The 50,267-nt window shown below is 62.1% G+C and carries 60 protein-coding genes (1 of these 60 only partly in view); 40 read left to right on the top strand and 20 right to left on the bottom strand.

Annotated features, from left to right (window positions below; all coding sequences use genetic code 11):
* The 28 genes from BKE09_RS16665 to BKE09_RS23365 form a co-directional block, all read left to right on the top strand.
* Positions 1-377 carry the final stretch of a phage terminase large subunit family protein gene (locus tag BKE09_RS16665; RefSeq protein ID WP_170871755.1) on the top strand. The gene continues 1,588 nt to the left of window position 1, outside the view, so 377 of the gene's 1,965 nt are visible here — the last part of the coding sequence; its start codon lies off the left edge, out of view; the stop codon is at positions 375-377.
* A 17-nt stretch (positions 378-394) separates the two neighbouring features.
* Positions 395-886, top strand: coding sequence for a hypothetical protein (locus BKE09_RS16670; RefSeq protein WP_034022759.1), 492 nt, complete (start codon positions 395-397; stop codon positions 884-886).
* Positions 886-1,278, top strand: a complete 393-nt coding sequence (locus BKE09_RS16675) for a hypothetical protein (RefSeq protein ID WP_034022758.1) — start codon at positions 886-888, stop codon at positions 1,276-1,278. Before BKE09_RS16670 ends, BKE09_RS16675 begins: the two co-directional genes overlap by 1 nt.
* Complete coding sequence (locus tag BKE09_RS16680; protein WP_034022757.1) at positions 1,278-1,499, top strand: hypothetical protein; 222 nt, start codon at positions 1,278-1,280, stop codon at positions 1,497-1,499. Before BKE09_RS16675 ends, BKE09_RS16680 begins: the two co-directional genes overlap by 1 nt.
* Positions 1,500-1,501: 2 nt before the next feature.
* On the top strand, positions 1,502-3,010 hold the full coding sequence (locus BKE09_RS16685) for a phage portal protein (RefSeq protein ID WP_034022755.1): 1,509 nt from the start codon (positions 1,502-1,504) through the stop codon (positions 3,008-3,010).
* 1 nt (position 3,011) lies between these two features.
* Positions 3,012-4,346: a S49 family peptidase gene (locus BKE09_RS16690; RefSeq protein ID WP_034022753.1), complete on the top strand. Its 1,335-nt coding sequence runs from the start codon at positions 3,012-3,014 to the stop codon at positions 4,344-4,346.
* A 3-nt stretch (positions 4,347-4,349) separates the two neighbouring features.
* Positions 4,350-4,727 (top strand): head decoration protein, encoded by a 378-nt coding sequence (locus BKE09_RS16695; protein WP_034022752.1) that lies wholly within the window; start codon positions 4,350-4,352, stop codon positions 4,725-4,727.
* Positions 4,728-4,802: 75 nt separating this feature from the next.
* Positions 4,803-5,825, top strand: coding sequence for a major capsid protein (locus tag BKE09_RS16700; RefSeq protein ID WP_075676482.1), 1,023 nt, complete (start codon positions 4,803-4,805; stop codon positions 5,823-5,825).
* Between the two features lie 7 nt (positions 5,826-5,832).
* On the top strand, positions 5,833-6,111 hold the full coding sequence (locus BKE09_RS16705) for a hypothetical protein (protein ID WP_034022747.1): 279 nt from the start codon (positions 5,833-5,835) through the stop codon (positions 6,109-6,111).
* Between the two features lie 10 nt (positions 6,112-6,121).
* Positions 6,122-6,547, top strand: a complete 426-nt coding sequence (locus BKE09_RS16710) for a hypothetical protein (RefSeq protein ID WP_034022744.1) — start codon at positions 6,122-6,124, stop codon at positions 6,545-6,547.
* Positions 6,548-6,554: 7 nt separating this feature from the next.
* Positions 6,555-6,752 carry a hypothetical protein gene (locus BKE09_RS16715; RefSeq protein ID WP_034022742.1) on the top strand — a complete coding sequence of 66 codons (198 nt, stop codon included), beginning with the start codon at positions 6,555-6,557 and terminating at the stop codon, positions 6,750-6,752.
* A gap of 2 nt (positions 6,753-6,754) precedes the next feature.
* Positions 6,755-7,507 (top strand): hypothetical protein, encoded by a 753-nt coding sequence (locus tag BKE09_RS16720; protein WP_034022740.1) that lies wholly within the window; start codon positions 6,755-6,757, stop codon positions 7,505-7,507.
* An 11-nt stretch (positions 7,508-7,518) separates the two neighbouring features.
* Positions 7,519-7,932, top strand: coding sequence for a DUF6631 family protein (locus BKE09_RS16725; protein ID WP_031688342.1), 414 nt, complete (start codon positions 7,519-7,521; stop codon positions 7,930-7,932).
* A 50-nt stretch (positions 7,933-7,982) separates the two neighbouring features.
* Positions 7,983-8,132, top strand: a complete 150-nt coding sequence (locus BKE09_RS23545) for a hypothetical protein (protein ID WP_153575903.1) — start codon at positions 7,983-7,985, stop codon at positions 8,130-8,132.
* Entirely contained in the window at positions 8,122-8,769 is a 648-nt protein-coding gene (locus tag BKE09_RS16730) for a DUF6441 family protein (RefSeq protein WP_034022735.1), read from the top strand. Before BKE09_RS23545 ends, BKE09_RS16730 begins: the two co-directional genes overlap by 11 nt.
* A gap of 3 nt (positions 8,770-8,772) precedes the next feature.
* Entirely contained in the window at positions 8,773-12,159 is a 3,387-nt protein-coding gene (locus BKE09_RS16735; RefSeq protein ID WP_046432142.1) for a tape measure protein, read from the top strand.
* A gap of 19 nt (positions 12,160-12,178) precedes the next feature.
* Positions 12,179-13,237 carry a hypothetical protein gene (locus BKE09_RS16740; RefSeq protein ID WP_046432140.1) on the top strand — a complete coding sequence of 353 codons (1,059 nt, stop codon included), beginning with the start codon at positions 12,179-12,181 and terminating at the stop codon, positions 13,235-13,237.
* Entirely contained in the window at positions 13,234-14,817 is a 1,584-nt protein-coding gene (locus BKE09_RS16745) for a hypothetical protein (protein WP_046432139.1), read from the top strand. Before BKE09_RS16740 ends, BKE09_RS16745 begins: the two co-directional genes overlap by 4 nt.
* A 5-nt stretch (positions 14,818-14,822) precedes the next feature.
* A complete protein-coding gene (locus BKE09_RS16750; protein WP_046432131.1) occupies positions 14,823-15,611 on the top strand; it encodes a DUF2163 domain-containing protein in 789 nt (262 codons plus the stop codon).
* An 18-nt stretch (positions 15,612-15,629) separates the two neighbouring features.
* Positions 15,630-15,857, top strand: coding sequence for a hypothetical protein (locus BKE09_RS16755; RefSeq protein ID WP_009521704.1), 228 nt, complete (start codon positions 15,630-15,632; stop codon positions 15,855-15,857).
* On the top strand, positions 15,854-16,069 hold the full coding sequence (locus tag BKE09_RS16760) for a hypothetical protein (RefSeq protein WP_170871756.1): 216 nt from the start codon (positions 15,854-15,856) through the stop codon (positions 16,067-16,069). Before BKE09_RS16755 ends, BKE09_RS16760 begins: the two co-directional genes overlap by 4 nt.
* Positions 16,069-18,342 (top strand): phage tail protein, encoded by a 2,274-nt coding sequence (locus tag BKE09_RS16765; RefSeq protein ID WP_046432129.1) that lies wholly within the window; start codon positions 16,069-16,071, stop codon positions 18,340-18,342. Before BKE09_RS16760 ends, BKE09_RS16765 begins: the two co-directional genes overlap by 1 nt.
* Positions 18,342-18,938, top strand: coding sequence for a glycosyltransferase family 2 protein (locus BKE09_RS16770; RefSeq protein WP_046432127.1), 597 nt, complete (start codon positions 18,342-18,344; stop codon positions 18,936-18,938). The genes BKE09_RS16765 and BKE09_RS16770 overlap by 1 nt, the downstream gene beginning before the upstream one ends.
* A gap of 3 nt (positions 18,939-18,941) precedes the next feature.
* The gene (locus tag BKE09_RS16775) at positions 18,942-19,292 is read left to right on the top strand and encodes a DUF2793 domain-containing protein (protein WP_046432125.1); all 351 of its coding nucleotides are present in this window, start codon (positions 18,942-18,944) and stop codon (positions 19,290-19,292) included.
* Between the two features lie 65 nt (positions 19,293-19,357).
* Positions 19,358-19,663, top strand: coding sequence for a DUF6127 family protein (locus BKE09_RS16780; protein ID WP_020200523.1), 306 nt, complete (start codon positions 19,358-19,360; stop codon positions 19,661-19,663).
* Positions 19,660-20,136 carry a hypothetical protein gene (locus BKE09_RS16785; RefSeq protein ID WP_046432123.1) on the top strand — a complete coding sequence of 159 codons (477 nt, stop codon included), beginning with the start codon at positions 19,660-19,662 and terminating at the stop codon, positions 20,134-20,136. Before BKE09_RS16780 ends, BKE09_RS16785 begins: the two co-directional genes overlap by 4 nt.
* Positions 20,133-20,609 carry a lysozyme gene (locus BKE09_RS16790; protein WP_046432121.1) on the top strand — a complete coding sequence of 159 codons (477 nt, stop codon included), beginning with the start codon at positions 20,133-20,135 and terminating at the stop codon, positions 20,607-20,609. The genes BKE09_RS16785 and BKE09_RS16790 overlap by 4 nt, the downstream gene beginning before the upstream one ends.
* Before the next feature lie 72 nt (positions 20,610-20,681).
* Positions 20,682-21,140 (top strand): hypothetical protein, encoded by a 459-nt coding sequence (locus tag BKE09_RS23365; RefSeq protein WP_139319668.1) that lies wholly within the window; start codon positions 20,682-20,684, stop codon positions 21,138-21,140.
* Here BKE09_RS23365 and BKE09_RS23370 read toward each other — a convergent pair.
* The 11 genes from BKE09_RS23370 to BKE09_RS16835 form a co-directional block, all read right to left on the bottom strand.
* Positions 21,137-21,943, bottom strand: coding sequence for a hypothetical protein (locus BKE09_RS23370; RefSeq protein WP_139319669.1), 807 nt, complete (start codon positions 21,941-21,943; stop codon positions 21,137-21,139). The genes BKE09_RS23365 and BKE09_RS23370 overlap by 4 nt on opposite strands.
* A 487-nt stretch (positions 21,944-22,430) precedes the next feature.
* A complete protein-coding gene (locus tag BKE09_RS16795; protein WP_080342771.1) occupies positions 22,431-23,672 on the bottom strand; it encodes an AAA family ATPase in 1,242 nt (413 codons plus the stop codon).
* Positions 23,665-24,861 carry a hypothetical protein gene (locus BKE09_RS23375; RefSeq protein ID WP_139319670.1) on the bottom strand — a complete coding sequence of 399 codons (1,197 nt, stop codon included), beginning with the start codon at positions 24,859-24,861 and terminating at the stop codon, positions 23,665-23,667. Before BKE09_RS23375 ends, BKE09_RS16795 begins: the two co-directional genes overlap by 8 nt.
* Positions 24,858-26,165 (bottom strand): modification methylase, encoded by a 1,308-nt coding sequence (locus BKE09_RS16800; protein ID WP_235319625.1) that lies wholly within the window; start codon positions 26,163-26,165, stop codon positions 24,858-24,860. Before BKE09_RS16800 ends, BKE09_RS23375 begins: the two co-directional genes overlap by 4 nt.
* Before the next feature lie 113 nt (positions 26,166-26,278).
* Entirely contained in the window at positions 26,279-27,724 is a 1,446-nt protein-coding gene (locus BKE09_RS23380; protein WP_139319671.1) for an SAM-dependent methyltransferase, read from the bottom strand.
* A gap of 612 nt (positions 27,725-28,336) precedes the next feature.
* Entirely contained in the window at positions 28,337-29,215 is an 879-nt protein-coding gene (locus tag BKE09_RS16810) for a plasmid partitioning protein RepB C-terminal domain-containing protein (protein ID WP_046432116.1), read from the bottom strand.
* Positions 29,212-30,123 carry a ParB/RepB/Spo0J family partition protein gene (locus BKE09_RS16815; RefSeq protein WP_046432114.1) on the bottom strand — a complete coding sequence of 304 codons (912 nt, stop codon included), beginning with the start codon at positions 30,121-30,123 and terminating at the stop codon, positions 29,212-29,214. Before BKE09_RS16815 ends, BKE09_RS16810 begins: the two co-directional genes overlap by 4 nt.
* Positions 30,120-31,685 (bottom strand): recombinase family protein, encoded by a 1,566-nt coding sequence (locus BKE09_RS16820; protein ID WP_046432112.1) that lies wholly within the window; start codon positions 31,683-31,685, stop codon positions 30,120-30,122. The genes BKE09_RS16815 and BKE09_RS16820 overlap by 4 nt, the downstream gene beginning before the upstream one ends.
* Positions 31,686-31,833: 148 nt before the next feature.
* Complete coding sequence (locus BKE09_RS16825) at positions 31,834-32,301, bottom strand: hypothetical protein (RefSeq protein WP_075676796.1); 468 nt, start codon at positions 32,299-32,301, stop codon at positions 31,834-31,836.
* A gap of 82 nt (positions 32,302-32,383) precedes the next feature.
* Positions 32,384-33,247: a nucleotidyl transferase AbiEii/AbiGii toxin family protein gene (locus tag BKE09_RS16830; protein ID WP_046432110.1), complete on the bottom strand. Its 864-nt coding sequence runs from the start codon at positions 33,245-33,247 to the stop codon at positions 32,384-32,386.
* Positions 33,244-33,849, bottom strand: coding sequence for a type IV toxin-antitoxin system AbiEi family antitoxin domain-containing protein (locus BKE09_RS16835; protein WP_046432108.1), 606 nt, complete (start codon positions 33,847-33,849; stop codon positions 33,244-33,246). The genes BKE09_RS16830 and BKE09_RS16835 overlap by 4 nt, the downstream gene beginning before the upstream one ends.
* 225 nt (positions 33,850-34,074) lie before the next feature.
* On the opposite strand from BKE09_RS16835, the gene BKE09_RS16840 reads away from it, so the two are divergent.
* The 4 genes from BKE09_RS16840 to BKE09_RS16855 are packed head-to-tail and all read left to right on the top strand — an operon-like array spanning position 34,075 to position 36,683.
* Positions 34,075-34,731: a hypothetical protein gene (locus tag BKE09_RS16840; RefSeq protein ID WP_046432185.1), complete on the top strand. Its 657-nt coding sequence runs from the start codon at positions 34,075-34,077 to the stop codon at positions 34,729-34,731.
* On the top strand, positions 34,728-35,936 hold the full coding sequence (locus BKE09_RS16845; protein WP_046432106.1) for an XRE family transcriptional regulator: 1,209 nt from the start codon (positions 34,728-34,730) through the stop codon (positions 35,934-35,936). The genes BKE09_RS16840 and BKE09_RS16845 overlap by 4 nt, the downstream gene beginning before the upstream one ends.
* Positions 35,937-35,952: 16 nt before the next feature.
* The gene (locus tag BKE09_RS16850) at positions 35,953-36,201 is read left to right on the top strand and encodes a hypothetical protein (RefSeq protein WP_020200504.1); all 249 of its coding nucleotides are present in this window, start codon (positions 35,953-35,955) and stop codon (positions 36,199-36,201) included.
* A 20-nt stretch (positions 36,202-36,221) separates the two neighbouring features.
* A complete protein-coding gene (locus BKE09_RS16855; RefSeq protein ID WP_075676488.1) occupies positions 36,222-36,683 on the top strand; it encodes a hypothetical protein in 462 nt (153 codons plus the stop codon).
* A 449-nt stretch (positions 36,684-37,132) separates the two neighbouring features.
* Here BKE09_RS16855 and BKE09_RS16860 read toward each other — a convergent pair whose 3' ends face one another.
* Positions 37,133-37,366 (bottom strand): hypothetical protein, encoded by a 234-nt coding sequence (locus tag BKE09_RS16860; protein ID WP_075676798.1) that lies wholly within the window; start codon positions 37,364-37,366, stop codon positions 37,133-37,135.
* Positions 37,367-37,454: 88 nt separating this feature from the next.
* Positions 37,455-37,961: a hypothetical protein gene (locus BKE09_RS16865; protein ID WP_014038213.1), complete on the bottom strand. Its 507-nt coding sequence runs from the start codon at positions 37,959-37,961 to the stop codon at positions 37,455-37,457.
* A gap of 85 nt (positions 37,962-38,046) precedes the next feature.
* On the opposite strand from BKE09_RS16865, the gene BKE09_RS16870 reads away from it, so the two are divergent.
* The 7 genes from BKE09_RS16870 (at position 38,047) to BKE09_RS16900 (ending at position 41,985) form a co-directional block, all read left to right on the top strand.
* Positions 38,047-38,307, top strand: a complete 261-nt coding sequence (locus BKE09_RS16870; RefSeq protein WP_075676490.1) for a YdaS family helix-turn-helix protein — start codon at positions 38,047-38,049, stop codon at positions 38,305-38,307.
* Positions 38,297-38,725, top strand: a complete 429-nt coding sequence (locus BKE09_RS16875) for a hypothetical protein (RefSeq protein ID WP_014038211.1) — start codon at positions 38,297-38,299, stop codon at positions 38,723-38,725. The genes BKE09_RS16870 and BKE09_RS16875 overlap by 11 nt, the downstream gene beginning before the upstream one ends.
* Positions 38,726-38,850: 125 nt before the next feature.
* Positions 38,851-39,048: a hypothetical protein gene (locus BKE09_RS16880; protein ID WP_075676492.1), complete on the top strand. Its 198-nt coding sequence runs from the start codon at positions 38,851-38,853 to the stop codon at positions 39,046-39,048.
* Positions 39,045-39,581: a glycoside hydrolase family protein gene (locus tag BKE09_RS16885; RefSeq protein ID WP_075676494.1), complete on the top strand. Its 537-nt coding sequence runs from the start codon at positions 39,045-39,047 to the stop codon at positions 39,579-39,581. The genes BKE09_RS16880 and BKE09_RS16885 overlap by 4 nt, the downstream gene beginning before the upstream one ends.
* A gap of 3 nt (positions 39,582-39,584) precedes the next feature.
* Positions 39,585-40,049, top strand: coding sequence for a lysis system i-spanin subunit Rz (locus tag BKE09_RS16890; RefSeq protein WP_075676496.1), 465 nt, complete (start codon positions 39,585-39,587; stop codon positions 40,047-40,049).
* Between the two features lie 49 nt (positions 40,050-40,098).
* Positions 40,099-40,962 (top strand): alpha/beta hydrolase-fold protein, encoded by an 864-nt coding sequence (locus tag BKE09_RS16895; protein WP_075676498.1) that lies wholly within the window; start codon positions 40,099-40,101, stop codon positions 40,960-40,962.
* An 84-nt stretch (positions 40,963-41,046) separates the two neighbouring features.
* Positions 41,047-41,985: an alpha/beta hydrolase-fold protein gene (locus BKE09_RS16900; protein WP_075676500.1), complete on the top strand. Its 939-nt coding sequence runs from the start codon at positions 41,047-41,049 to the stop codon at positions 41,983-41,985.
* Between the two features lie 49 nt (positions 41,986-42,034).
* On the opposite strand, the gene BKE09_RS16905 is transcribed toward BKE09_RS16900, so the two are convergent.
* Both BKE09_RS16905 and BKE09_RS16910 read right to left on the bottom strand, forming a co-directional pair.
* Positions 42,035-42,460 carry a response regulator gene (locus BKE09_RS16905; protein ID WP_006385818.1) on the bottom strand — a complete coding sequence of 142 codons (426 nt, stop codon included), beginning with the start codon at positions 42,458-42,460 and terminating at the stop codon, positions 42,035-42,037.
* A 94-nt stretch (positions 42,461-42,554) separates the two neighbouring features.
* The gene (locus tag BKE09_RS16910; protein WP_075676501.1) at positions 42,555-43,322 is read right to left on the bottom strand and encodes a CPBP family intramembrane glutamic endopeptidase; all 768 of its coding nucleotides are present in this window, start codon (positions 43,320-43,322) and stop codon (positions 42,555-42,557) included.
* A 149-nt stretch (positions 43,323-43,471) separates the two neighbouring features.
* Here BKE09_RS16910 and BKE09_RS16915 point away from each other — a divergent pair, with 149 nt between their 5' ends.
* The gene (locus BKE09_RS16915; protein WP_075676503.1) at positions 43,472-43,780 is read left to right on the top strand and encodes a zf-TFIIB domain-containing protein; all 309 of its coding nucleotides are present in this window, start codon (positions 43,472-43,474) and stop codon (positions 43,778-43,780) included.
* Between the two features lie 43 nt (positions 43,781-43,823).
* On the opposite strand, the gene BKE09_RS16920 is transcribed toward BKE09_RS16915, so the two are convergent.
* From BKE09_RS16920 to recQ, 5 genes are all read right to left on the bottom strand, one after another.
* Entirely contained in the window at positions 43,824-44,336 is a 513-nt protein-coding gene (locus tag BKE09_RS16920) for a GNAT family N-acetyltransferase (protein ID WP_075676505.1), read from the bottom strand.
* Positions 44,337-44,417: 81 nt separating this feature from the next.
* A complete protein-coding gene (locus BKE09_RS16925; RefSeq protein WP_075676507.1) occupies positions 44,418-45,443 on the bottom strand; it encodes a copper resistance protein B in 1,026 nt (341 codons plus the stop codon).
* Complete coding sequence (locus BKE09_RS16930) at positions 45,440-47,266, bottom strand: copper resistance system multicopper oxidase (protein WP_075676509.1); 1,827 nt, start codon at positions 47,264-47,266, stop codon at positions 45,440-45,442. Before BKE09_RS16930 ends, BKE09_RS16925 begins: the two co-directional genes overlap by 4 nt.
* 75 nt (positions 47,267-47,341) lie before the next feature.
* Positions 47,342-47,725 carry a CopL family metal-binding regulatory protein gene (locus BKE09_RS16935; RefSeq protein ID WP_075676511.1) on the bottom strand — a complete coding sequence of 128 codons (384 nt, stop codon included), beginning with the start codon at positions 47,723-47,725 and terminating at the stop codon, positions 47,342-47,344.
* A gap of 154 nt (positions 47,726-47,879) precedes the next feature.
* A complete protein-coding gene (gene recQ / locus BKE09_RS16940; RefSeq protein WP_075676513.1) occupies positions 47,880-49,685 on the bottom strand; it encodes a DNA helicase RecQ in 1,806 nt (601 codons plus the stop codon).
* Between the last annotated feature and the right edge of the window lie 582 nt (positions 49,686-50,267).

The raw sequence follows: 50,267 nt of genomic DNA on the forward strand, positions 1-50,267 counted from the left end.
TGACCACGGTGTTTCCTGCGGGGTTCGTCCACCTGCCGAAGATCGACGCCGAGTTCATCCAGCAGCTCTGCGCCGAGCAACTGATCACCCGCCGCGACCGCAATGGCTTCCCGGTACGCGAGTGGCAAAAGATGCGTGAGCGCAACGAGGCGCTCGACTGCTACGTCTATGCCCGCGCCGCCGCGTCCAGCGCAGGGCTGGATCGCTTCGAGGAGCGCCACTGGCGGGAGCTGGAACGACAACTGGGGATGGCCAGTCCGCCACCCCCTGAAACCACAACCGAATCGATCAACGAGGCCACCCAACGCGGTGGCCTCGCTGTTTCTGGAACCCGCAACCCCGGTCGGCGCGTGATCAAAAGCCGCTGGCTGTCCTGACATCCCAAGGAGAAAACATGAGTCTTGCTACCCGTATCGAAAGTCTGGTCATCCGCGTCGCACAGGAATTCAACGACGTGCGCGCCAAGACAGGCGATCTCGCCAACCTAACCACCACCGACAAATCGAATCTGGTCGCCGCCATCAATGAGCTGAAGGCCGCCGTGGTGTCGTCCTCGGAAATCGACGACGCCAACATCGCCATTTCCAGCACCTATTCGTCCAGCAAGATCGTCACGCTGCTGGACGCGCTCAAGTCGGAAATCTTGGGCGGTGCCGATGCGGCCTACGACACCTTGCTGGAAATCCAGCAACTGCTGCAAAACGGCACCACGGGTCTGGATGCGCTGCTCGCCGCCGTCAACAACCGCGTGCGTTTCGATGCCGCGCAAACCCTCTCGGCACCCGAGCAGGCACAGGCGCGCAGCAACATCGGCGCGGTGGCAGTCAGTGATGTGGGCGACACCGACACCGATTTTGTCGCCGTGTTTGAAGGCGCGCTGGCCTGATGAGCCTCGCATCGCGCATCACGGCGCTGGCCAGCCGCATCGGCCTGGAGGTCAAGACCAAGATCGATGCCACCCATCCCGGCTTGGCCCGGGCATGGGTGTGCTTCGGCTACGTCGGCAGCCAGATCGTCGTGCGCTCCTCGCACAACGTGGCCAGCGTCACCCGCCTTGGCACCGGGCGCTACCGCGTGACCTTCGTCAATGCGATGGCCGATGCCGATTACTGCTGGGTGGCTTCCGTGGTCAAGAACTCAACCATTCTGGGTTTGCAGCGTGTGGCCCTGGTGCGAGCCAGTGGTGACACCAAAACCGCGCAGCAACTCGATGTCAGCTGTGCGTCCTCCACGTTGGCGACCGACGCCGACGAAATCAACCTCACGGTGTACCGCTGATGGCCTACACACAAGCACACCTCGATGCGCTGGAGTTGGCGCTGGTCAAGGGCGAAAAGCGCGTGACCTTCGGCGACAAGACCGTCGAGTACCGCAGCGTCGATGAACTCATGGCCGCCATCGCGGCCATCAAGCGCGACCTGTTCGAGCAGGCCGTGGACACCGGCCTGTGGCCCGGTGCGCCGCGCCAGATCCGTGTCACCACGGGCAAGGGGTTCTGAACATGCAATGGTTTGACCGTATGCGCAGACGTGTCGGCATCAGCCTGCTGGGTGGCACGCCGTTCTACGACGGCATCGGCGGTGGCCGCCGTGCGCTGGCGTGGCAGGTCGGCAACCCCGGTGCGGTCGCGGCGCTGGCCTATACCCAGAACGAACTGCGCGCCAAGAGCCGTGATCTGGTGCGGCGCAATGCGTGGGCAGCAGCAGGCGTCGAGGCCTTCGTCTCGAACGCCATTGGTACCGGCATCAAGCCGCAGTCGATGGTGGCGGACAACACGCTGCGCGAAGCCATCCACAGCCTGTGGTGGGACTGGTGCGCGGACGCCGATGCCGCCGGACTGACTGATTTCTACGGCCTGCAGGCGCTGGCCTGTCGCGCCATGCTCGAAGGCGGCGAGTGTCTGGTGCGGCTGCGCTACCGCCGTCCCGAGGATGGTTTGGCGGTCGGCCTGCAATTGCAGTTGCTCGAACCCGAACACCTACCGGCCACGCTGAACAGCGAACGGCCCGGCGGCAACGTCATCCGCGCGGGCATCGAGTTCGACAAGATCGGTCGACGCGTGGCCTACCACCTGTACAACGCGCACCCGGGCGACGGTTCGCTGGCCCCGATGTCCGGCAACGGTGGAGTCGGCAGCAGCATCGACACGGTGCGCGTGCCTGCCGCCGAAATCGTCCATCTGTTCCGGCCCCTGCGTCCCGGCCAGATCCGGGGCGAACCGTGGCTGGCCCGGGCGCTGGTCAAGCTCAACGAACTTGACCAGTACGACGATGCCGAGCTGGTGCGCAAGAAGACGGCGGCGATGTTCGCGGGCTTCATCACGCGCCTCTCACCTGAAGACAACCTGATGGGCGAAGGGCTACCGGATGCCAATGGCGCGGCGATGGCCGGACTCGAACCCGGCACGATGCAAATTCTGGAGCCCGGCGAAGACGTGAAGTTCAGCCAGCCTGCCGATGTGGGCGCGAGTTACGCCGAGTTCCTGCGTATGCAGTTTAGGGCGGTGGCCGCCGCGATGGGTATCACCTACGAGATGCTGACCGGCGATCTGACGCAGGTGAACTACTCGTCGATCCGCGCCGGGTTGCTGGAGTTTCGCCGCCGCTGCGAGGCCATCCAGCACAACGTGATCGTCCATCAACTGTGCCGCCCGATTTGGCGCGCGTGGATGGAGCAGGCAGCACTGGAAGGCGCATTGCCGCTGACCGGATTCAGTCAAAAACGGCGCGACTACTTGGCCGCCAAATGGATTCCGCAAGGTTGGCAGTGGGTCGATCCGAAGAAGGAATTCGACGCGATGCTGACCGCCATTCGTGCCGGACTGTTGTCGCGCTCGGAAGCCATCTCGGCCTTCGGCTACGACGCCGAGGACATCGACCGCGAGATCGCCTTGGATAACCAGCGTGCCGACGAACTGGGTCTGGTCTTCGATTCCGACCCGCGCCACGACAAGCCGCCTTTTGCTGCCGTAGCCCCGGTGCCGCCGCAGCCTGACCTACAGGACAACTGACATGCCCCTCATCCATCTGGCGTCCCGCATCATCGGGACGCCGCTGCTCATTGCGCGCCCGAAACTCGACGTGATCCTCTCCGTGCTGGGTTCACGCATCGGCTTGCCCGACCGGGACATGGCCTTTCCCATCCCAGAACCCAAGCAGGCGCGGGCGTTTGCGCAGTCGGGCATCGCCGTCATTCCGGTGTTCGGCACTTTGGTCAAACGCTCGCTGGGCCTCGATGCCGCTTCGGGCCTGATGGCCTACGACGAACTGGAATCCCGGCTGGAGACTGCGCTGGCCGATCCGCAGGTGGCGGGCATCCTGCTCGATCTGGATTCTCCCGGCGGCGAAGCGGGCGGCGTGTTCGAGTTGGCCGAGCGCATCCGCGCCGCCAGCCGGATCAAGCCGATCTGGGCACACGCCAACGATGCCGCGTACTCGGCCGCCTACGCCATTGCCGCTGCCTGCCAGCGTTTGACGCTGTCGCAAACCGCCGGTGTGGGCTCCGTCGGCGTGATCGCGCTGCACGTCGATCAGGCCGTCAAGGATGCCAAGGACGGGCTGCACTACACCGCTGTTTTTGCCGGTGGCCACAAGAACGATCTCTCGCCGCACGAACCCTTGAGCCCGCAGGCGGCGGGTACGCTGCAAAGCGAAGTCGACCGGCTCTACGGAATCTTCACGACGCAGGTTGCCCAGATGCGCCAACTGGATGTGGATGCCGTGCGCGCCACCGAAGCTGCCGTGTACTTCGGCGAGAACGCAGTGGCCGCAGGGCTGGCCGACGCGGTGCTGCCCTTCGATCAGGTGCTGGCCGAATTTGCCGAGGCGTTGGCCGCCCAGCGTCCGCAGACCACGCCACAAGCCCGGTCGTCTGCCTTGCCGCGCGCTTCGCCCCCCACGCTTCACCACGCCCCTCGACCCACCTCTTTCACCTTGGAGAACACCATGACCGAACACCCGGACGAACACGCCGCCCTCGACGATCTTCACGATCCGCACGAACCACACGATCCGACCGACCCCGCCCAGCAAACCGATCCGCCGCAAGACGAAGGCGATCCGCAACCGACACCTGTCGCCAGCGCCGCACTGGCGCAGTCTTTCGCCAGTGGGCGTGGTCAGGCGCAGGCCATTGCCGAGATGTGCCTGATCGCGGGCCAGTCGCAACGCACGGCGGAATTCCTCGCCGCCGGGTTTTCCGAAGCGCAAGTGCGTCGGGCCTTGCTCGATGCCCGTGCTGACCAGCCCGAAATCGCCTCGCGCATCACCGCCGATGCCAGCACCAGCCAGCGCCCGGAAAACAGTCCCGTGGTCGCTGCCGTCAAGAAACTCACCGCCAAGGAGTAAGCCATGACCGCCATTGCACAACCGCAGACGCTGGGCGACCTGCTCAAGTACGAAGCGCCGAATCTCTACTCGCGCGAAACCGATACCGTGGCCGCCGGGCAAAAGCTCGCGCTGGGCACCGTGCTCGGGCGCGATACCACCAGCAGCAAACTCAAAGCCTTCGATCCGGATGCCACCGACGGCAGCGAAATCGCCATCGGCATCCTGGTGGGCGATGTGGACGCCACGCTGATCGACCGCGACGACGCACTGGTGATCGCGCGCCACGCCATCGTCGCGCGCGGCGCACTGGTCTGGCCGACCGGCATCACCACTGCGCAGAAGGCCGCCGCCATCGCCCAGCTCACCTTCTTGGGCGTGCTGGTGCGCGACAGCGCCTGACCCCGTCCTGACACTCCGTTTCACTCCCCCGAAAACCCGCCGCTGTGCGGGTTTCGTCATTTTTGGAGATCCCAAATGCAGAACCCCTTTGAAAACCCCGGCTTCTCGATGGCCAGCCTTACCGCCGCCATCAACCTGCTGCCCAACCGCTACGGGCGGCTGGAGCAACTGAGCCTGTTTCCAGCCAAACCGGTGCGCACCCGGCAGATCATCGTCGAGGAATTCGCCGGTCGCCTGAACCTCTTGCCCACCCGCGCACCCGGTTCGCCCGGCACGGTCGGTGAACGGGGCCAGCGCAAGCTGCGCTCCTTCGTGATCCCGCACATCCCGCACGACGACGTGGTGCTGCCCGAAGAGGTGCAAGGCCTGCGCGCCTTCGGCTCGGAAACCGAGATGGAAGCCATCGGCGGTGTCATGGCCCGTCATCTGGAGACGATGCGCAACAAGCACGCGATCACCCTGGAGCACCTGCGCATGGGCGCGCTCAAGGGCGAGATTCTCGACGCCGACGGCAGCACGCTGGTCGATCTGTTCGATGAGTTCGACATCACGGCGCAGAGCGTGCCGTTCGAGTTTTCCACCGCCACCGACAACGGCCAGCTCAAGGGCGCATGTCTCGAACTGCTGGGTCTGATGGAAGATGGTCTGGCGGGCGAGTTCTCCACGGGCCTTCACGTGCTGTGCTCGCCGGAATTCTTCCGCGCACTGACCACCCACAAGGAGGTCAAGACCGCTTACCAGAACTGGCAGCAGGGCGCGGTGCTGATCAACGATATGCGCTCGGGCTTCAGCTACAGCGGCATCACCTTCGAGGAGTACCGTGGCCAAGCCTCCTTCGTGCAGGCCGACGGCACACTGGGCACGCGCCGCTTCATCGCCGCCGGAGAAGCCCATGCCTTCCCGGTCGGCACGGTGGACACCTTCGCAACGTACTTCGCGCCCGCCGACTTCAACGAAACGGTGAACACCCTCGGCCAGCCGCTGTACGCCAAGCAGGAGCCGCGCAAATTCGACCGGGGCACCGATCTGCACACGCAATCGAACCCGCTGCCGATGTGCCACCGCCCCGGCGTGCTCATCAAACTGACGTCGGCCTGATTCGACCGTGGACGTCGTCACGTTGTACGAAGCGGCGCGCAATGCTGGACTGCTGACGCCGGTGTCCTTCGCCGGTGTCACTGTGCATTGCGCCTTCCGCGCCCCGGACGAAACCGTGCTCGATGGTTTCGCGCTGTCACGGGACTACCAGATCGACTACCCGGCGGCGTGGCTCACGCTGGCAGCCGGGGACACGGTCGAGGTGGCAGGCAACAGCTATCAGGTGCGCGACGTGCGCGCCATCGGCGACGGCACCGAGCGTCGCGCCTCGCTCTCCCAACTCTGAGGTTATCGCTATGAACTCCGTCCGCGAGCGCGTCTTGCGGGAGGTCGTCACGCGCCTGTCATCCGCGATTGCACCGACTCCGGTGTTGCGGATGCCTGCCGTGCCGGTCACCCGCGAGGCCAGTCCGGCGCTGCTGCTGTTCGTCGATGGCGACAGCATCACCGCCCACGCCAACCACCTCGTCGACCGGCTGCTGATCGTCCGGCTTGCCGTGGTGGCACGCGGTGCTGATGCCTTCGACGTGGCCGACCGGGCGCTGGTTGCGGCCCACGCGGCCTTGCTGGCCGACCCGAATCTGGGCGGCCTCGCCATCGCCGTGCGCGAGATCGACTGCGAATGGGATTTCGACGACGCCGATGCCGGGGCCGTTGCGCTGCCCGCCCGCTACGAGATTCGTTACCGCACCCACGCCATTGATCTCACCCAAACAGGATGAACCCCCAATGCACATCGAACTGCTCAAACCCCACACCCACGCAGGCCAGCGCCGCGACATGGGCGAACGCCTCGACCTTGCTGATGCCAGAGCCCGCTGGCTGATCGCGCAGGGCGTGGCCAAGGCGACAACGCCCGCCACCGACCTCAAACCCAGCCGCCGTGAGGCCACGTCCGGCAGCGCCCATATTTCTCAAGGAGACTGAACATGGCTTACTTCTCTGGACAAGGCCGCGTCTACATCGGTGCGCGCGATGACCTCGGCAACCCGGCAGGCCTCACCTTCGTCGGCAACGTGCCCGAGCTGAAGGTGTCGCTGTCGGTGGATACCATCGAGCATCAGGAAGCGCAGTCGGGCCAGCGCCTGACCGACCTGCAACTCATCAAGACCAAGAAAGGCGAATTCGCCTGCACGCTGGAAGAACTGATCGCCACCAATCTGGCGCTGGCGCTCTACGGCACCACGACCACGATTACGCCCGGCACCGTCACCGGCGAGCTGTTGCCCAACCCGGTCACACCCGGCAGCCTCTACCCGCTGGCGATGCAGAACGTGTCCGCCGTGCAGGTGCAGGACTCGGACGCCACGCCCAACACCCTCCCTGCCAGCCAGTACAGCGTCAATGCCAAGCACGGTTCGCTGGTGATTCTGGATGCCACCACCGGCGGCCCGTACACCGAACCGTTCACCGTCGATTACGCCTATGGCGCGGCGCAGAGCACGGCAATGTTCACCCAGCCGCTGCCCGAGCGCTGGATTCGCTTCGAGGGACTCAACACTGCCGACGGCAACCGCGAGGTGGTGATCGACCTCTACCGCGTGGCCATCAACCCGGCCAAGGAACTCTCGATCATCACCGACGAACTGCTCAAGTTCGAGCTGTCGGGCCAAGTGCTCGCCGACCTCACCAAGCCGGTCGGCGGCGATCTCGGTCAGTTCGGTCGTCTGGTGCTGCTGTGAGGGATGACGCGATGGATGACTTCAAAACCTTTCCACTGGCACCGGTGGTCGTGACGCTCTCCGGTACCGCGCTGGAGTTGACGCCGATCCGGCTGGGCGAATTGCCACGGCTGCTGGCCGTGGTGCGCCCGCTGGCCGAAGACATCGGCACCGACCCGGACTGGATGGCGCTGCTGGGTCGGCACGGTGACGCCGTGCTCGATTTGCTGGCCATCACCACCCGGCGCGAACGCGCATGGGTCAACGACCTGTCGTTGGAGGATGCGGTGCAACTGGTCGCTGCCGTGTTCGAGGTGAATGCGGATTTTTTCGTGGCGCAGGTCGTGCCGAGCATTCAGGGCGCAGCCGAGCGACTCGCGCCGACGCTGCGCACACTGACGAACGCGGTTGGCAGTCCTCCTGGGATAGCGCCGTCGCCCGCCTGATCCGCAGCGGCCACCGTCACCCGGACATCCTCGGGTACACGTTGGGTCAGGTGAATGCCTTTCTGGCTGTCGATAGCCGTCTCGAATTCGAGCGCCTCACCAGCCACTTGGCAGTCATGACCGCCGCCGCCCAAGGTAGCCGCGAGGGCATCCGCCAGCTTCAGGCCGAACTCCAGCAAGGAATGCGTGATGAAGATTGATCTGGTTGCCGAGGGCCTGCTGGATCGGCGGCGCTTCAACGTTTGGCAAGCCGATACCCACAAGGCCATCCACGCTGCTGTTGCCCGTGCAATGCGCGACAGCGGCAAAGACATGGCCACACAGGTGCGCGGAGAGATGCGCGCCAGCTTCCGCGCCGCCAGCCCCAAGTTCCTGCGCTCGATGCACGCCAAGGTGTTCGACCGCAAAGCCAATGCGTTTCCGGCCCTTTACCTCGGCTCGAAGGTGCCGTGGCTGGGGCTTCATGAGCGTGGCGGAACGATTCAGGGATGGATGCTGATCCCGCTGTTGCCGCAACACCAGCGCATCGGGCGCAAGGCCTTCGCCCGGGTCATCAATGCGCTGATGCGATCCGGCAACGCGTGGTTTATCGAGAAAAACGGCCAGAAGATTTTGATGGCCGAGAACATCAGCGAAAACGCCCGCTCGCTGGCCCGGTTTCGGCGTGCCGAGCGCGAGCGCAGTGGCACAAAGCGCCTTCGGCGTGGCCAGGAGATTCCCGTTGCCGTGCTGGTGCAGCGCGTGAACCTGAAAAAACGCTTCGACCTCAACCGTGCGGTGCGGGTCGAGCTTCCCCGCCTGACGGCGGCCATCCGCAAGGCAATGTCCAAGGTTTGAACGATGGCGAACAACCGTGCCCAGATCCTCATCACCGCCGTTGATCAGACGCGCCGGGCCTTCCAGTCGATCAATGGCAGTCTGACGCAACTGCGCGACCAGGCCGGTCAGGTCGGTGCCGTCCTGTCTCGTATTGGTGGAGCCATCGGCATCGGGCTGGGTGTGCGCGAGCTGGTGGCGGTCGCAGATCAGTACAAGAACCTGCAGGCCCGCCTCAAGCTCGCCGTCACCTCACAAGAGGAGTTCAATCGCGCCGACGCGGCCCTCTTTGACATTGCCCAGCGCAACCGTGCGCCACTGGCGGAAACCATCACGCTTTATGCGCGGCTGGCACCATCGGTGCAGGCACTGGGGCGTTCGCAGGCGGACGTGCTGGCGGCCACCGATGCCATCGGGCAGGCGGTGTCGCTCTCCGGTGCATCCAGCGAGGCGGCAGCAGGCGCACTGATGCAGCTCGGGCAGGCCTTCGCCTCGGGGCAACTGCGCGGTGAGGAATTCAATTCCGTCGTCGAGCAGACGCCGCGACTGGCGCAAGCCATCGCCGACGGAATGGGCGTGCCGCTGGGCTCGCTGCGGGCACTGGCGCAGGAAGGCAAGATCACCTCGGCGGCGGTGCTCGATGCTTTGCTCAATCAGCGCGAACGCCTCGCCGAGGAATACGCGAGCCTGCCCGATACCGTCGCGGGAGCGTTCACTCGCCTGAAAAACGCCTTCCAGCGCGCATTCGGCGAGCGCGATGCCAGTTCCGGCCTGACGGCAGGACTGGCGCAAGCCATCCAGCTCGTCGCCAAGCATCTGGAGCTGCTGATCCATCTGGCGGGCGTCGTGCTGGTCGCCGCCTTTGGCCGGATGGCAGGTGCCTTCGCCACCAGCATCGCCGCTGCGCGTGCCGAAGCAGCAGCGCGACTGGCCAACCTGCGCACCCTCCAAGCCGAGGCGCTGGCACGGGTACGCGTGGCCGATGCCGCCTTGGCGCAGGCGCGCGCGCAAGGCCTCGCCACCAGCGCGCTGGTCGCTGACGCGGCGAAGGCTCGGCTGCAAGCGACCGCCGCCAGTAGCGCCGTGACGCAGGCTGTTGCGTCCACCACGCTGCTGGGGCGGGCGGCAGGGTTGTTGCGCGGGGCGCTGGCACTGCTGGGCGGCCCCATCGGCCTCATCGTCACCACGGTGACGCTGCTGGCAGGTGCGCTCTATTCGGCACGCAACGCCGTGGTCGAGTTCGGCGGCAAGAGCGCGTCGATCAAGCAGATCGCCGTCGCCATCTGGGAACTGGTGGTCGAGAAAGTTCTTGCGGTCGTCGACGCCCTTGGGCAACTGGTCGGTGTCAACGATCTCTCCTGGGCTCGCGTGCGCGAGGTGATGGTCAGCGCGCTCACCACCATCGGCACGGCGATCCGCGCGATGGTCAATGGCGTCATCGGCGCGTTCAACGCGGTCGGCAGTGTCGTGGGCATCACGGCGGCCTTCTTCGTCGAGCGCTTCCGCAATGCTTTCTCCGACATCGGGGCACTGGCACAGGCCTTGGGCCAGGACGTAGCCGCTGCTTTCAGTGGTGATTTCTCCATGTCATCGCTACGCACCGTCCTCGGTCGCCGACTTGAGGAGATGCATGACTTTGGCGAGGCGCTCGCAGACACCGTGCGCGATGCGGTGACGCGCGACTACGTCGGGGAAGCCGCTCAGGCCATCGCTGGCCGCATCCGAGCCGAACAAGCGCAGCCGGGCGTCTTCGGTCGCGCACAACCGCCGACGCCACCCGCTCCCGGCAAGGGTGTGCAGGCCGACAAACTGGCCCTGGTACGGGCGCAGGCCGAGGCGGAATTCAAGCTCCTCAAGGACGCATTGGAGCGTCAATCGCGGGTGCTGGATGCCGCGCTCGAAGATCGGTTGATTTCGCTGAAGGATTACTACGCCGCCAAGACGCGGATTGAGCAGCAGGAGATTGACGCGGAAATCCGCCGCGTGCAGGCATCGCTCGCGGAACAGCAACGGCTGGTCAATACGGGCAAGGACGAATCCGCCCGCCTCAAGGCGAAGGCCGAGGTCGCCAAGGCGGAAGCCGAGCTGATCGTGCTCAACAATCGGCGCGCCGACATCGAGCAGGCCAATGCTCGCGCGGCGGCGCAGGCCGAACGCGAACTGGCTGATGCCTTGGCGCAAGCACGTGAAGAACTGGCGCAGATCACCGGCACCGCCACCGATGCCGACCGGCAGGCGGCGATTGCCCGCAGTTACCGCGATCTGCGCGCCCGCCTTGCCGCTGAAAGCGATGCCGACGGCGTGTCGCTGGTGGATCGGCTGATCGACGTCAAAGCCGCGCAAGCCAATCTGGCGGCGCTCGAAGCCCAGTGGCAGCAAGTCACCGAACGCCTGCGCAATGCACAGGAAGCCATTGGCATCCAGCAGCAGGCGGGATTGCTGACCGAAGCGCAGGCGCGCCAGCAGATCGTCGCCTTGCAGCAGCAATCGGCCAGTGAGATGGAACGTCTGCTGCCGACCATGCAGCAGGCCGCGCAGGCCATCGGCCCGGACGCGGTGATCCGCGTACAGGCGTGGCGCAACGAACTGGAGCGAACCCGGCTCACCGTCGATGAACTGGCTCCGCTGTGGAACCGCATCGGCGAGAGTTTCGGCAGCGCATTGAACGGAATGATCACCGGCGCGCAAACCTGGCGCAGTGCCTTGGCGAGCATTTTCCAGCAGGTGGCCGACGCCTTCCTGCAGCAGATCGTGATCCAGCCTTTCCAGCAATGGATGGCGATGCAGGTGCGGATGCTGGCGATGAAGCTGGGTTTCATCCAGCAGGAACAAACCGCCGACGTGGCCGCCAGCGCCGCCAAGGTTGCCCAGAAAACCACCGAGACCACTGCCGTGGTGTCGATGGATGCCGCCAAGGCCGGTGCCGGTGCGGCCGCGTCGCAGGCGTCCATTCCCGTCGTCGGCCCGGGGCTGGCCATTGCCGCAATGGTGGCGATGGTCGCTGCGGTGATGGCGCTGTTGGGCGGGATCAAGAAGTTCGCGGGCGGTGGTCTGGTGTCCGGCCCCGGCAGCGCCACCTCGGATTCGATTCCGGCGCGGCTGTCGGCAGGCGAATACGTGGTGCGGGCGGCCGCCGTGCGCCAGGTCGGTGTGGCCTTCCTCGATTCGCTCAACGGCTTGTCGGCAGGCCCACGTTTCAAGGGTGGCGAATTGGCCTTCGCAGCGGGCGGGCTGGTACCGGAGGTGAAAGTGCCGCCCGCGCAGCCGCAGATGAATCAGGCGGTGCGCATCGTCAACGCGGTCGACCCGGGCGTGACCCACGACCACCTGCAGTCGCCTGCCGGAGAGAAAGTCATCGTCAACATCATCGGGCGCAATGCACGGGCTATCCGTGCGGCGCTGCAAGGCTGAATTTTCAGAGGAAAGTCCAATGGCACTTCTGTTCATCGACGGTTTCGACCACTACGACCCGCAGTCCGTGGACAGCTTTGGCGATCCGTGGCTCGCGCGTGGCAAGGCAGCGTATCTGTCACCGCAGGCCACCCGCATCAATGGCCGTCGTCCATCGTCCTACGCCCTGCGTTTGCCGGAGGGCTCGGGCGGCGGTTACGTCAAGAACCTCGACGGTACCAAGACCAGCCTGATCGTCGGGGCAGCCGTTCGCGTGGTGCCGTACCAAAACACCTACACCGAGCCACTGCTGCTGGGCGTGCGCGATGCCAACTCGCAGGTCGCGCATCTCGTGAAGATCGGCGAGGACGGTCGGCTCAAGCTCTACCGCTGGCAATACGGCTATGACCAGTTGATCTCTGTCTCAGTCGCCAGCGCTCCGGCGCGCGGCTGGCACTACATCGAGTTGCAGGTCACGCAAGGCACCAGCAACGGCATTCTGTCAGTGCGCATCAACGGCATCCTGGCCATCCAGATGACCGCGCAGAACACCATCCAGGGCGGTGGCCAACTGCTCACGGCATTCGTGGGTGCAGTGCCTGGCCAGAACTGTCCCCTCACCATCGACGTCGACGACTTCTACATCGCCGATACCAGCGGCACGATCAACAACACCTTTCTCGGTGATGTGCGCGTCGATGCCTTGCAGGCACAGGCTGATGGCAGCCTGAACCAGTGGACGGCCAGCCCGGTCGGTACTGCTGCCTGGGAAGCCGTCAGCGACGAGGACGAATCCACAGCGATCAGTGCGCCCAACGTGGGGCTGCGCCAGTCCTTCGATGTCGAGCCGCTGCCAGTAATGGCCACGCCCGCCATCTACGGTGTGCAACTGACCATGCTGGCGCGCAAGACCGACGCGGGGCTGGGCAAGGTCAAAGGACTCGTGGTCAGTGGTGCGCAGAGCGCCGTCAGCACCGACATCATCCTGCAGGAGCAACTGGCGTGGCAGAGCACGCTGTTCGAGCGCAATCCGAACGGCAACGTGCAGTGGACGGAGGCCGCCTTCAATGCCGCTGAGTTCGGCCTGGAGTCGGCATGACGGAGCGTGTCGTCGTTCAAGACATTGCGGAGGTTTCTAGCAAGCCGACGCCGGGGAGCGAACTGCCCGCCTTCCAGGGTGAAGTGCTCTCGCGCGCCACGTTCGGGGCGAGCGCAGCCAGCTTCACGCCGGAAACAGCTGTCGCTCCGCTGCCGCCCAATCTGACGGCCAGCCTGCTGGCGGAATCCTTGGCGGGCCCCTGGCCACCCATCGATGCGCCGATCTTTCTGGTCGAAGTGTTGCGCCGGGACACGGCCTCAAGCGCCATCGTCGCCACCGGTATGGATGCCTTTGGCGACCAGCCTTGGCCGGATGCGCAACGCGGCGTGTTTGCCTTCCGTCATGATTGGATGGAGCCCCTCGTCGAACGGCTGGAGTGGCAGACCAGCGTCACGCGGCTGGCCAGTGGCAACGAATCCCGGCAGGCACGCCGACGCGTTCCTCGGCGCTGGCTCACCTACAAGGTGGGCAACGCCCGGCAGACCGATGCCCTGGTGGCCGACTGGCTGGCCGATCATCTCGGTCAAATGGCGCTGTGGCCGCTGCCGCAGTACGCGGTGCACCTGACCCAGTCCTGCGAACGTGGCGCACTGGCACTCAATGTGACGGAGGCAGATGGGCGACAGTTCGGGCCACTCTCGGCCAATGTGCATCTGACCTACGACGGGGTGCAGGGCTGGCAGGAGACAGAGAGCAATGGCCGTTGGGTGCTGATCATCGCCGCCGATGGATGGCAGATCGCCCAACTCAGCGATGTGGAAAGCGCTCTGCTGTGGCTGATGGAACCGTTGGCACGCGCCGCAGCCGTGGGCAGCACCATCATGCCCTTGGTGTGGGGCAAGGCCATCGATCCGGCGGATCTCACGCAGTGGGTACCTGGCATGGTCGGCGGCAACATCCCCACACAGATCCAACCTGCGCCACTGCCCGACCAGGATGTTCTCGATGACCCATGGCTCGACGAGATCCCGGTCTGGCCAGATGGCAACTGGCGTGACGATCCGACAGCAGCCGCGGCGGCCACGATCACCCGCCAAGACTTCTCGCCTGCAGATCCGTGGGCGCGCCGGGACGATCCGTGGGCGACGACAACTTTGCAGCGGCGCTATCTGGCCAGCTCACTCGATGAAATCGAGATCTGGCGGGCGCGGTTGTGGCGCACCCAAGGCCGTCTGGAGGCCTTCTGGCTGCCCGATGGCTTGGCTCCGATCCTGTGGGTGAACGTCGAAGCCGATCCCGATGATGGCTTCCTGCGCGTGGATGGCAAAGACATCTCCGCGCGAATCTCGGATTTTTGGCATCGCCCCGCCGCTTGCTTGATCGTGCACCCAGACGGCTATCGGCAGTACGCCCTGACGGCGGCCTGCCATCTGGATCAAGGCGGTGTGCTGGTGCTGCGCTCGGGTCTCGACGACTGGGTGCCCGCAGGCAGCCGCGTCATTCGCCTCGTGCGCTGCCGCCTCGACCACGACGCAGTCGATCTGTACTGGCACAGCCCGACGCTGCTGGAGATCACCTTGACCGCGCGCCAGTTGCCCGAACCGCGTGGCAATGACCGTCAAACCTACGAGGGAGAGTAAGCACGATGAGCCAGAACCCATTGCTGGAAGTCGAGCTATACGCATTCGCCAGCAACAGCGCGCAGTTCTATCTGACGCCGCACGAATTCGACGTAGATCTCGACGGCAATCTGTACAAGAGCTTGGCCCTTGAACGCAACGAGCTGGCGCTGGGTGCCGAAGCGGCCAAATCTGCGCTGGATCTGAAACTGCCACCGAACTGTGATTTGGTGCGCCACCTGCTCGCCAACTCGCTGACCGGCGACACTACCTCGATCACCCTGCGCATCGGACGGCGCGATACTTGGGGCGACTACTGGTGGATCTCCGGCACGCGCTGGATGGGCCGGGTGCTGGGCGTCGAAGTCGCCGACGATGTGGCTCGCGTTCGCTGCGAGTCGGCGCAAGTCAGTCTCAAGCGCATCGGGTTGCGGCGGCTCTACAGCCGCAAGTGTTCCCACGTGCTGTATTCGGCTGCCTGTGGTGCCTCACCGATTTCTGCCAGCGCCTTTGTGAGCAACAGCAATGGCCGTAACGTCGATCTCGACGGTGGCACGCCCGGCAGCGTCAGTGGTGGCTTGGCCGGTGGCTGGCTGCAAACCCCGGAAGGTGCGCGCCACATGATCGTCAATGACTACGGTGGTGGCGTCGAGTTGCTCTATCCGGTGGCCATTGAAGTCGGCACCGAGGTGCTGCTGACGGTCGGCTGCGATCACAGCACGGCCACGTGCGAGTCGCGCTTCGGCAACCTCGACAACTACGGCGGCTTTCCCGCCATCCCAAGCAAGAACCCGTTCTCGACGGGCGTGTTCTGAATCCCTGGAGAAATCGCCATGTGGTACCTCGTCGTCATCGTGGTGGCGGCGCTGGTTTCGGTCGCGCTCGCGCCGAAACCGCCCGAACCCAAACCGGCGTCCCTGTCTGACGTCGATGCCCCCACCGCAGAAGAAGGCCGACCGATTCCCGTCGTGTTCGGCACCGTGCTACTGCGCGGCTCCAACGTCGTCTGGTATGGCGACCTCGAAGCCGACCCGATCAAGAAGAAAGGTGGCAAGAAATGACCACTCAGACCGTCATCACCATCGATCACGTGCGCGCCGTGGGCCTGTGCGTGAACGGCACGCGTACATGGTTTGCGCGTCACGACCTGGATTTCCGCGCCTTCCTGCGGGATGGCTGTGACGCCGAAACCTTGCTGGCCACCGGCGATGCAATGGCAAAACGTGTGGTCGAACACGCCCGCAATCAATCCAGCCAGCGGGAGCAAGGCTGATGGGTGGCAGCAGCAAGAAGCAAACCGTCGGTTATCGCTACCGGATGGGGCTACACCTGGCCTTGTGCCAGGGACCCGTCGATGCCGTGCAGGAAATCCAGATGGGCGACCGTACCGCGTGGGGTGATGCCGACCGTGCGCCGCTGTCCAGCGGGCATGGCCTGAGCAGCCTCTCGATCAACAAGCCCACGCTGTTTGGCGGCGACGAGCGCGAAGGCGGCGTGGTCGGCACCATCGATGTGCTGTCTGGTCATGCCGGACAAGGACGCAACGACTACCTGATGAGTCGCCTCGGCGGTTCCATTCCGGCATTTCGGGGCGTGCTGTCCTTGGTGGCACGCAAGATCCTGTTCGCGGCCAACAACCCCTACATCAAACCGTGGGCAGTGCGCGTCCGGCGCTTCACGGCGGGTTGGTTCGATGCGCCATGGATGGAATGGAATGCCGAAGTCCGCACCTGGGATGAGGACGAAGGCCGTGAGATCAGCGTCGGTATGAACCCGGCGCACATTCTGGTGCAGTGCCTCACCGATCCGCATTGGGGTATGGGCTATCCGCAGAGCACCATCGGCTGGAGTTTCTGGAACGCGGCATGGGGTTTGTCGAGTGAGGGCTTCGGCCTCAATCTGATCTGGACACGGCAGCAGCCAATCGAGAGCTTCATCGGCCAGGTCATCGATCACATTGGCGGCATCCTCTACACCGACCCGGAGCAAGGCACGTTTGAGCTCAAGCTGCTGCGCGACGACTATTGGATCGACAGCCTGCCACAGTTGGGGCCTGACGAAATCGTGCGGCTGGAACGCTTCGAGCGTGCCCAGTGGGGCGAGCTACCCAATGAACTGACCGTCGTCTACACCGACTGGCAAACCGGCGGTGATGCCGCCGTTACGGTCGAGAACTTGGCCGCCATCCAGTTGCAGGGCGGCGTGATCAATCAACGCCGCGACTACCCGGGTGTTAACTACGGGCCACTGGCCGCGCGGCTGGCCTTGCGTGACCTGCGCGCCTTGGGTTCGCCGTTGGCCCGAATGAATCTGACCGTGGCACGCGACACCCTGGAACGTGCGCCTCTGCCGGGCGATGTGTTTCTGCTGAACTGGCCACGCTTGGGTGTGGATCAGATGGTGGTGCGCGTCACCGGCATCGACACCGGCACCTTGGGCGCGGCCGAGTGGCGCATCGAAGCCATGGAAGATGTTTTCGGGATGAGCAACACCGTGCTGTCGCCCCCGCCACCGCACGTCGAGGAACCGACCATCGAACCTTTGCCGCCCACCGTGGTGCTGGCCGTCGAGGTGCCGTATTGGGAACTGGCCCGGCGTTTGTCGCGTGCAGATCTGGCCTACCTGACCGATACGGACACTTATCTCGGTGCGCTGGCCGCCGCCGGGGGCACCGGGCAGTTGAATTGGCAATTGGCCACCGGCGCATCGAGTGGCGACCTCGCAGCCGTTGTGGGAGAGGACTACGCGCCACTGCTGACGCTCGATGTGGCCTTGCCTGCCAGCGAGGTCGATGCCATCGGTGTGTCGCTGACGGCCATCAGCCAGCCGGAGAGACTGGCCGTGGGCGACTACGCCTATCTGGTGGCTGCCAATGGGGCAATGGCAGAGGCCGTTGCTGTCCTGGCCTTCGATGCTGCCAACGCGACCATCGATCTCGCGCGCGGCGTACTCGACACAACACCCCAAGCACATGCCTTGGGGACTCGGTTGATCGGTGTCGGCGAATGGCTGGCATCCGAAGGTGCGGAGCGGGCCCCGGGCGAATCGGTGTTCGTGGGCGCGATTCCTCGTACTTCGACCGATCAGGGCGATCCTGTGTTGGCCGCCAATGGGCAGCCGATGGTGCTGGCTGGTCGGCAGGCTCTGCCGTATCCACCCGGTCGTATCCGCCTCAATGGTCAGACGGAGCCTGTCGTGGTGGCCGGTGACCTCACGGTTGCGTGGGCCCACCGCGACCGCACGCAGCAGACCGCCTATCTCGTGCAGCAAGACGAGGGCGACATCGGGCCGGAACTGGGCGTGACCTACACGCTGCGTATCCGCAATCGCAATGGCGTGCTGGCGCACACCGAAACGGGACTGCTCGGTACCACCTTTATCTGGACGGCAGCAGTGGCCGCGCTGGATGCCGGTGCGCTGGGCGACCGCATCACAGTCGAAATCAGTGCCGAACGCGATGGTTTGAGCAGCTGGCAGCCGCAGGTGCGGGTCATGGATCGCGCGGGCTACGGCCTGCGCTGGGGACAGTATTGGGGAGGTGTGTGATGGAGCCGCGCATCGATGTTCATCTGCTCACACTAAACGAGCCCGCCGAATGGCGGGAGGCCTGCATCGCCAGCCTCGAGGACGCACCGATCCAGTTGCACGTTTTGCCCGGCATTCCGAGTCGTATCGGTGAGGCACGCGCGGCAGGCTATGCACAAGGCACGCTGCCGCTGGTGTCCTTTGTCGATCCCGACGATTTGTACGAAGCCAGCGCCTTCACACGACTGGCCGACGCGCTGGATGCCTGCCCGCAGGCCGTGATGGCCTACACCGACGAAGCACTGACCGACGAAAACGGCCAGGACATCGCGGTACGGCGTCTGGCCTACAGCCGTTGGCAACACGCCAATAGCGCCAGCCACGTGCACGGCCTGATCGTGATGCGTCGATCCGTCGTCGAAGCCGTGCTCAAGGAAACCACCGACCTCAACAACTTCGCCGACTGGTTGCTGACCCTGCTCGTAGCCAAGCGCGGCGGCGTGCTGTACCTGCCCATCGTTGGGCGTCATTGGCGACAGCACCCGCAGCAAAGCCATCGAACAGGCGACCCGGACGCTGTCCGGCGCATTCGCCACGCATCGAATCTCTGGAGATAAGCCATGTCATCAACCGATCCGAACCTTGGACTCAACTACGGCTGGACGCTCGGTGAGAGCGGCTGGGACACCGGCATGGACGCCAACCTCAAGCGCCTCGGCGCTGTGGTCGGCCTATCCGTGAAAGACCGCGACCTGACCACGCCACCGGCCAGCCCCGCCAACGGCGACCGCTACCTCATTCCTGCCGCTGCCACGGGCGTGTGGGCAGGCAAAACCAACCAGATCGCGGTGCGAATTGCCGATGTCTGGGAGTACCACACGCCCAAGATCGGCTGGCTTTGCTACATCGAGGACGAGGCCAAGCTCTCGGCCTACAAGTCCACCGGCTGGAGCGCTGGCATCGCCATCTGATTTCCCATCTTCGTACCCACCAGAAACCCGCCCACGAGGCGGGTTTCGCATTTCTGGAGACTGCAATGACCGAACCCGAACAACAACAGCCTGCGCTCGTCGAGAACATGCTCCTCTTGCGCCGCGAGGACTTCGACGAACTGCTGGACCGCGCCGCTGAACGCGGAGCCGAGCGTGTCCTGACCCACCTTGGCCTGGAAAACGGCCACGCCGCACGCGACATCCGCGAACTACGCGACCTGCTGGAAGCCTGGCGTGATGCCCGACGCACGGCCTGGCAGACCACCGTCAAGGTCATCACCACCGGCATCCTGGCTGCACTGCTCGTTGGCGCAGCCATCAAGTTGAAACTGATGGGAGGCCCGCAATGATTGAGACACTGCTTGGTGGCCTCCTCGGCGGGGCCTTCCGTCTTGCACCTGAAATCCTCAAATGGCTCGACCGTAAAGGCGAGCGTGGCCACGAACTGGCGATGCAGGACAAGGCGCTGGAGTTCGAGAAGCTGCGTGGCGCGCAGCGGATGTCGGAAATCGGCGCGGGAGCCGATGCTGCGTGGAACGTCGGAGCCATCGAAACCCTGCGCGAAGCCGTTCGCACGCAGGGCGAGAAAACCGGGGTTCGCTGGGCCGACGCCTTGTCGATCAGCGTGCGCCCCGTCATCACCTACTGGTTCATGGCCCTGTACTGCGCAGCCAAGACGGCATCATTCGCAGCAGCTGTGACTGCTGGCGCTGGCTGGGGCACGGCCATCCTGCACGCATGGACGGAGGCCGATCAGGCTCTGTGGGCCGGGGTGCTCAACTTCTGGTTCCTCGGGCGCGTGTTCGACCGGGTGCGGCCGTGATTGAGGTACCCAAAGCGGCTATCGAGCTGGCCAAGCACTTTGAAGGATTCGAGCGCAAGGTGAAGCGCGGAATCGAGATCACTGCCGTTCCCTATATCTGCCCAGCAGGGTTCTGGACGATTGGGTACGGCCATGTCTGCGATTCCAAGCATCCACCGATTACGGAGGCGGAAGCAGAGGTCTATCTGGCGCGCGATCTCCACTCGGCACTCGCTGCCACGCTGCGCTATTGCCCGGTGCTGGCCACAGAACCGGAGGAGCGGCTCGCGGCCATTGTCGACTTCACGTTCAACCTTGGCGCGGGGCGGCTGCAGACATCAACGCTTCGGCGGCGGGTGAATCAGCTTGACTGGTTTGCTGCAGGGCAAGAACTACGCAGGTGGGTCTACGGGGGAGGTAAGCTACTGCCTGGACTAATGAAACGTCGGATAGCCGAGAGCTACTTGCTCGAGCAAAGATTACTGAGTAACTAGTGGCATCCTTCTCAATTGCGGCGTGTCGGCGCTCCGTCTGCGCATTGCACCTAACCAAGTTGGTCGAGTGATATGTCAAACAGCTATTCAGTAGTATTTAAGCCATCAACTTGGCGAGAATTTAAAGCAATGCCAAGCAAAGCACTTGGCTTTCGCTTAACTCTTGAGACAAGCCTGAAAAACGTAGAGATTGGAGATGTCTTGGTTTGCTATCTAGCAGAGAGAATGACTTGGTGTGGAGTCTTGAAGGTCGCATCAAAGCCATACAAATCACCCGAGCACATCTATGCGAAGAAGCACGGATTACCCGTAATAGTTGAGGTTGACCCAATTCGCATACTCGACGAAGAAGCAGAAATCCCGGTAAAAACGAAAGAGCTTTGGGATTCTCTAGAACGATTTAGGAATGTCGACCATCGCGTTAACGGCTGGGCGGTGAATGTCGGACTAATTCGATCCTTGCGAAAACTAAGTAGCAAGGATGCGCAAACGCTGCAATCGTTCCTACTAGGAGCATCCGAACGACTTTAATTTTGCGAATTGCTTGATCCAAGCAATTTGCCATCAATCCTGCCCATCCACGCGCCAACGATTTTTAGTATGTCTTCATGAAAATTACATTCCGCGAATGCTGTAGGGTGTGCGCTGATTAATTCAAGCAAACGTCCATCAGGCGACTTGATAGTTCTTGAGAATCCGTTCTGGGAAACAAAGGCAAGAACGCCCCAATTCGTTTCGCCGACGAGGGTTTTTTGAAAGTTTTCAAAATACCCAAGCATTTTGTATGTTTCCTCTGACCGCGTTGCCCCAACTACCATCCTGTTTTTTGCATCGATTATGATTCGATGAGTCCTATCTGCAACTACTGTTATATCCGGTATACCTCGCAGAGAGCTTCCGGTGGATTCATAAAACCAATTCGCATCATCGCTGGGCAAGGAGCATTGGAACCAAATTTCAATGCGCGTTGATGAAAAGTCAAACGTGTAAATTGGCTTTCGTCTGCTATCCGTCATCTTGCATGGGCCATCTATCAATTTCCCACCAAGCTTGATGAATGCCTGCGCGACTGAACGAATGCACCAGATTTCGTAGATCCGATCAAGAAACGATTGATCAGCCGGAAAGGATAGAAGCGAGTTGACGAACTTCTCCGAAGATGGTGACCCGGAAAATTCCTCACCAATTAAGTGCCAATCCCTTACCAAAGCTACTAAGGCTGCATAAGCCTGTTCGTTACCTGTCTGTCTTCGTGCAATTCGACGACATGCCTCCATATACAGCCTAGGCAAGGATGAGGTACAGGAAATCACACTCCATGGATCACGCTTCATTCGGCCAAGGATCCAGCTCTTATACCTCCGCCCAAGTATGGTCTCGGCGGAGTTCGGCGGAAACTGCGATATGGGAAGACGTTGAAGCAATACCCTAAAAACTCGCACTACCAGCTCATTTTCTGGCGTCGATGCGTTCTCCGTAGTTACTAGGATAGGATAGCTCTTCGGCCAAGAAAAAGACGCAGATCTCCTGGCAACGTATCGGGGTATATCGAGTCGACCGCGTATCACCCCCCTAGTCTCTGTCCGAGTGGTGTCTGTTACGCTTGACAATCCACTCTCTATTCTTTGAACTATTGGAAATAGCTCGGCACAACATGCAATGGCGTGCCTGAATCGAATGTGCTGACCAAATTCGATACTTTCTTCGTCAGCCTCCTGGCCAATAGACGCAGATGCTCCTGCAAGCCCTACGCTCTCTCCAGAGAAGTACGTCGATATAAGAGGAAGCGCCTCCTTAAGGAAACGCTTCCCAAGCTGATTGTCATTGTTCTGGGACAAAGTGCATTCCCGATGCTGCAATAATGAGCAATTGGCGCGCAAATTGATTTGAAAACGGCTGTGGTAGTGCGCTCGCAAACTTGACTAGTTGATCGGGCTCCAGAACGTCGGATTCGAACAGCGGCGCCAACTTGACTGATGCTGCCCAGTCGAGATTCAGATCAGCAGTTGCATCGACGTCCCCATCTTGTCGATGTCTTGTCAAAAAAATTTCTACAGTATCAATTAACTGAGCTGTTCCAATCGGAAGGTGTGGAACTCCTCCACCATCCGGAGCATATCTAACAGATTCGACAACCCCGAACAAAGCTGCAATACGCTCAAGGTGGGAGTTTTTCGCCTCTTGCAAAATGAGATCAGTGGTTGCAGCTGCTCGCTCCGGATTCATTGAACATTCACGACGAGCGATGCGTTGCGCAGCTCTTTGAATGACATACGAAAATTCTTTGATCGCGGGAGATGCGTGGCCTGGATCAAAACGCCACGTCTCACTCGAAGGTTTCTTGGGTGGCACGTCAAGAGAAATAAATGTAAATCGACGTCGAATAGCTTGGCTCAGACTTTGAACAAATTGCTTGTCATATGAATTAAGTGTTGCAATTATTCGAAATCTCTTTGGTATGACCAATTCCCTGTTCCCATCTTTTTGATGGGGGAGATTAATTGGTACCAGATCATCCGTACCTAGCACAGAGAAAAGCTCGCCGAATGCCTTATCAAGATGAGCGCGATTTAATTCATCAATCAATAGCCACTCCGCCTGCGGATGGCTGGGGTCATCAAAATGCTGAACAACATTATTTCCACATCGAATCACTGCCTCGGTTAGTGCGCCGTTGACCGGGGTAATTTCTTCCTTGCGGTCTTCGGTTAGCCGCAACTCAAGTCGACCAATGACATCGTAGATCGTCCAATCCTCATGTGCAGTCACTGCGAAAGTCGATGCGTTGAATGCTTTAGCTAGGGCACGTACAAGGGAACTCTTTCCTGTGCCTGGTGGCCCCTGCAACACAATATGTCCAACGCGTATTGCAGCAGCCGCTGCTCGGAGGACGTCCTCCGGTACGACCAACTGAGATGTGGCCTCCGCTAGGCGATTATCAAAATCATCAGGAAATTCAAGGTCATATTGAGCAATCTCACGCAAGCGTTCGATTGATTCGTGAAAATCAGTCGGAGGAATTGCGCCGCTATCAACTAGCTCGCTTTCATTGATATCAGACATTATTACCCCCGAGAAGTGTGCGGATTGCTTGGATATTTGATATGGGCCGTGCTCGACGAATCCTTATTCTTACAACGTGGGCATCTACCAGCTCCTTGCCCTCAACCAGATGTGTCCATTGCTCGTCATGACTCAGAATAATCCGCTGTCCACGTGCGAGTTGGCAGAGTGATGCAACAGAGCCCACAATGTGGTGTTCATCGAGGACCTGATAGTTTTCTCCCGAAGACAAAAGTAGCACTCGCTCACCCTGAAGCTCCACGCTTGAAAGGGTGGATGTTACTAGTGTCGCCATCGGTGTGACACGCGCACCAAGGTAGTCGAAATACTCCCGCTCATCAGAAAAACGAGGTGCTGCAGGCAGGCGAGCGATTGCAAGCCCACCGGTCGAACACTGATCGGATTGCCCACTGTTGGATAGCGCCTTTCTGATCATTCCCATCCAATCCCGCCGAATGAAATGCCGCCTCTTAGGTTCGGTTACACCATATGGACATTCAATGTCCTCACCACCAAGTAGCAAGTGATTCATTCCGGCGTGAACAGCAACTTGATTAAGTGAGTTATAAAAAGCACCTTGCCTTTGTGCCGCAGGCAAATTAACGTGGGCAATAAGTTCTGGATGCAACCTCAAGCTCCGGACATCCTCAATCGCATCTATTGCTTCGTTTGTAAGAAACACTCGGCACAGAATTCGTTCTAACTCAGTCCACCACACATAGCCATCCAGATCGAGTAGCGCCGCATACCAAAATCTGTATAGAAGCAGGTCGGACTCTCTGTGTGCTTCGCTTTTAGGACGGCGGGGGCCTCGTAATGGGTAGCGCAACAAAAGATTTAGCCCGATCCAGGCGAATTCGTTGCGGTCATCTCTTTCGGCGGCTTCGCGAAGCTGTATGCCTGCCGGGGTGATGGTTATGCGGTTCGAACGCGACTCTACGTAAAGAATACCGAATTCTTCAAACGTTGCTTTCCAACTTTCAACTGCATGTGAGCTTAACTGGCGAGGAGCTCCCGGCGACGACCAGTGAGACTTCAATTCGTCGTAGTCGGTAAAATCAAAAAATGAGAGCAAGGTCGTCCAAGCTTCCTGTGACTTCTCACTGTCGCTGAAGAAGCAGGGATAACCGTAGCTATTGACACGCCAAAAGTCATGCGCCCTTGATGCGCGGGGGAAAGCACTCGTCAATTTGCCACCTCATCTGCTCCTATCGTTACTTGCGGAAGTGGAAGCCGGTCCTCAACTTCCATAAGCGCAGTATCAGTTTTTTTAAGAGTAATAACCCAGTCCATCAAAATAATTCCGCCACGCCCTTTTCGTGGGAACTTCATGTAATGGCGACGAATTCGATACGCAAACGCCTTCTCAAGGTGAAGTCCTGCTGTTTTTGCAAGTCGGAGTAGGCAATCATGAACTGGTAGCACCCCTGTGGATGCCTGACTATTCCCAACTACCAAAACATACCTGGCACCATCCTTCATTACTCGAGCAGCTTCGGCAAAGTGCTTTTGCATCAGATCGAAGTAGCTCAAGGCGGCACCTCTTCGATACTCGGGAATCTGCTGTGGATCAACCAAATCCAGCAAGGCTTCATGTACGGAATGTGCTGGAGTTACAGGATTCTTCGCTCCGATTGGCGTTCTACGGCGACTGTTGTATTCAGCTCGGCTAGCCACACCAATTTGGGGACCTAGCCAAAAATACTCAAGCATAAAGTTGTACATGTAGTCCACCGAATCGAGGTACGGTGGACTAGTGACAATAAGGTCAACCGACGCGTCCTTAAGAGGAACCGACAATGCATTTCCCTCAAGAATTGTGGCCTGTCGCCCCTGCCGCGCAGATTCCAAGCTGGAAACACTGAGTAGGGCTTTCTGTAGGGCTTTATCGAATGTGGGAAACACCTCTGGGGGGCTTTTTTTCAGAGTCCCCGACACATAGGTCTTTTGAGTTTGGTCATCGGCGTTTGACACCCAACGCAGAATTGAACTAAAGACAACAAAGAAAAACGTTCTCTCACTTGGCTTGCAGTCAAGATTTTCGATGGCAGAGAAAATTCGACAGAGGTCTATCCAAGTTTTCTCTGAAAACCAGTGAGTCACATTCTTAACTCCTGCCATTGGAAGAAAGCAATCTTCCAATGGCGGCAGGCATGAAGAATCTAATTTCTCAGATAGAGTAGCCAGTCGTGACGGGTCTAAGGGGGTAGTTTTAGCGCTCGAAATCAAGCGGGCCAGAGGATCAATGTCGGTTCCGTAACTTTGTTTAACGGCGCACAACGCTTCGACCAAGCTAGTGCCTGAGCCCATAAATGGGTCCCAAACAACACTTTTATCTCCTGCGAAATTGCGAATCGCCCATTGAGGAACCTGCGGGATGTATTTGGCTGGGAAGCGGTGAAGGCCATGCGTCAGCCCAGATGTCTTAGTCGACAAAGTTAGGCTCAGTAGCTCCCCATGACTGATTTCAGTGTGCTTGGGAAACTCTTCCACTTCACGGATTACATCGTGACTCTCTTGCCCTTCTTTTCGAGTAGCAACGCCTCTTGACCGCCCAGTTCTAGGTGGCTCGACGGGCATTTTCCCTCGCTTAACATTCAAATCACTCATTCAAGTACCACTATCGATTCGCGCATGTATTTTTCGAAACCCTTCAGCATATTTCGCTGCTGTGGCGCGACGGTCAAATGCCTGGTTTCAATGATTCTTGCTTTTTTAAAGCCTGCGTTTATACCGACCATGGCTGTGAGAACGTCAGTAGGAACAATCACGCCTGCAAAGGCCGAATTTCCAACAACTACATAACACTTACCGGCCGGAAGAACACTTCGGCACTGACGAAGTACCATGCCCATATCGTGAAAATAGCCCCGCATGAGGTCTGGCACACCCATTCGCCAACTACTCGCGGAGGTATCCATCAACGAAATTAATTCCTCGAGAACAGGCAAGTTCTCTGAAGGCCTTTTATAGTCCGCGTTTAGATGCGATCTTAAGGATGCTTTTCTAAGCGAATTAAGATCTGCATAGGAGTTAACAAAGTTGCCAAACCATAGCTCAACCTTGAATGACTCAAAGTAGTCAAAACGATTCGCATATGGGGGACTGAAGATAACCGAATCGAAAGTCTCCCCCTTGAGCATTTCGCCAAGATTGAATGCACTGCCCTCTATCAGCTGCTGTCCCGTCCAATCTCCAGACTGCCATTCAACAGTGTCTTCCAGCATCATCTCTAGCTGGTGCGTAAAGGTTTTGGAGAAAAAAGCTGTTTGGTCCGCCCCGAATCTTTCCAGTTGCCATTCGCCGTCGGCGCGATTTTCGTACTTACCCTTTTGTCGCTTCTTGTTACGATACTTTATCCCGTTACCCTCTTTGAAGTAGCTGCCGACCCCTTCTAGGATGGCCAGCCAGGCAAGGAATACAAAGTTTCGTGCAAGAGGGTCGGTTTTAAATGATATTTCAATAGCTGTTCTGGCGCGCAAAACAGCATCAAGCATCTGTGGCTCAAATACTTTCTTCGATATGCTCAGTTCGGGGAGTGGCCATTGTTCACTGCTCCTAAGGAGGGAGGGCAAACTTTCAAGGAAACTCTTAATTTTGCGTATAGAAGACGGCTTCAGTGGCGTCAGCTTAACCTTTGACGAGAACGCGGCAATCGGATTTAAATCGATACCTACCGACTTTTTCCCTCTTATAGCGGCGCCAATAGGAATAGAACCACAACCACTGAAAGGGTCGAGAATTCGACTGCCCAACTGCAGCTTATCAATAAGCTCTGGCGAATATGCTTCTCGATATCTCAACCAACGATGCATGGGTGATGACGCGTTGCCTCGCCAATGCACATAGGGCCCAAGATCGAAGCGTTGCTCAATCGGATAGAGCGCATCCAGCGGCTCCAGGATTTTTGTTAGGTTTTTATGCACTTGAGCTACAACACGTTCTGGTTTTGTGTTCGAGATATTTCTGCCCACTAACTGAATACCAATGCTCTCTCGCATCGCTTCTGTGTTTAGTTGGGACATTTCATTGGTTTCGCGCAGTGACTCCATCATCCGCTCCTTTGGTTTTTGGGGGGTGTGATGAGGCCATCTGTTTCACGGAAAGCCAAGGTCATTCTTTGGTTCCACGAGCTGTGGCACCGCTTGTTAACAATGGCAACTGTGGTCCCAACTCGTCGCGACGACGCTCTAGAAGTTCTGCAACTGCTTTGCGAACCAACCACGCTACCGACACGTCGTTTTGGGCTGCAAGTTGAGCCACCTCGTTGAACATGTGCTCGTCAAGGGACACGGAGGTGCGTACGATCTTCTTGTTAAGTCGCGGTCGTGCCATCAAAGTAATGTTTTATGCACCATAAAACATCATTCTATAGTGTGTCTACCGGCCACACAAGCCCATGTAGCAGACATCTAATCAGCGGCCCGAAGGCGCAGGATTGTTCGGTGCCGCTGTTCGCCCATTCGTGCCCCCCGAACGAATGAGCAGGCCAGCGGCAAGCCTGTTGGTCACCGCCCTTGATCACGGAGGGACGCGGAAACGCCGTTGTGGGGACGATGACCCTGATGCTTCCGGATTGTTAAAGAACCATGGTCCGCCTGCGTGGACGCCGTCACGACCATCCTGTGGAAGGATTTTGCTCACTACGCCTGATTGCGCACCGTTTATTTGTCCAGCGCCACCATACGGACGATGCTGTCGAACTCGTTCAGCACGTCGGGGTGGTTCCTGGTCAGGTGACGCAAGATGGCTTCGTTCGCCATCAACTTGGCGAGATAGCCCTTGGCCAGCACCAAGTTGAGGATGTCCTGACCGTAGGTTTGCTCGGCGAGCTTGAACTGCTCTTGGAGGTTGCCCATCTCCCTCTCCATCTTGGCCATCTGGTCGGCGCTGACACCGGTCATCTTCTTGGGCTTGGCCTCGCCGACGAGCAAGTTGCTGGGTGTCGCCGCAACCAAGGCCTGGGCATAGGCGACCGTGATGTTGTTGGCACTGACCATCAGTTCGACGCACTCAACCTGACGCGTCGGCTTGAGTTTACGCAGGACAGCACCAAGGTTTGCCGAAAACGTCTGGTCGCGCAGCAACTCGGCGGCCTCCGGGCAGATCCCCTCCAGTAGGTTTAGCTTCTTGATGATGTGGCTGATGTCCACGTCCAAGGCCTTCGCCAGCTTTTCCGGGGTGACACCACGTTCGACAGCGCGACGGATCATGAGGTGCTCCTGAATACTGGAGAGGCGATTGATCCGGTTGTTGTAGGTATAGCTTTCGTCATCGGTGGCCACCAGGCAGGGAGCCTTATCGAAGCCCAACTGTTTCAGCGCGACCAATCGTGTGTGCCCGTCCAGCAAGATGTGCTGCCCCTCGCGGTTGGGTTTTCCCACCGACAGGGGTTCGATCAGCCCGACCGCCTCGATAGATGCGGTGATCTGCTTGAATTTCCGTGAGGCAAGCAAGCCTTCTGGCGTCTTGCGCGAAGGCAGGACGGACGAGAGGGACAAAATCAATGGTTCCGGCACGAAGCCCAGGGGCGGTTTGCTCATGCGCCGCTCCCTCGAGCCCAGACCCGCTCCGCCAGATACTGTGGCAGTGTGTCCAGCCCCTCCGCGCGCAGCAGGGTGGTGAAATTCTCGTCGGACAGCAGTTGGCGCAGGGCCCCGACAATGAACAGCAAATTGCGTTGAGCTGTCTCCGCCTTCCTGACCAGTAGCTTCTGTCGCTCGACTTCCCGCTGGTAGTTCCGCACCAGGCTGGACGTGGTGACATCCTCATTGGTCTTGCGGGAGGTCATCCTGCCGCCGATGGATTTGCCTTGGGTGCGGCGACGTTCGATCACACGACGGGCTTGGATCAACTGGCTGCCACGCAGTTTTCCGGTTTCGTAGGCATCTTGCAATGCGGCTTGAATGGCTTTCTCGTCGCTGCCCGCGCCTGCGATGGTGATCGCCGCATTGAGGGGGATGCGCCCGCTGCCGACGGCCATCAGCAGTCGCTGTTCACCGTTCTGCAGCAACTGCAGGATGCCCTGCACGTACTCCGGACTCAGGCCTGTCTTTTGGGCAATGGATTTTTTGTCGTAGCCCTGATCCCGCAGCTGCTCGATGCCGGACAGCAATTCCAACGGGCTGAACTTTCGCCGGGCGATGTTCTCGGTGAGGCTCATGATGAAGGCCGATTCGTCATCGACGTTCATCACCATTGCCGGGATCTCTTGATGCCCGAGCGTCTTGAAGGCTTTGAACCGCCCCTCGCCGCAGATGAGGAGATAGTGCTCGCCATTGCTCCCTGGACGAGGTGTCACGATGATGGGCTTTTTCAGGCCAATGTTCTGGATGTTGCCGACGATCTGCTCGAAGACCCGGCTGTTGCGCTCGCGGGGGTTGAGAACCTCAATCCGGTTGAGCGGAATCATCCGCAACTCCGAATGCCGATGCTCTTTGTCTTGACTCATGCGGCCCTCCGTATGCGGATGCGCCGCGCCATGCCGTAGAGGTAGTCCAGACTGTCGAAGCGATAGCACTCAAACTCGATGCCGTTGTGGTCGGCCAAATGGATACGTGCCTGACCGAAGTCCAGTCGCGGCAGCAGGTAGTAGTCCAGGGCAGCCTGGTTGCTGTCGTCCAGCCGCACGGCCACCGTGATGTCGGGCGCAAGGCTGGTGTCGAAGCGCACCTTCCAGCGCCGTCGCCCGTTGTCGAGCAATTGGCACCGCGCCAGCACCAGTGAAACGGTGAACTCGCGATTGACGGTGAGAAGGTCGGTGGCCGGGTCACGTTCGACGTTGCCGCCGACCTCGGCAATCATGCGTTCGGTTTGGCTGACGATCTCTGGATGCAGTCTGCGCAGAAACTGATTCACCTCCAGATACTGGTAGTCGCGGTCCGGGGTGAAGCCCACCGCCTGGTAGGCGCGAACCAAACTGCCGAATCGATGTGCATAGGCTGCCGCAGACGGCATGCCATCTGCCTCATCGATGATCAGGCCGGACAGGTACCCGTGGCGCTGGTACAGATTGCGCAGCTTCTCGATCAACTCCTCGTCACTGTAGCGATGCGCCCTTGCGCGCATGATCCCCTGCGCCGTGTAGAAAAGCTCCGGTGGCACGATGCCCTCGAACGCACCTTCTTTTTTGATCCACATGTCGGGGCTGTTAACCACCCGGAGCTTCTTGAGCTTGAAAGACCGACGGTTGTAGATGTTGCTGCCGATGTATTTCTCGTTGGACAGTACCTCGCGGACGGTCGCTCGCGTCCAATCCCGCCCAAGGTCAGTACGCGTTCCTTGTGCGTTCAGCCGTTCGGCGATGTCCAGCTCCGTCAGGTTGTCAGTGACAAACCAGCGGTAGATCTGGTTGACCACGGCAACCTCATCATCCGGCCCCGGCTGAAGAATGACGCGGTCGGTTTGCAGGCTCTTGTGCTCGCCACGAGCCAATTCACCTTTGAGCGTGCCGGACTGATCGATCAGCACGCGTCGCAGCCCATAGCCAGCCGGGCCACCCTGGCGGAAACCCAACTCAATCAGGCGGCACTGCCCGGCGAATACCTTTGCCGACAACTCGCGGCTGTATTCGCCAGCCATCGCACGCTTGACGCCCTTGACGATGGTCGACACAGGCGAGCCGTCGTTTTCGAACTGCTCTGCGCAGTAAGCGACCTGGATTCCGGCGCGGCGGCAAATGTATTCGTAATAGGCACTTTCATCGGCATCCTGGAACCGGCCCCAGCGGCTGACGTCGTAGACGAGAATGATCTGGAAGTCCGCGATGCCTGCCTCGACGTCCTTGATCAGTTGCTGCAGCGCCCGACGCCCATCGATGCGCAAGCCGCTCTTGCCCTCGTCGGCATAGGTGCGAACGATCTCGATGTTGCGCCGAGCCGCGTACTCGCGGATCTTGTCGGCTTGGTTTTCCGTCGAGTACTGCTGGTGCTCGGTCGACATCCGCACGTACTCGGCGGCCCGAAATGTCGGTGGCTGATCCGCCCCCGGAATGGAGAACTCTTCTGCCTGCATAGACCCGATCACTTTATGTTGTGTGAACTTGCTCTCGGGCCTGCCTTTCACCTCATTGGCATAACCGTGACCTGCACTGCGCGGCCGGAATGCACATGGTTGAAATTGTTGCCATCCAGGATGATCGAGAGCCCATTTGGGCTTGAAGTTAAGGCTGGATTCCCTGGGTGTCGATCAAGTCATCTCTTGACGCATCCATCTTGCATTCACAGGTTTCATACAGCAGCGTGATTTCAACCACCCATGAGCCCGGTGTTCCATTGGGAAACTCCGGACGTCTTGTGATCCGGTAGATACCGGAAGGCAGCGCTGACACGTCCATCTTTACCGGATCGATGACTTGCTGCCGATGGGCGGTGGTAGGTTGCTCCCCTTGATCGCCGTTGACCTGTTGTGCGTCTCGGTGATTGCGCCAATAGTCGTGATTGCGCTGTGACCACGCGCGCTGGGCCGCCTGCTGATTGATGCGGTAGTCAGGATCGGATTGGAGTTTTGCCCGCTGCCAGTCGCGCTTGCGAGCCCGCTGGCATTCAGGGGCGGAGCAGAACGCTTGGTCGGGAACCTGTGGGCGGGGTTCGAAGGGGTGGCCGCAGTGCGCGCAAAGTCGAGTAGTCATCGTGGTCTCCATGCAAAGTCCGTATGGAGACCGCCACTGACCGTGGCGAGGGGCGCGAAGCAGCTGCCCTATGAAGGGATATTCAACGAGCGACGGTGTTCAACGCGGGGGCCAATGCCACGCTCAAGCGGCCAACGATGGCGGGCAAGGGTTCTGGCGGAAGTTCGTTCTTCTTGAGAAATGCCAGCCACAGCGCCTGGCGCGAAGCGTCGTGCGCAAACTCGTCCGTCAGGCCGACTGGCAGCGCATCAGGAAGCGCCATGCCCCGTCTTTCGAACGTGGCCTTGATCGCCTGGGCCAGCAGATCAGTGTCCAGAGTTTCTCGTTCCAACAGCACAGACAGATCGAAGTAGTCCTTCAAGCGGCTGTTGGTCATGCCCAGCAACGCGATGGCGTGGAGCTTTTCCGCGATGACGGTGTACGTTGGGTAGGCCCGCAGCCGTGGCGCGGGCATTTCCTCCAGCAGTACTGGGTAGACCGAATCAACAGGCGCCGGGGTGACGGCGTCGCCGAAGCCGACATCGATTTGGGTCTTGCAGCGTGCTCTGGCCAGATCGCCTGCAATCATCACGCGAACGCCGCCGTAGCCAGCTTCCTTGCGGATCTCCTCGACCGTGACGGAGGCTGGGTCGAACATGATGCCGTCGTCGACCGGTACAGCTGCGATGTCCCGGAATACTTGGGCCACTGACTCCAGATCACTGGCACCGAAACCCAACAGATCGGCGTCGCGTGTGGCCCGGTGTGGCATGTCGTACCAGAGCGTGAACAGCAGCGCACCTTTGAGCAGAAAACGGTCCGCGTGCGGCGACTGGGTCAGCCGATAGAGGATGCGCTCCAAGGCAAAACGCACCAGCACCTGATTGAAATCGACGCCTTGCGCCTTGGCGACATTGAGCAGACGCGCACGGACGGACGCCGCAACATTTGGGGTGGCAGTACTCATCCAACGCTCTCCAGATAGGGGCGCATCACATTGGCCACGCGGCATATCTTGGCGAAACGCCAGATGTCGTCGACGGAGGCTTTGCTGCGCGCCCGGGCGTCCTTCAGCGCCTCAAGCGCCACATCCAGCCCGATCTTGTTGCGGTGCTTGAAGCAGTCCGCCACGGTCTTGGCCACGCCGTACACCCGGAGCCTGACACCGTCGCGTTCGACTTCCTCAATCCCTGCCGAGTAGGCATCACCCGTGAACTGCACCATCTTGACGGGCGGGTAGTCGACCCGGGGCGGGTGGCTGCCCCGAGGCATGGCGATCCAGATCTGACGCGGCAGCTGTGTGGTCAGCTCATGAAACTGCAGCGCCGTAAGCAGGCAGAACACCGCTTGAGGTGCCTTGGTGGCGATGGTGCCAAGGCTCTCGAATTCCGAAACCTGCGCATCCGGCAGACGGTAAAGGCCACGCCCCACCTTCTCTAGTAGACCCGCAGCGGTCAGGCGCGTCAGAACGACCCGAGGCGCACTGATGGCGTCCAGATCGCTGGCGCGCAGTAGCCCCTTCTGGCTGGCCAGATCGAGGACGCGTTGATTGTGGGTACTGGAGAGCATGGGTGGAGTATGTTCCGTTATTTCGTCGAATGCAACTTCTGGAAGACAAAACGAAACATTTAGCCCGCGTTCTCTCGTTATCGCTGTTGGCAAACGATCCGCTGGGCACGCTACAAATCGGGGGTGTTGCCGCCTCAATCGCAGCATCCCCTACACAAAAACCTTTTAAGCGAAATTATTTGATGATAGAATCCGCTTGAACGAAATCCGATGACGGAGTTGCCAATGGCCCAGCCGAACCAAGAAACGATCCATGACCTGCTCGTGAGGAATATCCCGCGTGAGCTTGTCATGGGCCTCGAAGAAGCCAAGCTGGTCGGCGCTCAACGTGCCTATGCTGCGGCCCGAGGGATGGATGACGGGCACTTGCCCAGCGTGGTGGGGCAGTTGCGCCACTTCCATATGAACGAGTCCTTCCATCGCGCTCTCGCCGTTGCAGACGCATCTCCCTCACCGCTACGCGGCAATCAGATCGTCACAGGCCGGTCTGGGATCTTCACCTTGGCACGGTTCAACACCAAGTATGGGGTCTGGAACAGCGGGCGGCGTAGCGAAACCCGAAAACAGATGTCCCTGGCGAACGCAGCCATCGAGCCACTGGTTCAACCCGGACTCTTTTCAGGCTACGTGGAGCCATCCCAAGCGGTTGTGTTCGTCGTGGCCTGCTTTGCAGGATCGCTGCACAGCCAGCCGGACACACCCGTCTCCATCGAAATCGCGGTTCCAGATCGCCACATGCAAGGCTGGCTTTTCCGGGAACCCATTGACGCATTCATCAAGCGCTACGACCAGCAGCCGACAGCGGGCCAGGACGATTTGGCTGTGCCGAAGCTGAAGAAGAACATTGGCAAACAACAAGACAAAGACGGAACAGGATCATGAGCAGGGGTGGTGTACAAGGATTTCAGAAAGATCGACTTAGCCAAATTCTTGCGGCCCGTCGTCTGACTCAAGTCCAGCTGGCCTCAATGGTCGACGTGTCTCCGGCGACCGTCAGTAAGTGGCGCGCAGGAACGCAAGCGCCCGAGCGCGACGCGCTTGAACGCCTTGCTGGCGTGGTCAACGTCACGCCGGAATGGTTTACGCGTGCGCCCGGGGCGAAGTTGTCGTTGCCGCTTTTTCGCAGCAACGCGTCAGCGCACGTCGCTGCACGAGCCATGCTGGAGGCCCGCCTTGAATGGGCCCAAGACGTGGCGGCGGCCCTGATGGAGTACGTTGACTACCCCGATGTCAACTTGCCATCTCGTGATTACACCGAGCCGGAGCAGATCACTAACGAGGACATCGAGAAGGCTGCCTGCGAATGCCGGGATCTGTGGCGTCTGGGCCGCTCGGCGATTCAAGACTTGGCACTGGCCGTGGAAGGCGCTGGGGTCATCCTCGTTCGGGAAGAAACCGGCGTGGCCCAGATTGAAGGGCTGTCGGCGTGGAGCGAGGTATTGGGCCGACCGTTGATTCTCCTGTCCGCCGACAAGGACAATGGTTACCGCAGTCGCTTCGACCTTGCCCACGAAATCGGGCATCTTGTTTTGCATCGTCACATTCAGCGCACGACTGACAGCGCACGCCACAAACTGATGGAGCAACAGGCACACCGCTTCGCTGGTGCATTTTTGCTGCCCGCCGAAACGTTCGCCAGCGAAGTTCGTGTGCCACCGACTCTGGATGACTTGTTGCTGCTGAAGCGCCGTTGGGGCGTGTCGGCAGCGGCGATCATCATGCGGCTCAAGGCACTTGAGATGCTGGATGAAGATGGTGCTCTGATGCTTTTCAAGCGTCGCTCTGCTCGGTGGGGTGCGAAATCGGAACCCGGAGACGAGGATCGTCGACCAGAGCAGCCACGCCTGCTTCGTCGCACCATTGATCTGTTGGTCGAAGAGAAGGTCATGCCTTTGGACGCCATCCCGAGGCACATCGGACTGGCTGCGGGCGACGTGGAAGCACTCGCCGGTTTGCCCGAAGGCTACTTCCAGGGCAAAACCAATGTCGTGGAGTTTGCACGACTGAAAGCAACCCAGAAGCCGATTGATGACCAACCGGCCCAAGGCAATAAGGTGGTGCCATTCCGGCCCGTCTCCAAGTCCTGATGTGAAAGGAACAGCGATGTCCAAGAACACAAAGCAGACGTCCTCACGAATTGGTCGGCTGGCGTCGGAAACGCTGCAAAGCAGCAGTTCGTCGCAAGTGGCCAAGAGTCTGGCCGCCTCGGCACTGTCTCAGCGCAGCGGCGACAAACAGACCGGTGCCCAGATGGAAGACAAGGCCGCACGCGTTTTGGCCAGCGACCGATACGCCAAAGAGACGAAAGAACTGGCGGCATCGGTCCTGTCCCAAGCCAACAAGCAGCGCTGAGCCAGAGAGTCGAGTCCCTCATGTCACAGGATCTGAGCGACTCGCAACTGAAGGATCTCTGGCGTCAGGGAAAAATCCCGGTCATCTTCAAGCGCAATAAGCCCCTCCCGGTCTTGGCGCGCATTCCGTTTGCCGAAGGGAACATGGAGTGGCTGCGGGACGGCCGACGCTTGAAGCCCGATTGGTGTGCGCAGTTCAAGGCCTGGGAAATTCCGACTGCGTGGTTCGACAGCGTGATCAAACTTGCGCTGAGGAGACACCAAGAGGTCTACGTGGTCCAGTTGTACCGGGAGCACCAGAAATGCGCTCCGGCATGCTGGAACGCTGAGGGCTTTCACTGCGAATGCTCCTGCATGGGGGAGAACCACGGCGGTGGTCATCCAGGCGGCAACTGGTACGAGGTTTCCGAAACCTTTGCCGTGTCCTGGGGGCAGCAGCGCTATTCATGCCGCCATCTGAAGGTCAAGAACCCCGGGCGCTGACCGTGGCAGCGCAAGCTATCGAATGTCGGAAATGCGCGGAGACAGCCAAAGTTCACCCGGACCTCCGCATCGTATATAATCTCGCTTACGGTGTCCTCGCCGGTGAGGCAGGAAGGTTCTTTCTAGTAGGGGACTACACCACCATTGCAGTGATGATCGAGGCGCCCATGGGGCGCCTTTTTTTATTGCCTCCTCGAAAGCACGTCTGCAATGCGCGGAAGTGCCGCAGCAACGAAGCAGTGCTGCAGGTGCCATAGGCTCCCGGGTACCGACCCAGCGTGCGGCATCAGGTCGGCAGTCGCGGGAAAGGGGCGCTTTGCGCGCGCTCCCATCACTGCTGGCGCCATGCCGTCTGCGTCAATCTCTTTGCCTAGATGGTAATGTTTAGGTAACTTTTGGTAATGAATGCGTGGCCTAAGCCGACCGTTGCCGGTCGGTCAGGACCGCCGTCAGCCGTAATGCGCGCGCAGCAGCCCGGCGTCGTGGAAGGAAATACCCTCCCGGATGCACTCCTCCGCGCGTTCCATGTCCTTGTGCAACTGGATCAGTGCGTCGTCGGCGAGCTGCTCGATGCTGACCACACCGCAACAGGCCTGGTCGATCACATGCTGCATGGGCTCGCCCCAGCGCCGGCGTACGTTGCGGATCATGCGGCAATGCCACTCGCGCATGATCGCGTCCATGCGCATCTCCCCGCGAACCACATGTGCGTCTCCCGCCACCACCCGCAGTGCCGGGGCCGGGGTGCGCTCGCCGCGCAGTTCCTGGGTCCTAGCGGCCAACCGCTGTGCGAGCTCCTCGAGTCGCGTGTGAGTCATCCTTTGCCTCCCTGATCCGTCTTGCCAGAAGCTTCGTCAGGTCGAGCACATTGTCCGGCGCAGAGGGCTGTCCGAACTCGTCCACGACCATGAATGCGGTCTCCAGCAGCACGGGATCGTAGATCCATTCCGGTGGATCGCCGACCAGCTCCAGGTAGTGCGAAAGCACCTTGACCGCAGCGCTCATTTTCGCGAAATCCAGTCCCGTAGATTGAGACTGAAGCGACACGTCTCCGTCCTGATCGACGCGATCCAGCGTTCCATGCGGAAGCTGCATCACTGATTCAAGATCGCGCGCAAGACGATGGCCGATGCTCTTCGGGTTGCTCTCGGAAATCCACTGGCTGACCTGGGGCTGCGCCCAGCGGGTGCCACCGAACAGGCGGGCCCATTCGGCCGGGCCGCCAGCGGCGGCCACGCGGAGGCGCATGTTGAGGGTGCGAGCGGTACTGGCGTCCATCTGTAGATGGTGCGCTGCATTACCAATCCAGCAAATGACCAAAACGGTATTGACTGTGCATTACCTTGACGGTAATGTGTGGGCCATGAACCTCATCGACTACGCCATCTCCCAAGGGGGCTACGGCACCCCCAGCTGCCCCGTCATGCGCCGCCTGGCCCACCAGACCGGTTGCGCGCTGCGGACCCTCTACCTGATCGCCCGCGGCCACAAGCTGCCCGGCGCGCGACTGTGCCGGCGCATCGAACTGGCCACTGCGGGCGCTGTGCGCCGCGAATCCCTGCGCCCGGATGTGTTCGGTCCGGCCCCGTCGTCCCTCAAAGGAGAAGCCCCCCATGCAGCTTGATACGTTCGGTGAGTATGTCCGCAGCCGCCTGGAGCACTGGGGCGGCGAATATGCGCTGCATCGCGACTGCGAATACCTCGGCTTCCAGTCGCGCAACCTGCTGGCGGTGCTGATCGAGCATCGTGGTGACATGCCGGGGCGGGCCCAGGGCTACAAGCCTCTGGAAACCGATCAGCTGGCGCAGCAGATCGAAGACATCATCACGGCGGTCGCGCGTGACAACGTGGCGATGGCCTGTGCGCTGCGCGGCTACTACTGCGGGCGTGGCCGACGCAAGGTCGAACGATTCGAAACGGCGAATCTGCTGCTGGCCAACAGCGGGCAGCGACCGGTATCCAACCGGCATTACCTCAACCTGGTCGAACTTGGCTTCCAGCGCGTGCGCGGTTGGATGGAGGGTATCGCCCAGGCCGCATGAGCGGCGGATCCGATCTTTCGCCCGCCTCCCGACCGGAACAACCCTCGTGCCGAGCCGGCAGCGGGGCGGGCATCTCTTCGGGCCATGTCGATGCGACGCGGCCTGCATTCCTTCCAGGACCCATCATGAAAGAAGAAATCGTCAGTACGGCCGGCGCGGCGGCCATCAAGTCGGCGCCGCCGGTCACCGTCGCCGGTGCGCTTGCAGCCGGCATCACCCTGGACCGCCTGGTCGTGGTCCTCACCATCATCTACCTGGCGGCGCAGATTGCCTATCTGGGCTGGCGCTGGCTGCGCGAATGGCGCCGCAGGGAGCGTGAATGAGCCGGCCCGGCAGCACATTGCCGGTACGCAGCCTGGTCGCCGCGCTTGCGCTGAGTGCTGCGGGCCTGATCGCCATCGTCGACCGCGAGGGATACACCGACGCCGCAGTGGTGCCCACGCGCAATGACCGTCCAACCTATGGCTTCGGCTCGACCGTCCGCGAGGACGGCACGCCGGTGAGGATGGGCGATCGCACCACGCCGGTACGCGCGCTGCATGCCGTACAGGCTCATCTGGCCCGGGAAGAAGGACAGTTCCGCGCGTCGCTGCCCGGCGTGGCGCTCAGCCAGGGCGAGTACGACGTCTATGTCGATTTCCTCTACCAGTACGGCATCGGCAACTGGCGCGCGTCATCGATGCGCCGGCATCTGCTGCAGGGTGAATACCGCCAGGCCTGTGATGCCTTGCTGCTGTGGAAGCGGGCAGGGGGCTACGACTGTTCGACCCGTGTCGATGGCCGCCCCAACACCGTGTGCTGGGGCGTGTGGGAACGCCAGCAGCAGCGCCATGCGCGTTGCCTGGCGGAGCAGTGACCCATGCCGCGCATGCTGGTGGTGATGGCGTCGCTGGTGCTGTGGTCGCTGCTGATGTTCATGACCGGCTGGCGCTGGCGCGGTGATCGCAGCGATCTCGCGATGGCGCGTGCCGATGTGGAACAACAGGCCGGAGCGGTGCAGTCCGAACGGCGGTTGCGCCGGGATCAGGAAGAACGGAGCGAGGCGATGGCCTCACTGGGGGAACAACATGAGCAAGATCGTGAGCGCGCGGCCGAGGTGGATGCCGATGTGGTGGCTGCCCTGCGCGCTGGCACTCTCCGCCTGCGCGACGACCTCGCCGCGTGCCACACCGGCCGTCTGTCCGAGGCCGCCGCCCGCACCGGCGAACGTGATGCGGGCGCCCAGTTACGAGCAGAGGTTGCGGCAGCGCTTGTTCGAATCGGACGCGATGCCGACGACCAGCTCCGTGCCTGCCAGGCCGTGATCGAACTGGATCGCCGTTGAGGGCGCCGGCGCAGTTATGCTGGCTGTCCTCTCGAAAATGGAAGTTCGCATGCGCGTCGCTGTCTTGTCCGTCTTGATCATGCTGGCCACCGCGGGGCCAGGTGCTGCCGCTGTTCCCGCCGTGCGGGCGACGTCGCCGGACCCGGTCACTGCGGCGGCACCGTTGGTGATCGGCGAGACCTTCACCATTGAATCGAAGGCGCTGGGCGAAACCCGCCGCATCAATGTCTACCGCCCGCAGCCCTGGGGACTGGACCCGAAGACGCCGCTGCCGGTGATCTACATGCCCGACGGCGGCATCGGTGAGGATTTCCTGCACGTGGCAGGGCTGGTGCAGGTGCTGAGCGGCAACGGCAGCATGCGCCCGTTCCTGCTGGTCGGTATCGAGAACACCGAGCGTCGCCGCGACATGACCGGCCCCAGCAGCGATCCGCAGGACCAGAAGATCGCGCCACGCATTGGTGGATCGGCGGCCTATCGCCGCTTCCTGCGCGATGAACTGATGCCGCAGGTACGCCAGCGCTACCCGACGACCGACGAGCGCGCACTGATGGGCGAATCGCTGGCCGGCCTGTTCGTGATCGAGACGCTGCTGCAGGAACCGGCACTGTTCAACAGCTACATCGCGCTGGACCCCAGCCTGTGGTGGAACCGTGGCGCGATGCTGGCCGGGGCGGTCAAGCAGCTACCGGCGGTGACGCGTGCACAGCCGCACGTGTTCCTGGCCAGCAGCGGGCAGCCGGAACTGGCCGCCTCCACGGCACGACTGGCTGCGCTGTTGCAGCAGGCTTCGCCATCGCCGCTGGTGAAGTACCTGCCGCTGCCGGAGGAAACCCACGCGACGATCTACCACCCGGCCGCATTGCAGGCGCTGCGCACGCTGTTCCCGGCGCCGCCGCCGGCCTCGCCCTGACCGCGCGTGGCGCGGCGCCGCGCGACGTGTGAGGATGCGGTAGCGACGCCACCCGGGTGCGTCGCCCGCAACGGGAGAGTGTGGATGCAGCGTGTGCGTGGATGGAGTGTGGCGGCCTGCCTGGCCGTGAGTGGCTGTGCGATGTCGGTGGCGCCACCGGCAACCCAGAATGAAGCGAAGGAAAGCGCGGCCACCGCCGCGCCGGGCGTGGTGCTGCCGGATACCGAGGCGCTGCGCGTGCACGATCCGGTCGGCCGCGATTACCCGATCTGGGTGGCGTTGCCGGCCGACTACGCCGCACATCCGGAAAAGCACTATCCGGTGCTGTACGTGACCGATGCGCTGTACAGCTTCCCGCTGGTGCGTAGCGTGCGCAACATGGTCGGGCAGAAGGGCGTCAACATCGAGGATTTCATCCTGGTCGGGCTGCCGCCGCAGGAAGGCCTGACGTCCAAGCAGAGCCGCTCGCGGGATTACACGCCCAGCGATCCGGCGCGTACCGATCCGCGTGACTACAGCGATGACGTCAGCTACGGCGGCGCCGCGCATTACCGCGATTTCCTCGCCGAGCGCGTGCTGCCGATGATCGATGCGCGCTATCGCACCGATCCGGCACGGCGTGCCTATGCCGGCCATTCCTATGGCGGCCTGTTCGGTGCCTACGTGCTGACCACGCGTCCGGACATGTTCCGTACCTACATTCTGTCCAGCCCGTCACTGTGGTTCGACAACCACCTTGTGCCGCGCCTGCAGGCCGAGGCCAAGGCGCCCGCGCAGCCGACCACGGTGGTGCTGTCGATCGGCAGCTTTGAAACGATCAAGCCGGAGCCGCGCTTTTTCACCCGCAACGACATGCTGCGGCACAACGCCGAGTTCGCCGAGCAGCTGCGCGGCAGTGGCCGCTCGCTGACGGTGGACAACATGGTGATCGACGACGAGGACCACTTCACGGTGTACCCGGACATGATCACCCGCGCGCTGTTGAAGGTGTTCCCGGGTACGGGGCCGTACAGCAGCGGTTGATCACAGGTTCGACCCACGCATGGCGTGGATCCCCGTCAACATCCTCGGTTCAGGCCGCGCTGGCCTGCGGCGGCGGCATCAACGTGGCGTCCGCTGCGTGGCGGAAGCACAGGCGGATGGCATCGAGCAGTTCGCTCATGCTGTACGGCTTGGGCAGGAAGTGGATGCCGGCGCGCAGCTGCGGCAGCACGCGGTGCTGGTCCATGCCGGAGGTGACCAGGATCGGCAGCTGCGGCAGGTGCTCGCGCACGCGGTTGGCGGTTTCGATGCCGCTGATGCCGCCCAGGCAGACGTCGGTGAACAGCAGGTCGAACGGTTCACCGGCGTTGAGCAGGCCCAGCGCGGCCTCGGCGCTGCTGACAGCGGTGACCTGGCAGGCCTGGCTTTCCAGGGCGAGGCGACTGAGTTCCTGGGTTTCCTCGGCGTCCTCGATCAGCAGGACGCGTGGTTCCACAAAGCGCTTGGACAGCAACATGACGCGGCAACTCCGGACAACAGGGGGAGCAAAAGGCGCGCAAGTATGCGCAAGCCGGTAGTGAGCCCGGCGTGCACGGCAAGCTAAGTGAGCGTTACAGGTGCCTCTGGCGCCGGCGACGCACCTGCCAGGCCAGGGCCGCGACCGCCAGCAGGGCGGTGCCGATGCGCAGGCTGGTGGCCTGCCAGCCCAGCGCGACGGCGCCGTCGAGGCTGAACACATTCCACGCAAGGTTCATCGAAACGTGCAGGATCAGGCCGCACCACAGGGTGTCGCCGTCGAGGTGGTCGAGCCAGGCGAAGATGAAGCCACCGAGGGCGATCACCGCACCGACGAACAGTGCGGTGCCGCCACCATCAAGCCCGCCGAATCCGAGCCAGTGCACCATGCCGAACAACAGCGCCTGCGGCAGCGCGAGCCATGGCCAGGGGGCGCGCACGATCTTCACCAGCAGCACGAAGCCGAGGCCGCGGAACAGCACTTCCTCGGCCAGTGGGAACAGTACCGCCAGCATCGTGGCGTCCAACGCGGTCAGCGCGGTGTTCGGCGTGCCGAGCAGCGCCAGGCCCAGCCAGCAGGGCACGCTGGCCAGCAGCACCCAGAACGGGCCGCCCCAGCCGTTTCCGCGCAGCCCGAGGCTGGTCGGCAGGCTCACGCCACGGGGACGCAGCAGCAGGGCCAGCAGCACTGCCACCAGTACCGCCAGTGCGTTGTCGAGCAGGCTGCCGCCGTAGGGGATCGGCAGTGCCGGGATCGGTGTGCCGATGGCTGCGGCGATATCGCGCAGGTTCAGGCCGAGGCTGACGCCCAGCAGTACCAGCAGCAGGCGCACGGCGGTGGGCAGGCGGGACAGCACAGTCATGCACGCACTTCCTGCGGGACAGGGTTTCAGTCTGCGGGGCGGCAGGGAAGAGCGCACGCGCCGGAAGTCCTTGTGCCATCGGTCATGCGTTGCCGCACAGTCATCACCGTGCGGGTACAGTCGTTGCCAGACCGACAGGAGTGATGCCGATGCTGTGCCCCGTGTGCAAGACCCAGACGCTGCAGATGGCCGAACGCCACGGCATCGAGATTGACTACTGCCCGGGGTGCCGCGGCGTGTGGCTGGATCGTGGAGAGCTGGACAAGATCATCGAACGCGCCGGCGCCGGTGCGGCCATGCCGCCGCCAGCGCCCGTGCAGGCTCAGCCAGCATCCGCGCCGCCACCGGTGATGCACCGTGATACCCGCCACCTCGGCCAGCGCTACGAGGACAACCGTGGCCACGGTTACAAGAAAAAGAAGAAGGACAGCTTCCTGTCGGAGCTGTTCGATTTCTAGGTTGCAGAGCCGAGCGTGGCTCGACTCTACATGGGGCGAATGATCACGGCCGCCGCAGGATGAACTCGCGGTCGTGCGTGTCACCGACGATGAAGTCGTACTCGCCAACCTTGCTGCAGCCGTATCGCGCGTAGAAGCGCTGCGCGCCGAAGTTCTCTTCCCATACGCCCACCCACAGGGTGCGGCGGTGCGGCTGGTCCAGCCAGGCCATGAATGCGTCCATCAGGCGTGCACCATGGCCGCCGTTCTGGTGTGCGGCCAGGATGTAGAACCGCTTCAGTTCGATGTCGCCCTCGCATGCATCCGCATGCGGCAGGGTGTTGGCACCGGCCGCCAGATAGCCGACCACGGTTTCATCGTCCATCAGCAGCCAGATGGCACTGCGTGGGTCGGACAGTTCGATGCGCTGAGGTTCGCGGCTGTAGTGCGCCTGCAGGAAATCATGCAGCTCCTGCGCCGGGTACGAGTCGCCCCAGGTTTCGTTGTAGGTGGTGATGGCGATCGCCGACAGGGCGTCGACATCGGCAAGGGTGGCGCGGCGGATCTGCAACGACATGGCGGGGCCTGCAATGGAGCGTGGCGCAGTGTAGCCGGCCCCGGCGACTGCCGGGGCTGGCCATTGCTCACGAACCGCTGCTCAGAACCACATGCGCACGCCGGCCACCCAGCGTGTGTCGCGCGCGTGGTCACCGGCGTAGTCGGCGGTGTCGCCAAACATGCGTTCGTGGCTGATGCCGATGTACGGCGCGAAGCGGCGGCTGAACTCATAGCGCAGGCGCAGACCGGCCTCCACCTTGTTCAGTCCGCGACCGATGCCGTACTCCGGTTCATCCTTGGCCGCGACGGTGGCTTCCAGCAGCGGTTGCAGGATCAAACGGTTGGTCAGCAGCACGTCATACTCAACCTCGGCCTTGGCCAGCACCTGGCCACCGGAGCCCATGTACAACGTGGCCGAGCTTTCGAACTTGTACGGCGCCAGGCCCTGGATGCCGATGGCCGCCCACGTGCGCGAGTCGGCCGGCCGGAAGTCCTGGCGCACGCCGACCAGCACGTCCCACCACGGCGATACGCTGCGACCGTACAGCGCTTCCAGTGACGATGACTCGGTGCGGCCGCGGCTGCGTTCGCCATCGGTGCGCAGCCACAGGCGGTTGATGTTGCCACCGATCCAGCCGGTGGCCTCCCAGGCCTGGCCGTTGCTGTTCTTGCCGTCCCAGTGTTCGAGGCGGTCGATCAGCAGCAGGCTGTTGATCTCCGGCGCATGCTCCATCGCACCGTGCGCGATCGGCGGGAATGCGGCAGCGCGGTCGGCATCGGTCGGCACCGGGATGGGTTCGCGCGGCTCAGTGGGTGCGGGCGCGGCGTGACCCATCGCCGCATGATCCATCTTGGAAGGGGCCATCGTGGTGTTGTCCATCGCCGCCGGTTGCATCGCGCCATGGTCCATCTTCGAGTGGTCCATGGCTGAGTGGTCCATCGCGCCCGAATCCATCTTCGGGTGATCCATCTTCGAATGATCGACCGTTTCGACCGGAGCCTTCACGGTCTTCACCGGCGGATCCATCGCGGTCATGTCATGGCCTTCGTGCGACTGCGCGAACACCGGCAATGCGGCGGCCAGGCCCAGCGCCAGCAGGCTGGGGGAAAGCAGTGAGCGGCTCATTCTTCGATCCTCACTTCGCGCATCATGCCCGCTTCCATGTGGTACAGCAGATGGCAGTGGTAGGCCCAGCGGCCGAGCGCATCGGCGCGCACGCGATAGCTGCGGCGGGTGCCGGGTGGCATGTCGATGGTGTGCTTGCGCAGCTGGAACTCGCCCTGCGCGTTTTCCAGATCGCTCCACACGCCGTGCAGGTGGATCGGGTGCTGCATCATGGTGTCGTTGACCAGCACGATGCGCATGCGTTCGCCGTAGTTCAGCCGCAGCGGTTCGGCGCTGGCGAACGGAATGCCATCGAACGACCAGGAGAACTTCTCCATGTGCCCGGTCAGGTGCAGCTCGATCTCGCGGCTCGGCTCGCGGCCATCGGGGTCCTCGAACAGGCTGCGCATCGCGCCATAGGTCAGCACCTGGCGGCCGTTGTCGCGCAGGCCGATGCCGGGATCGTCCAGCTTCGGTTCGGTGGCCGAGCTCTGCATGTCCACCAGTGGGTTGTTGCGCTCGCTGGCCGGGTGCTTCGGCGCCTTGCTGGCGGCGTCGCCGCCGGCGGGAGAGCCGTGGCCCATGCTGGCACCGCAGCCGCCTTCCATGCCCTTCATCGCGGCCATGTCGTGGCCGCCGTGGCCACCAGCGCCCATGTCGTGCCCCGACATGCCGTGGCCCATGTCGGCCATGGTCAGCAGCACGCGTGGGTCGCGCTCGGGAATCGGCGCCTGCAGGCCGTGGCGCACCGCCAGCGTGCCGGCGGCGTAGCCGGTGCGGCCCATGTCCTGGCAGAAGATGGTGTAGGCATCCTGGCCGCTCGGTTCCACCAGCACGTCGTAGGTCTCGGCCGGGGCGATGCGGAATTCATCGATGCTCACCGGATGGATGTACTGGCCATCGGCGGCGACCACGGTCATCTTCAAACCAGGAATGCGCACGTCGAAGTAGGTCATCGACCCGCCATTGATGAAGCGCAGCAGCACCTTCTCGCCACTGCGGAACAGCCCGGTCCAGTTGCCCGCCGGGGCGGTACCGTTCATCAGGTAGGTATAGGTGTTGGCGTTGACGTCGGACAGGTCGGTCGGCGTCATCCGCATCCGTCCCCACATGCCGCGGTCGGACAGCGCCGCCGACCAGCCGTCGCGCTTCACGTCGCGCAGGAAATCCGGCAGCGTGCGCATGTAGTAGTTGTCGTACGCCGCCAGCTTCTTCATGCGGCGGAACAGCGCGCCCGGGTCCATGTCGGTCCAGTCGGACAGCATGATCACGTGCTCGCGGTCGTGCCGGTACGGCGCCGGCTCGGCGGGGTCGATGATCAGCGCGCCGTACAGGCCGGCCTGCTCCTGGAACATCGAATGGCTGTGGTACCAGTAGGTGCCCGACTGCTTCAGCTCGAAGTGGTAGTGGTAGGTCTCACCGGGGCCGATGCCGTTGAAGCTCAGGCCCGGCACGCCGTCCATGTTGGCCGGCAGCAGGATGCCGTGCCAGTGGATCGAGGTCGGGTGGCGTTCCAGCGTGTTGCGCACGAACAGGTCCACGGTCTGGCCTTCGCGCCAGCGCAGGATTGGGGCGGGCAGGGAGCCGTTGACGGTGATCGCCGGGCGGGTGCGGCCGGTGAAATTGGCCAGCGATTCGCCGATGGCCAGTTCGATGCGGGTGTCGCTGAGCACGGCGGGGGCGCCGGCCAGGCGCGGGACGGCAGTGGCGGCGGCCAGCGCGCGCTGCGGCACGCCGACCGCGGCGATGCCGGCAACCACGCCACCGGCGGCCAGGCCCTGCACGAACAGGCGGCGCGACGGCATGGGCACAGCGCCCGGACCGGGGGGAATGCGGGTATTCATGGTGGTGACTCCAGACACGTAAAGATGCCGGCAGGTGACCGGCTACGGTGCGCAGGGCGCACGGTGCGTGTGGAATCAGCCGATGGGAGGGCGTGAAATCGGCGGCAGCGGCGGCGCCGGCCGGCCGGTGGCCGGCATCGGCTGCGGTGCCAGCGACAGCGCCGGCCCGGCCATGAACGGCAACGGCTGCACCACCAGCAGCGGGTGCTGGGCGCAGCTGCGTACGCAGTCCTTGATCTGGCAGTGTGCGTCGTGGGCCGGGGCCTTGGCCTGCGGGGCCGGGTCGGCCTGTATGCCGGCGTGGTGGTGGCAGTCGGGGGTGTCGCCATTAACAGCGGCGGCCACGGCGTGCGCCATCCGGCCCATGTCTTCGTGACCACTGGCCATGGCCGCGTTCAGCCCGTTGAGCAACAGGCTGAGCATGAGCACGACACGGAGCAGGGTCGAGGCCAGGGACATGGCGCTAATCTAGCTGCAAGTGGGCGCGGATGCACTTCCGGCTGAATGGCCGGTTCAAGGTTGGAGCTGCACCAATGTGGAGCCGAGCCCGCGCTCGGCTGCTTCTGCGGCAACGGCAGCCAAGCGCGGCCCCGGCTCTACTGGAAGCCCGGCGTCAACCTTCTTCGCGCACGATCTCGACCAGGCGCGGGCCGTAGCGGCTCAGCTTGGTGCCACCGATGCCGCCGACCCGGGCCAGCGCATCCAGGCTGGTCGGGCGCTGTTCGGCAATGTTGCGCAGGGTGCTGTCGTGGAAGATCACGAACGCCGGCACGTTCTGTTCGCGGGCCAGTTCGGCACGCAGGCCGCGCAGGGCGTTGAACAGCGCCAGGTCCTGCGGCAACACGGACAGCCCGGTTCGCTGCGCACTGCGCTCGCGGCCACTGGTGCTGCTGGCGGGATCGCGGCGCATGCTGATCTGGCGACGGCCGGTCAGCACGTCGCGGCTGGCATCGGTCAGGCGCAGGCCGCCGTGGCCCTCGCTGTCCACTTCCAGCAGGCTGGCGGCGACCAGCTGGCGGAACACGCTGCGCCAGGTGCGTGCATCCAGGTCACGGCCGATCGCATAGGTGCTGAGCTTGTCATGGCCCTGCTGCTTCACCTTCTCGTTCTCGCTGCCACGCAGGATGTCGATCAGGTGGCCGACACCGAAGCGCTGGCCGCTGCGGTAGACGCAGCTCAGCGCCTTCTGTGCCGGAATGGTGGCGTCCCAGGAGGCCGGCGGCGTCAGGCAGTTGTCGCAGTTTCCGCAGGGCTGCGGGTAGGTCTCGCCGAAGCCGGCCAGCAGCACCTGGCGGCGGCACTGCATGGATTCGCAGTAGCCCAGCAGGTGGTCGAGCTTGGCCCGCTCCAGCTGCTTGCGCTCTTCACCGGCCTCGGACTGCTCGATCATCTGCTTGAGCAGCACCACGTCACCCAGGCCGTAGCACAGCCAGGCCTCGGCGGCGTCGCCATCGCGGCCGGCGCGGCCGGTTTCCTGGTAGTAGCCTTCCATCGACTTCGGCAGGTCGGTATGTGCCACGAAACGCACGTCCGGCTTGTCGATGCCCATGCCGAAGGCGATGGTGGCACACATCACGATGCCGTCCTCGCGCAGGAAGCGGCGCTGGTTGTTGGCGCGCACGTCCGGCGGCAGGCCGGCATGGTAGGGCAGGGCGTTGAAGCCCTGTCCACAGAGGAATTCGGCGGTCTCCTCGACCTTGCGCCGCGACATGCAGTAGACGATGCCGGCCTCGCCACGGTGGCCGCGCAGGAAATCGGTCAGCTGCTTGCGGGCGTTGTCCTTCTGCACCACGGTGTAGCGGATGTTGGGGCGGTCGAAGGAGCTGACGAAGTGGCGCGCTTCCTGCAGGTCGAGGCGCTCGGCGATCTCGCGCTGGGTCGGCGGATCGGCGGTCGCGGTCAGCGCGATCCGCGGGATCTGCGGCCAACGCTCGTGCAGCACGGTCAGCTGGCGGTACTCGGGGCGGAAATCATGGCCCCACTGCGACACGCAGTGTGCTTCGTCGATGGCGAACAGGGCGATCTGGCTGCGCGACAGCAGCGACAGGAAGCGCCCGGTCAGCAGCCGTTCGGGAGCGACATAGAGCATGTCCAGCTCGCCGGCGAGCAGCTCGCGCTCGACGCGGCCGGCAGTCTCGGCATCCAGGGTTGAATTCAGGTACTCGGCGCGCACGCCGAGCTGGCGGAGGGCTTCGACCTGGTCCTGCATCAGCGCGATCAGCGGCGAGATGACGATGCCACAACCGTCACGCAGCAGGGCCGGCACCTGGTAGCACAGCGACTTGCCGCCGCCGGTGGGCATCAGCACCAGGGCATCGTGACCGGCAGCCACATGCTCCACGATGTCCTGCTGGGGACCACGGAAATCGTCGTAACCAAAGACGCGTTGGAGCAGGTCGTGCGCGGGACGGGAAGCCATCCGGCTAGTTTACCCCGGCGGGGGTGTCTCGGCAGGGCTGCGCCCTGCATCTGCCGAAGCCTTCAAGCCAGAGCAACGTCAAAGGCAACAGCCGGCTCTGGGGCGATCCGTAGCTTGGCGGGGCGGTGTCGGATTGCGGGGACGCCGTGAACCCGTCCCTGGGGGCTTGGCCGCGGCATCCATGCCGCGGACACCCCGCAATCCGACACCGCCCCACCCCCGACAGTTTCCCGGTGACGGTGGGTCCATCCACGCCATGCGTGGATGAAATCTGTCAGATATCGACAAACAAAATGGGGTCAGATCCGTTTTCCGCAGGAAAACGGATCTGACCCCAATGGCTTTGCCGGCAGATCGCGGAAATCTGTCGAAGGCGGGGTGGGTCCGGTTGCGGGGGCGTGAGCGCCATGGATGGCGCGACCGAGCCTACATGGACGTATTTACGGCGTCCCCCGCAACCGGACCCACCCCGCCATCTCACGGATAGCTTGCTTTTGACGTTGGCGTTGACGTTGCCGTTGATTCGGCAGGTGCAGGGCGCAGCCCTGCCGGTCATCCCAACTGCACCCGCCGTCCTTCGCG

Origin of the sequence: Stenotrophomonas sp. TD3 (genome assembly GCF_001939825.1) — a bacterium.
Taxonomy (GTDB): Bacteria; Pseudomonadota; Gammaproteobacteria; order Xanthomonadales; family Xanthomonadaceae; genus Stenotrophomonas.

Bases quoted from the DNA above. Each gene is read 5' to 3' on its own strand.
- BKE09_RS16670 (WP_034022759.1), top strand. From the start codon at position 395: ATGAGTCTTGCTACCCGTATCGAAAGTCTGGTCATCCGCGTCGCACAG.
- BKE09_RS16675 (WP_034022758.1), top strand. From the start codon at position 886: ATGAGCCTCGCATCGCGCATCACGGCGCTGGCCAGCCGCATCGGCCTG.
- BKE09_RS16680 (WP_034022757.1), top strand. From the start codon at position 1,278: ATGGCCTACACACAAGCACACCTCGATGCGCTGGAGTTGGCGCTGGTC.
- BKE09_RS16685 (WP_034022755.1), top strand. From the start codon at position 1,502: ATGCAATGGTTTGACCGTATGCGCAGACGTGTCGGCATCAGCCTGCTG.
- BKE09_RS16690 (WP_034022753.1), top strand. From the start codon at position 3,012: ATGCCCCTCATCCATCTGGCGTCCCGCATCATCGGGACGCCGCTGCTC.
- BKE09_RS16695 (WP_034022752.1), top strand. From the start codon at position 4,350: ATGACCGCCATTGCACAACCGCAGACGCTGGGCGACCTGCTCAAGTAC.
- BKE09_RS16700 (WP_075676482.1), top strand. From the start codon at position 4,803: ATGCAGAACCCCTTTGAAAACCCCGGCTTCTCGATGGCCAGCCTTACC.
- BKE09_RS16710 (WP_034022744.1), top strand. From the start codon at position 6,122: ATGAACTCCGTCCGCGAGCGCGTCTTGCGGGAGGTCGTCACGCGCCTG.
- BKE09_RS16715 (WP_034022742.1), top strand. From the start codon at position 6,555: ATGCACATCGAACTGCTCAAACCCCACACCCACGCAGGCCAGCGCCGC.
- BKE09_RS16720 (WP_034022740.1), top strand. From the start codon at position 6,755: ATGGCTTACTTCTCTGGACAAGGCCGCGTCTACATCGGTGCGCGCGAT.
- BKE09_RS16725 (WP_031688342.1), top strand. From the start codon at position 7,519: ATGGATGACTTCAAAACCTTTCCACTGGCACCGGTGGTCGTGACGCTC.
- BKE09_RS16730 (WP_034022735.1), top strand. From the start codon at position 8,122: ATGAAGATTGATCTGGTTGCCGAGGGCCTGCTGGATCGGCGGCGCTTC.
- BKE09_RS16735 (WP_046432142.1), top strand. From the start codon at position 8,773: ATGGCGAACAACCGTGCCCAGATCCTCATCACCGCCGTTGATCAGACG.
- BKE09_RS16740 (WP_046432140.1), top strand. From the start codon at position 12,179: ATGGCACTTCTGTTCATCGACGGTTTCGACCACTACGACCCGCAGTCC.
- BKE09_RS16745 (WP_046432139.1), top strand. From the start codon at position 13,234: ATGACGGAGCGTGTCGTCGTTCAAGACATTGCGGAGGTTTCTAGCAAG.
- BKE09_RS16750 (WP_046432131.1), top strand. From the start codon at position 14,823: ATGAGCCAGAACCCATTGCTGGAAGTCGAGCTATACGCATTCGCCAGC.
- BKE09_RS16755 (WP_009521704.1), top strand. From the start codon at position 15,630: ATGTGGTACCTCGTCGTCATCGTGGTGGCGGCGCTGGTTTCGGTCGCG.
- BKE09_RS16760 (WP_170871756.1), top strand. From the start codon at position 15,854: ATGACCACTCAGACCGTCATCACCATCGATCACGTGCGCGCCGTGGGC.
- BKE09_RS16765 (WP_046432129.1), top strand. From the start codon at position 16,069: ATGGGTGGCAGCAGCAAGAAGCAAACCGTCGGTTATCGCTACCGGATG.
- BKE09_RS16770 (WP_046432127.1), top strand. From the start codon at position 18,342: ATGGAGCCGCGCATCGATGTTCATCTGCTCACACTAAACGAGCCCGCC.
- BKE09_RS16775 (WP_046432125.1), top strand. From the start codon at position 18,942: ATGTCATCAACCGATCCGAACCTTGGACTCAACTACGGCTGGACGCTC.
- BKE09_RS16780 (WP_020200523.1), top strand. From the start codon at position 19,358: ATGACCGAACCCGAACAACAACAGCCTGCGCTCGTCGAGAACATGCTC.
- BKE09_RS16785 (WP_046432123.1), top strand. From the start codon at position 19,660: ATGATTGAGACACTGCTTGGTGGCCTCCTCGGCGGGGCCTTCCGTCTT.
- BKE09_RS23365 (WP_139319668.1), top strand. From the start codon at position 20,682: ATGTCAAACAGCTATTCAGTAGTATTTAAGCCATCAACTTGGCGAGAA.
- BKE09_RS23370 (WP_139319669.1), bottom strand. From the start codon at position 21,943: ATGAAGCGTGATCCATGGAGTGTGATTTCCTGTACCTCATCCTTGCCT.
- BKE09_RS16795 (WP_080342771.1), bottom strand. From the start codon at position 23,672: ATGTCTGATATCAATGAAAGCGAGCTAGTTGATAGCGGCGCAATTCCT.
- BKE09_RS23380 (WP_139319671.1), bottom strand. From the start codon at position 27,724: ATGGAGTCACTGCGCGAAACCAATGAAATGTCCCAACTAAACACAGAA.
- BKE09_RS16810 (WP_046432116.1), bottom strand. From the start codon at position 29,215: ATGAGCAAACCGCCCCTGGGCTTCGTGCCGGAACCATTGATTTTGTCC.
- BKE09_RS16815 (WP_046432114.1), bottom strand. From the start codon at position 30,123: ATGAGTCAAGACAAAGAGCATCGGCATTCGGAGTTGCGGATGATTCCG.
- BKE09_RS16820 (WP_046432112.1), bottom strand. From the start codon at position 31,685: ATGCAGGCAGAAGAGTTCTCCATTCCGGGGGCGGATCAGCCACCGACA.
- BKE09_RS16825 (WP_075676796.1), bottom strand. From the start codon at position 32,301: ATGACTACTCGACTTTGCGCGCACTGCGGCCACCCCTTCGAACCCCGC.
- BKE09_RS16830 (WP_046432110.1), bottom strand. From the start codon at position 33,247: ATGAGTACTGCCACCCCAAATGTTGCGGCGTCCGTCCGTGCGCGTCTG.
- BKE09_RS16835 (WP_046432108.1), bottom strand. From the start codon at position 33,849: ATGCTCTCCAGTACCCACAATCAACGCGTCCTCGATCTGGCCAGCCAG.
- BKE09_RS16840 (WP_046432185.1), top strand. From the start codon at position 34,075: ATGGCCCAGCCGAACCAAGAAACGATCCATGACCTGCTCGTGAGGAAT.
- BKE09_RS16845 (WP_046432106.1), top strand. From the start codon at position 34,728: ATGAGCAGGGGTGGTGTACAAGGATTTCAGAAAGATCGACTTAGCCAA.
- BKE09_RS16850 (WP_020200504.1), top strand. From the start codon at position 35,953: ATGTCCAAGAACACAAAGCAGACGTCCTCACGAATTGGTCGGCTGGCG.
- BKE09_RS16855 (WP_075676488.1), top strand. From the start codon at position 36,222: ATGTCACAGGATCTGAGCGACTCGCAACTGAAGGATCTCTGGCGTCAG.
- BKE09_RS16860 (WP_075676798.1), bottom strand. From the start codon at position 37,366: ATGGACGCGATCATGCGCGAGTGGCATTGCCGCATGATCCGCAACGTA.
- BKE09_RS16865 (WP_014038213.1), bottom strand. From the start codon at position 37,961: ATGGACGCCAGTACCGCTCGCACCCTCAACATGCGCCTCCGCGTGGCC.
- BKE09_RS16870 (WP_075676490.1), top strand. From the start codon at position 38,047: ATGAACCTCATCGACTACGCCATCTCCCAAGGGGGCTACGGCACCCCC.
- BKE09_RS16875 (WP_014038211.1), top strand. From the start codon at position 38,297: ATGCAGCTTGATACGTTCGGTGAGTATGTCCGCAGCCGCCTGGAGCAC.
- BKE09_RS16880 (WP_075676492.1), top strand. From the start codon at position 38,851: ATGAAAGAAGAAATCGTCAGTACGGCCGGCGCGGCGGCCATCAAGTCG.
- BKE09_RS16885 (WP_075676494.1), top strand. From the start codon at position 39,045: ATGAGCCGGCCCGGCAGCACATTGCCGGTACGCAGCCTGGTCGCCGCG.
- BKE09_RS16890 (WP_075676496.1), top strand. From the start codon at position 39,585: ATGCCGCGCATGCTGGTGGTGATGGCGTCGCTGGTGCTGTGGTCGCTG.
- BKE09_RS16895 (WP_075676498.1), top strand. From the start codon at position 40,099: ATGCGCGTCGCTGTCTTGTCCGTCTTGATCATGCTGGCCACCGCGGGG.
- BKE09_RS16900 (WP_075676500.1), top strand. From the start codon at position 41,047: ATGCAGCGTGTGCGTGGATGGAGTGTGGCGGCCTGCCTGGCCGTGAGT.
- BKE09_RS16905 (WP_006385818.1), bottom strand. From the start codon at position 42,460: ATGTTGCTGTCCAAGCGCTTTGTGGAACCACGCGTCCTGCTGATCGAG.
- BKE09_RS16910 (WP_075676501.1), bottom strand. From the start codon at position 43,322: ATGACTGTGCTGTCCCGCCTGCCCACCGCCGTGCGCCTGCTGCTGGTA.
- BKE09_RS16915 (WP_075676503.1), top strand. From the start codon at position 43,472: ATGCTGTGCCCCGTGTGCAAGACCCAGACGCTGCAGATGGCCGAACGC.
- BKE09_RS16920 (WP_075676505.1), bottom strand. From the start codon at position 44,336: ATGTCGTTGCAGATCCGCCGCGCCACCCTTGCCGATGTCGACGCCCTG.
- BKE09_RS16925 (WP_075676507.1), bottom strand. From the start codon at position 45,443: ATGAGCCGCTCACTGCTTTCCCCCAGCCTGCTGGCGCTGGGCCTGGCC.
- BKE09_RS16930 (WP_075676509.1), bottom strand. From the start codon at position 47,266: ATGAATACCCGCATTCCCCCCGGTCCGGGCGCTGTGCCCATGCCGTCG.
- BKE09_RS16935 (WP_075676511.1), bottom strand. From the start codon at position 47,725: ATGTCCCTGGCCTCGACCCTGCTCCGTGTCGTGCTCATGCTCAGCCTG.
- recQ (WP_075676513.1), bottom strand. From the start codon at position 49,685: ATGGCTTCCCGTCCCGCGCACGACCTGCTCCAACGCGTCTTTGGTTAC.